Below are 57069 nucleotides of genomic sequence, written 5' to 3' on the forward strand. Positions count from 1 at the left end.
CCGGAGCGTGTCAGGAGAGGTCCACGTGCCACAACACACGGACCCCAAACAGGAATCAGTTACAGATCCCTTCCTGACACCTCCGGAGGCATTTGAGAAGGACCAACTCGATCTATATCAGCGCGTCGCCGACGCGCACCGACCAGTACCCCGAAGTGACACCCTTGTACGGGCACAGCGTCTGCGTGGTCGACCGCTCGAGGTGCTCGAAGGCCACATCGGTGCGGTCGATGTAATAGCGGGTGGGCAACCCGGTTTCGAACAGCAGCACCGGAGTGTGGGTGTCCGCCAGCTGCACCCCGTTCAGCGCGATCGTGACGCGGCGATGGGACCGCAGCGCATCCACCCGCGCGTACGGGTTACGTGGGTGCCCGTATATCGGTTCGTCCTCCTCGAACCAGTCCAACGTGTCCCATCGAAACCGCACCAGCCCGGCGAAGGGGCCGTCGTCATACACCCGTGCCGACGGAAGGCTGTCGCGCAGCACGTCGGCGCGGACATCCGATACTGGGACGTAGTACTGCGGGTAGTACGGCACCTCCCACACGTACCGCGCAGCGATCGTGTCGAAGACCAATTCGGTGCCCAGGAAGCCGCGCACTCGCCGGGGCGCGGGCTCGATGCGACCACGAGCTGCCGCCATTTGCGGGTAATCCGGTGTCGGCTGCGGGGACTTGGTCATCTCGGTGCCCTTCGCTTGCTTCGGTTTCAGCTGCGCACCTGAGGCGCCCAGAAAGCACAGGTGAACCGTACGCCCGGACGCGATTTCGTAACGGCGTATTGATCTTGACTTTCACGTCTTTCGGAGCCTCCCTCCGGTACCGTTAGCACCGCTTTTCCGTCCCAGCGGCCTTAACAGGAAGATCACGATGACACAACCACCGCCTGGCAATTACCCGCCGCCACAAGCGGCGCCGAGCTCGCATCTGGTGCTCGGCATTCTGACGACGCTGTTCTGCTGTCTTCCGTTCGGCGTCGTCTCGATCGTCAAGGCGGCACAGGTCAACGGACTCTGGGCGCAGGGCCGGTACGCCGAGGCGCAGGCCTCGTCCGCCGCCGCCAAGAAGTGGGCGATCTGGAGCATCGTCGCCACCGTTCTGGTGTACATCGTCATCGGCATACTCATCGCAACGGGCGTCATCGCCGCCGACTTCGACACATCGACAACGACAACTGAGTACTAACCAGCTTCAGCGCAGCATGCCCGGCCGCCTCGGCGGCCCACTTCTGGTGGGCGCCTTGGCGGTCGGCGCATGCGCTGTGGTCTGGATCGGGGACCCGACCACGCCAGGCGGTTTCCTGCCTTTGTGCCCGACGAAAGCCCTTCTGGGCATTGACTGTCCGGGATGCGGGACCCTTCGGATGATCTACTCGCTGCTGCACTTCGATTTCCTGGCGGCGGTGCGGTTCAACGCCCTCGCCCTCGTCGCAGTGGCGTTGTTGCTCGTCGCCTACGCCGTGTGGACGTACGGTCGTGTCGTCGGGCGAAAAATCTCAGGCTGGCAGCAACACCGCTGGGCGGCGGCAGTGACGATGGTGGTGGTCACGCTGTGGTTCGTGGTGCGCAATCTGCCGTTCGAGCCGTTCACCGCGTTGCGCGTCTGACCGGCGAAATCTACTGACTCAGCGCGTGATCGGCGCTTCGAATCGCCAGCGCCGCCGCGGTAAGCGTCGGGTTGACCGCCAGCGCCGTCGGGATCAGCCCGACCGTGGCGAGATAGAGGTTGTCGGTTCCCCACACCAAACCGAAGCCGTCGGTCACCGAGTTCCCGTCGTCGACGTCACCCATGCGACACGTGCCCATCACGTGTGCGAACCCGAGGTCCATCCACTGGGGTTCCACGCCCGCGCGAAATCGACCGAGGTGCGCGGCAAGTCGGTGCTGATCGGCCAGGGCAGCGTCCATACGCCTGCGGTCCGCGGCGCGCAGCGGGACATGGAACCGCACACTGCAGTCGTCGGCGATCGTCATCGTGTTGTCAGGGTGGATGTCCACGGGACAGAACGACTGAATCTCGACGAGCCGATTGGTCGGCACCTCGAGATCGGGTGGCTGCGCGGGGGTCGGGCAGGTGTCGCGGAGGATCATCGTGTTCCAGGGCTCGGTGGGGGTCGGCGGGATCTGTAGCCGCGCCGGGATGTCGTAACCATCACTGCGGCAGAGGTTTTCGTCAAGTACCAGCTGGGAGACGAGTACCGGATGATAGGTGAGGTATCTGCCGAGCCCCTGGGATCTCAGTCCCGAGCGGTACAGCAGCAGCGGGGTGTCGAAGGCGCCCGCCGCCACGACGACGACATCAGCGTCAATGTGCTCACCGTCGGCAAGCTCCACTCCGGCGATTTGTGTGCGTTTCGGAGCGGTGAGCGCTCCCGAACGCACACAAATCACCCGGGCGGTCCGGATCGGGACGCTGGTGCCGTCGAGGATGTCGTGGGGCGCGACGTAGTAGATGGTGGACGCATTCACCAGCCGGCCTGCCATGGGTTGGCCGACGATGTCGCGGCCGTCGTCGGCGAGTCGCCCGTGTAGTCGTTCGACGATGCATCGTTGGCGCACAGAATCGTCGAAGGTGTCGTCGTGGACGTCGAGATACCGTTCGGCCTCGCCGAGATACCGGTCCCACTCGTCGACGGGCATCACCGGCCACAGTTCGAATGCGGCAGGCCGCGGGCAGTTGTTGGTCCAGAGCACCCCCTGACCGCCCGCCGCAGCGGTCGTCGAAGCACCGGGCAGCCCCTCAGGCGGCGCCCCTTCGTCGAAATACCGGAAATAGCCGGCGATTCCGGCGAAATAGGAATCCGGGTCGCGCTGAAAGCGGAGCTCGTTGCGCACGTGGCTACCGGGTGGGGACGAGATCGGCTGCCCGGCTTCCAGCAGCACCACCTGCTTCCCGGCCTCGGCGAAGCGGCGTGCGACCACCGCACCGATCGGACCGCTGCCGACGACGACCACGTCCGTGCGCACGGCTGGGTTCCTCAGGAATCGCCGGCGCGTTTGAGTCTGCCTTCCATCCGGACCTCCCGACATCGCAGTTGGCGAAACGATAAGCCGCCTCGCTCGCCTTGTGGGCGAAACGCAGACGCAGCTATGCGGCATGGTGAAAGGAGCCTCGTCGGGCAATATGTCAGTCGTGCCCGGACTGCTGGAGAACAAGGTCGTCATCGTCGCCGGGCTCGGCGGCATCGGAAACGGTCTGGCGCGCCGGTACTTCGACGAGGGCGCCCGGCTCGTCGTCGGCGACATCGATGACGAGACCGTGTCGCGCGTCGTCGCCGAGATCGACCCGTCGGGACAGCGGATGCTCGGGGTCGCGCTCGACGGCGCCGACGAAGAGTCGGTCATCTCGATCGTCCGGCTGGCGGTGGACACGTTCGGTCGGCTCGACGGTCTGCACGTCAACTTCACCAACGCCGCCGACGCGTATCTACCCGGCGGAGTCGTCGAGCTTCCGCTGGAGGCCTTCGACGAAGTGATGCGCGTCAACACACGTGGCTTCGTGATCTGCGCCAAGCACGCGATCCCGCCGATGATCGACGCGGGCGGCGGCTCGATCGTGTTCACCGCGTCCATCGACGCCTACAACGGCGCATCCACCCGGGTGTCCTACGCGATGAGCAAAGCGGCGGAATTGGCGTTGATGCGCCACATCGCCCGCAGGTACGGCCCGAAGGGCATCCGCGCCAATGCCATTGCCCCAGGCCTGATCTGGCACTACAAGTTCGACGACCAGTGGATGCCTGAAGGCGTCCTCGAGCAGACGCGTGCCCGTCAGATGATCAAATCGCGGTTCGGGAATCCGGATGACGTCGCGGCGCTGGGCGCACTGTTGCTCTCCGACGACGGCAGCTTCATCACCGCGCAGACCATCAGCGTCGACGGTGGGGTGACGTTCCGTCCGTAGTCCGGCTCAGCGGTAGTAGTTCTCGTCGCCGGTGGGGTATCCACCGCCGCGGGTCGTGACGTGCACGTGGTCGAAGTGGCCGTAGCCGCCGGCTCGCTGTCCACCGTTCGGCGTGTAGTAGACGCCGCGCCAGATGGCGTCCTGAAGGCTGAAGCGCGCCGCATTGCGCAGCACGTAGTCGACGATCTCGTTGCCGAGCGCGATGCCCTCGGCGCTACCGGGGTTGGGGATCATCACGTCAAGCGCCAGGCCGTTGGGATGCCAGCGCAGCGCGTCCGGGCGAACACCGCCGATGTTGCGAATCTCGGGGAAGGCCGCGGTGATGGCCCGCGACGCCAAGATCGTCTTCACCTGTAGACCACGTTCGGGCGCCAGCCCGACGGGCAGCGTGCGATCGACCGTCCGGTACCGCGACGCCGCGATGATGGTGTCGGGTGCACCAGAGCTCAGCGAGACCTGGCCGACGAGGGGCGCCGGGAACTGCGCCGCCGGCGCCGAGGCCACGATCGCCACGTCTCGCGGCGCAGCCTGTTCCACCGGTCCGTCCGCCGCAACCTTGGCTGGCTGACCGTCTCCTCCGACCGCGAACCACAGGGCGGCGGGGCCGAGGATCGAAGCCAGCACAAACGGCGACGTCCGTCGCGTTTTGGGTTTTGAATGCCGACCCACGCAGAGCACCATAACCGCAAATAGGTACAAACACAGCAACGAGCCGACCTGCGACGATGTTTCCGCAGGTCACAGCCCGAGATAATTTTGTTACCAGTCCGTTATCGACGGCGCTCGGTCTGGTCGCGCGCGGATACGTACACAATCGACACGTGGCAGAGCCGACCATCCAGTTTCGCCGCCTCGCCGAGCAGATCGCCGACGAGCTTCGGCGCCGCATTCTTCGCGGTGAGCTGGCCGACGGCAGCATCCTGCCCAAGGAGGACGAGCTCCTGGTCGAATTCCCGGTGAGCAAGCCGTCGCTGCGCGAGGCGATGCGCATCCTCGAGGCGGAAGGTCTGCTCCGCGTCCGTCGCGGGAAGCTCGGCGGGGCCGTGGTGCGCAGGCCCAATGCCGCCAACGTCGCCTATACGGTCGGCCTGGTGCTGGGGTCCCAGGAGGTGGGCCTCTCCGACGTCGGCAACGCCCTGCTTCAGGTCGAGCCTGCGTGCGCGGGCCTGTGCGCCCAGCGGGCCGACCGCAAGCGCGCCGTGGTCCCACAGCTGCGACGGCTGCACGCCGAGGCCGTCGAGGCGGTCGAGGACCTGCTGCTGGTGACCTCGGCCAGCCGGCGGTTCCACGAGTCACTCGTCTCCCTGTGCGGCAACAAGACCATGATCATTCTGGCCGGGGCGCTCGAGATGCTGTGGTCGGCGCATGAGACCAGTTGGTCGAGCCGGGTGACGGACGGCAGCATCGTGCCGATCGAAGAGCGCGTCGCTGTGCTCGAGGACCACCTGCAGGTGATCGAGGCGATCGACGACGGGGACGCGCGGCGGGCGTACGACCTGGCCGCGGCGCATCTCATCGACGCGCAGCACTACCCCGGATCGTCGGGCATCGTCGACCCCGCCTCGCTGCGCAACTGGGCGCACAGCCCGCCGGAATCCGATCGTTGACCGCGATCCTTATTTTCATATGATTTGGTGATGGACGACGCCGGGGTCGCCGTGACGAGCGCAGAAGCCGCGCAATATCGGGCCGCCGGCTGGTGGTCGGACGTCACCCTGTCCGATTGCGTGCACCGCAACGCCGCGTCGACGCCGGACAAACCGGCCTACATCGACTTCACCCTGGACTCGGCCGACCATCAGCTGAGCTGGGCGGAGTTCGACCGTGCGGCCACCAATCTGGCCTGCGACCTACGCGGCCTCGGTGTGCAGCGAGGAGACCGCGTCGCGTTATGGCACAAGGACAGTGCGGCCATCCACGTCGCGTTGGTGGCCATCGAGCGCTGCGGCGCCGCCGTCGTGGGGCTGGGGGCCCGTGCGGGCATCCGCGAGGTCGAGCAGATCCTGCGCACCACGCAGCCCTCCCTACTGGTCACCGATACCGATCGACACGGACCGGCGCTGGAGGCCTCCGACGCCTCGCTTCGGGTGGTGGCGTTGGGCTCCGAACTCTCCGTGGACACCGGGCCGCGGCATTCGGGTAGCGGATTGTCGCCGACGGGCCCGGACGACGTCTTCCTGATCAACTCCACATCGGGCACCACCGGTATGCCCAAATGCGTTGTCCACACTCAGAATCGGTGGCACTACTTCCATCTCAAGGCGGTCGCCAACGGGAAGCTCACCGCGGACGACGTCTTTCTGCCCGTCATCCCGACACCGTTCGGCTTCGGGATCTGGACCTCGCACACCACCCCCATCCACCTCGGGGCGACCACCGTGCGCATCGAGCGCTTCGATCCCGCCGCGACGTGCGCGGCCATCGAGCGGCACGGCGCGACGGTGTTGTGTTGCGTCAGCACGCAATTGGCGATGATCCTCGCAGATCCGGCGTCGCGGGACCACGACCTGAGCAGCCTGCGGGTCGTGTTCACCGGTGGCGAGCCACTGCCGTATACGCAGGCGGCGCGCTTCGAGGAACTGACCGGCGTCACCATCCTGCAGTTCTACGGATCCAACGAAACCGGCATGTTGAGCGCCACCACACTCGAGGACTCCCTGGACCGCAGGCTGCGCACCGCAGGCCGGATCGTGCCGGAGATGCAGGTGCGGTTGTTCGACGGTGACCGTGACGTCACCGAGTCGGGCCGCGGCCAGCCCGCGTGCCGAGGGCCCGCGCTGTCGCTCGGGTATCTCGGCGGTACCGACCACGACAAGCTGTTCACCAAGGACGGCTGGATGCGCATGGGTGACATCTGTGAACTGGACGCCGACGGCTACCTGACGCTGACCGGCCGGACATCGGACTTCATCCTGCGCGGCGGAAAGAACATCAGCGCGGTGCAGGTCGAGGAAGCGGTGGCGACACACCCCGCGGTCGCCGTGGCTGCGGCCGTGGCGATGCCCGACCCGATCTTCGGCGAGCGAGTGTGCGTCTACGTCGAACTCAGGCAGAGCGGCACACTCGATCTCCCGACGCTCGTCGACCATCTGCTGGCCCAGGGTGTCTCCAAGGAGTTGTTGCCGGAACGGCTCGAAGTGCTCGCCGAACTACCGCGCTCATCCGGCGGCAAAGTCGCCAAAGGTCAACTTCGCGAACGGATTCGGGAGACGTTATGACCACAGAAGAGGTACGGCGGGGCGGCCTGGATGTGTGGGCGCCGGCTAAGACCCCGCCCATCGGTGCCGACCTCACCGACGAACAACTCATGGCGATCGCGTTCCGACACCTCGCCGACATCGGCTTCTCGGAGAACATGGCCGGGCACATCACGTGGCAGCCCGACGGGCAGTCCGAGATGTTCGTTAATCCGTGGGGCCTGTGGTGGCAGGAGTTGACCGCATCTGACATCTGCGTGGTCGACGAGGACGCCCGTGTGGTCCGCGGCCGCTGGGACGTCACACCCGCGATCCACCTGCACACCGAACTGCACCGCATCCGGCCCGACGCACGCGTAGTGATCCACAACCATCCCTACTACGTCAGTCTCATCGCTGCCCTGGGTACCTTGCCTGAACTCGTCCACCAGACCGGGTCACTGTTCCTCGACGACATGTATCTGGTCGAGAATTACGACGGTGAGATCGACGCACCCTGGCGCGCAAGAGAACTGGCGCAACAGATCGGCGCTGCCAACCTCATCGTGCTCGCGAACCACGGCGTCATCGCCGCCGGACGCAACCTGGCCGAGGCGGTATATCGCGCGGTGTCGATCGAGCGGGTGTGCCGACTGGCCTACGACGTGATGCTGACCGGGCGGACGCCGTCGAAGATGAGCCGCGGCGACATGGTCGGTATGCAGGCGTCGCTGATCGAGCGCGCCGCCGACGTCTACTGGGCCGGGGCCGCCCGCATGACGATCAAAGCCCACCCCGATGTTCTGAGCTAGTGGCCAACCGACAACGAGAATCGAGGATTGCCAATGACTTCCATCGATGACATGGCGGCGAATCTCAACTTCACCACGGCGAAGACGGGTGCCGACAAAACCGTGACGTTCCTGCCCGAGCCCGAACGCGCCGCGCGCAGGTACACCGTGATCTCGGTCGACGATCACATCGTCGAGCCGCCGGACACCTTCGAAGGCCGCGTGCCCGCCAAGTTCGCCGACCGCGCGCCCCGGGTGGTCGACACCGACGACGGCGGTCAGACATGGATGTACGACGGCCACTCGCTGCCCAACGTCGGCTTCAACGCCGTCGTCGGCCGGCCCGTGTCCGAGTATGGCTTCGAACCCGCGCGTTTCGACGAAATGCGCCGCGGCGCATGGGATATCCATGAGCGCGTCAAGGACATGGACCTCAACGGCGTCTACGCGTCGCTGAACTTTCCGTCGTTCCTGCCGGGTTTCGCCGGACAGCGCCTCCAGCAGGTGACCAACGACCGCGACCTCGCGATGGCCTCGGTGCGGGCGTGGAACGACTGGCACATCGAGGCGTGGGCGGGTGCGTACCCCGACCGGATCATCCCGTGCCAGCTGCCGTGGCTGCTGGATCCGGAGGTGGGCGCGAAGATGATCTACGAGAACGCCGAGCGGGGCTTCCACGCGGTGTCGTTCTCCGAGAACCCGGCGATGCTCGGGCTCCCGACGATCCACTCCGGCTACTGGGACCCGCTGATGGCGGCCTGCGCGGACACCGGGACCGTGGTGAACCTGCACATCGGGTCGTCGGGTACCTCGCCGTCCACCACGGCCGACGCACCGCCCGATGTGCAGGGAGTGCTGTTCTTCGCCTATGCCATCTCCGCGGCCGTCGACTGGCTCTACACCGGGCTGTGCACCCGGTACCCCGACCTCAAGATCTGCCTCTCCGAGGGCGGCATCGGGTGGGTCGCCGGCCTCCTCGACCGTCTCGACCACATGCTGAGCTACCACGAGATGTACGGGACGTGGAAGGCGCTCGGCGAAAAGCTCACGCCCGCCGAGGTTTTCAAACGAAACTTCTGGTTCTGCGCGGTGGAGGATCAATCGTCGTTCATCCAGCACGAGCGAATCGGCGCAGACAACATCCTGCTCGAGGCCGATTACCCGCACTGCGACTCCACCTGGCCGCACACCCAGCAGACGATCCACGAGCAGATCAACGGACTCCCCGAGGACGTCATCAGGAAGGTGACGTGGGAGAACGCGGCGCGGCTGTATCAGCATCCTGTGCCGGTCGCCGTCCAGGAGGATCCCAACGCGTTCTGATCCCCTAGCGGTACCCTCAGTACCGAGTCACAGCCAGATCGGGGGCCCAGATCGGGGGTAGGCATGGACCGCGTGCTCGGCGTCTCGATGACGTCCCAAGCCGTGCGGTGGGTGCTCGTCGAGGGCACCACGGGTGAGGGCGCCACCATCGACCGCGGCACGTTCGACGTGGCCCAGGCCGGCGACCAGGACGATCTGCTCGATGTGCTGTTGACCGACGAGCCCGACGCGCGGCTCCATGCCATCGGGCTGACCTGGACCAACGAGGCTGAGAGCGCGGCCTCTGAGCTGCTGGAGACCCTGACCGCGCGTCACTACGACAACGTGATCGCGGTCTCCGAGCTCGAGGCCACCGACGTCCTGGCGTCGGGCATCGCAGGCATCGCGGACTACGAGGACATCGCGGTCTGCATCGTCGAGCCCGACTGCGCGGTCGTCGCCACCATCGGCGCCATCGGGTCCAGCGTCGACCGGTTGAGCCGGCCCTCCGACGGTACGGACGTCGTTGAGCTGCCCAGTTCGGTGATGGCGATGCTCGAGCTCGACGACTGGCGCCCCGATGCGATCTTCGTCGTCGGTTCCGCCGATGACCTCGACCTGATCAAGACGACGCTCGAAGGGGTCACCGACGCCCCCGTCTTCTCGGCGGCCGAGGCCGATCTGGCGCTCGCGCGAGGTGCTGCGCTGGCGTCGGCCCGCGCGGTGGCGGGCCTGGCCACCACCGGTGCGCACCTGCCGTCGCGGGTTCGGGCGTTGACGGCGGTGGTCGCCGCCGCCGCGGTGACTCTGGTCTTGTCGATGGCGGTCGCGCTAGGCCAGGTCCTGTCCCCCGACCCTGTCACCGCGCAGCCGCACGCCGCGGACCCCGATCCGACCGCCGAGACGCCGCCGGGGCCCGGTACGGAGGCCGCGACGAAGGTGTCGAACCTCACGGCGTCGTTGCAGGCGGCGCGCCCGGTCGTGGCACAGACCATCGCGGTGACCATTCCCGAACCGCCCGCGGCCCCCGCCTATGAGCCCCCGGCATATGTACCGCCCGCACATGAACCGCCTCCGGCAGCCCCGCCCGCACCGGTCTACGTACCGCCGGCGCCGCCGCCGGCGTATGTGCCACCGGTCGCGCCCAAGCCGCGGCTACGCGATCGGATCATCGAACGGATTCCGATCATCAACCGGTTCCACGAACCGCAGTACCAGTACCCCAACTAGTCCGACGCAGCCTATGGCACGGCCGGCGGCTGGAATGGGTTGTTCGGCACCTGAATCGGAATCGGCACCGGCACGAACGGCACCGTGAGGTAGCTCGTCGTCATGGTGGGCGTCGTGGTGGTGGTCGGCGACGTGGTTGTGGTGGTCGTCGTCGTTGTTGTAGTCGGCGTGGTTGTGGTTGTCGTCGTTGTCGTTGTCGTGGTCGTCGTTGTGGTGGTGGTTGTCGGCGGGGTCGTGGTCGGCTGGGTGGTGGTCACGTGCGTCGTGACCGGCTCTTCGGTGATCGGTGGCGGCGCCTCGTTGGTGACGGTCACGGTCTCCGGGGGCGGCGGTGCGACCGACACCGGTGGTTCGACCGTCGGCGGCGGTGGCTCGACACTGGGCGGGGGCGCTTGGGCACTCGGTGGTTTCACAGGAGTGGCGGTGCTGGGCGGAACCGTCTGTTTGGTGCTGTCGGTCGCACTCGTCAACGCGATCGCCACTCCGCCGACAGCGATCAACGCGACCGCAGCAGCAAGCCCGAACACCAGCTGGGGCACCCGCTGCCAGGTACGCGGCTCCTTCACCGGTCCCGTGGTGGGCAGGTATTGCACCGGTTGCCGCATCGAAATTGCTTCGGCCTCATACGGATTCTCACCCGTGTACGGAATCGGCTCGTCCGCGATGTCGTCGTCCTCCGACCACGCCAACGCAGTGCCCGTCTCCGATATCGGCGCATCGACCGCCGGCGCCGTACTGGTGGCCGCCTCCGCCGCAGCCGGAGCCAGACCGGTCTGCGCCTCGGCCGCAGCACCATACGCGGCGAACAGCGCCGCACCCACGGCCGCGTCGAGACCCGGCTGAGGTGTGACCACGATCGGCGCGGGGTGCTGCGAAAGGCGTTGTGCGATCAGCGGAATGCCCGCACCGCCACCAACAACGACGACAGCGGCGATGTCAGCCCAGCTGATTCCGTTGCGCTCCAATGTGTCTTGCAGCGCGGCGAGGACACCGTCGAGCGGCGCCGAGATCAGCGACTCCAACTCGGTGCGCGTCACCCCCACCGTCGACCGGTGCCCGGGCAGTTCGGCGATGACCTCGGTGGTCGAGTCGGCGGACAGCCGCTCCTTGGCGCTGCGGCATTCGTCTCTCAGCTGCGCCAGCGATCCCACCGCCGCCGTGGCCGCCGGATCGATACCGCCGGTCTCCGCGATGCCGTTGACGATGTGGGCGAGCAGCGCCTGGTCGATCTGATCGCCGGAGAACTCGGCATACCTGGTGGTCTCATCGATCGGCTCGAAGGACCTTCCGGCGTCGGCCAGCGTGATACTCGTCCCGCTCCCACCGAAATCCAGCAGCGCGATCACGCCCTGGGCCGGCAACCCTGGGTTGGTCTGCAGCGCCGTGAGCGCTACGACCGCATCGCTGACCAGCCGCGCCGGCATCCCGTTGGGAACCAGGGTCGGATCGCTGCGGAGCGCGGTGCGAAGGCTGCGCTGGGTCGCCATCCCCCAGTGGGCAGGCACTGCAATCGCAATGTCGGACGCCGGTTCAGCGCCGCTTGCGTCGACGATGTTTCCCAGCGCCTCGACCAGCAGCCGGTCGGCCTGATGTGACGAACCGTCCGGCGCGACCAACGGAACCGGGTCGCCGACGCGTTCGACAAAGCCGTCGAGTACAGAGCCGTCGGCGAAGGTCACCGCCGAACGGCGTATCACGGGTTGATTGCCGACGCGTGCCGCGACCAAGTTCGTCGTCCCGATCGACAACCCCAACGGGTCGCTCATAACGGACCACACCCTAGCCGCCCGACCTGCTGATATTCGTTAGACACTCCGTGCCAACGGCGTTCCACCATCACGGTTTTGGGACGCTGTGACGGCCGCGGAATCGGCTATGAATTCGCTGTGACGAACACGCCGCGCCGCGACCACCTGGAATCTCGGTGCACCGCAGTAGCCGGTGTGTTGCAATGGCGGCCATGGGTGACATCGACGACATCAAGCAAGTCAAGTACCGCTACCTTCGCGCGCTCGACACCAAGGACTGGGACGAGTTCGCCGACACGCTCACCGAAGACGTGGTGGGTCGATACGGGGAATCGATCGGCGAGGAGCACCACTTCACCAATCGCGATGAGCTGGTCGGCTTCATGCGCACGTCGCTCGGCCCGGAGATCATCACCGAGCACCGCGTCACCCACCCGGAGATCACCGTCGACGGCGACGAGGCGAAGGCCACGTGGTATCTGCAGGACCGCGTGATCGCACCGGATTTCAACTTCATGTTGATCGGTGCGGGCTTTTACCACGATCGGTACCGGAGAACCGCCGACGGCTGGCGGATCAGCGAGACGGGCTACGACCGAACCTACGACGCATCGATGTCCACCGAGAATCTGAACTTCAAGGTGAAAGCCGGTAGGGCGATCAAGCTTTGAGGTTCACTTCGAGATCGCGATGAGCGCGCCCGGCTGAAGCCACCGCATGATCTCGACCAGCTTGGCGTCGTCGATGGCGACGCACCCCGCGGTCGGTCCACCGTCGGTGGCGTGCAGGAAGAAGGCGCCGCCGTTGCCGGGAATGCGGGCTTTGTTGACACCCATCACGACCGCGTGCACGTATTGCGGGATATCGAGGTTCTCGGTGCCGCTGGCGGCGTCGGTGTTGAACGGGCACTGCGACTTCTCGCACACCTGCATGGTGTTGTAGGTCGGGCTCTTCATATCGCCGTCCCACCAGTGGTTAGGGCCCACCTGCACGTAGGGCAGACCACCGCCGGGGTTGGGCGCCGTCCCGAACGCGAAGTCGAGCGTGAACACGCCCATGGGCGTCTTCATCTGGCCGTCGTGTGTCTGCGGGGCCATGCCCGCGGCGCCGATGAATGCGGGGATTCCCACGGCGACGGGATGCCAGCCCGAGGCGTTGCGTTGATAGACATCCATTTTGGCGTTCGAACCACCCACGCCCACAACGGAAATGACCTGAGTGGCGTTGCCGACGGAGTTCGCGAACCACGGCGTCACCTGAGCCTGGCCCACAGGTGCCGCGCCGAGCGACATCAATGCCACACAGAGCAGGACACGGAGCCGGCGCACCCGTACATGCTAGGTGGTGGTCGGGCCACCATCGAGGAGGCCACGCAGCATTACGGCTTCGGGTAGGCCACGACCACCAGGCGGTAACCGCGGCCATCGGTATCGGTCTCATCGTGATACCGCGACGCGAGCGTCGCCAATTCTTCGGCGAAGTCGGCTCGATCCGCCGGGGAGCGAAATCGAATGGTGCTGTCGATCGACAGAGTCTCCAGTCGGTCGTTCTTCGAACGCGCCGCTCGCCAGAGTTCGCCGACCTCGCGGACGGCACGCGCCGCCAAGGCGATGAGATAGCTCGCCGACAGCCGGTTCTCGGAACGGCCCGGGTCGGTCGCCACCGGGCCGAGGGCGCTCGGCGACACCACGTACGAGGCCGCCGTCGCGACCAGGAGGCGCTCCGTGAGTCCACCCCATCGGCGTTCACCTGCGCCGGTCACCAGGTCATGGTCCTCCAAAGCGCGCAGGTGGTAGTTGACCTTCTGCCGGGAGATCCCCATGCGCGATGCCAAGCCGGCCGCCGACGCCGGTTCCGTCAGTTCGGCGAGCAGCCTGCTCCGGATCGGATCGAGGACACAGACCGCCGCGGCCGGATCGGTGATCACCTCGATATCGAGCATGGGGGGATCGTCCCGCTTGACAAAATAATTTGTCAATTCCGTGGATAGATTAAGCGGCATGAACATCCTGCCCATTCGTCGTCATCGGGGTATCCGCCAGATCGGAGAGGGCCTCGGGACGCTGGACCGCGAGGTGTTCGATGCCATCGCCGAATCGCCAAGCCCGCTGCTCGATGCCGTCATGCCGCGGTTGACCCGGGCGGCCGACCACTCCAAGCTGTGGTTCGCCATCGCAGCGGGGTTGGCGGCATTCGGCGGCCCCTCGGTGCGGCGCGGTGCGACGCGCGGCGTGGTCAGCTTGGCGGTGACCAGCCTGCTCACCAACCAGGTGGCCAAGCGGATGTGGAAGCGGCCGAGACCCAACCGCATCTCGGTGCCGTTGGCCCGGCAGACCCGACGTATGCCCACCTCGAACTCGCTGCCTTCGGGGCATTCCGCGAGCGGAGCGGCATTTGCCGTCGGCGTGGGGCTGGAGAGTCCGCCGCTGGGGTTGGGGCTGGCGCTGCTGGCGGGTCTGGTGGGAATGTCGCGCATCGCCACCGGAGCGCACTACCCGGGCGACGTTCTGGCGGGGTTCGGCATCGGCGCGGGCGTGGCCGTGCTGAGTTCGCGGATCGTCCCGCCGGTGGTACCGACGCGGTTTCCGACCGCCGATCCGTTGGTCGTCGATGCACCGGAGCGACAGTACGGCGGCGGTGTGATCCTCGTCGTCAACCCGGCGTCGGGCGGCGGGGCGGGAGCCGAGGTCATCGATCAGGTGCGAGAGGCGTTGCCGCGCACCGAGATAGTGGAGCTTGACGAAGGTGACGACGTCGAGAAGGCGCTGCGCGTGGCTGCCGAAAGGGCAGAGGTGTTGGCAGTCGCCGGGGGTGACGGGACGGTGGCATGCGCGGCAGGAATCGCAGTCAACGCCGGCATCCCGCTGGCGGTCTTTCCGGGCGGCACGTTCAATCACTTCGCTAAGGACATCGGCTGCGAGACGGTGGCGAAGACGATCGACTCGATCAAGAAGGGCACCGTGTCGTGCGTTGACATCGCCTGCCTCAACGAAACCGACATGGTGATCAACACCGCGAGCATCGGTGCCTACCCGATGTTCGTCCAAACGCGGGAGAAGTTGGAGCACAAGATCGGTAAGCCGCTGGCGGGTATCTACGCGATGTTCCACACGCTGCGCCATGGTGAACCGGTACGCATCGAGTACGACAACAAGTCGCTGCAGACCTCGCTGTTCTTCGTCGGCAATTCCGTGTATCTGCCTTCGGGATTCGCGCCGTCACGCCGGGACCGGATGGATGACGGCCTGCTGGACGTCCGGATCCTCGAGACGGGTCGCCGGCTGGCCCGGACGCGGATCCTGGTGGCGCTTGCCCTGGGACGGTTGACGCGCAGCCCGCTCTACCACGAGATGCGAGTGCCGGAATTCTCGTTCACCGCCGTCGACGGCCCGACGATGCTGGCTCATGACGGCGAGATCGGGACAGAGGTCGGCAAAGCCACGTTCAGCGTGCAGTATCGAGCGCTTGCGGTGTATCGGCCGCTGTCGTGACCGGAGGCCGTGGCGGCAGGATCAGTAGGCAGGCGACGAAAAAGGCGTAACCCAAGGCCCATCCGGCGATGATGTCGGAGGGATGGTGCACGTTGAGCACGACGCGTCCGATTCCGATGAAGATGACGATCAATGTGCCCAGTGCGACCAGCCACCCTCGCAGCGGCGGCCGGACGAAGGGCCAGATGATCGTCATCAATGCGAGCACGGCGACCAGAACGCCCAGCGCGTGGCCGGACGGAAACGACATGGACTGCGCGTGCACCATTGCCGTTGCGGGCCGTGGTCGCCCTGCGATGTACTTCGCCAGCTCGATGAGGGGTCCGGACAACCCCGCGGTGAGCACCAGGAATCCGGCAAGCCTCAGATTGCGGCGCCACAACGCCACCACGACGATCACCAGGCCGACCAGTCGAAAGGCGGCCGGGCCCAGCACCGTGCAGAAGATGTCCCACCCGGTCACCCAGCCCGGATGCCGGACGCCGTAGTCATGCGCGAGGTCCAACGCCCACGAGTCCATGACGGTCAACCAGTTCCACTGCGACACATAGCCGATCCACATCAGCACGTACACGCCGAAGGCCGCCGCAGCGGTCCCGAGGAGCCAACGTGTCCTGGCTGTCATACGAATAGCTCTACCAGCCGACGCGCCTGCCCGTCAGGCTGGCTGGGCTTTTCCACCGAAGTTCCTCCACAGCGCCCTCGACAGCCTCCGCAGCTGAGCTACATTGCCTGTATGGCGGTGTTCCTGCGCAAGCTGCTCCGTATCGGCGGGCTGCCCGACGAACTGCGCGCGGACGCCGAGGCCGAGGGCATCTTCCACCTCGCCGAGTACGTGCCGGTGACCCGGCGGTTCAGCGGCAAGATCCCCGGCAAGCGCGCACACGGCGACGTGGCGAGCTACGTGGGTTCGTTGGTGCTCAGCAATCAACGGATTCTCGGCACACTGTCGACGGTGCCGAAGCTGGCAGGTCGCACCATCGATCAGCGTTGGGACGCAGAGCAATCCGGCACAGTGACGGCCGAGCTGTCTGAGAGTGGGCTCCATATCGAGGTCAACATCAACGCCGTCGACGCACGGTTCGAAGGTCAGCTCTCGCTGCAGTACAAGACGGCGATTCCGCCCGACGTGCTGATGCGTGTTCCGCGGCGGTCATTGGCCTTCGATGTGCCGCCTGAATACGTGTTCCGCGCGGTCGGCGTGCCCTACCACCCGTAGCTCAGCCCACCCGGGGATGGGCCGCTGGCGGGGGATAAGTTTGCTTGTGATGAGTCAAAGGGTTGCGGGATGCGCAGCGAACCTGTTCCGTGGTTCGACGATGCGGAAGGGCCCTGAGTGACAGAACCAAGACGAGACAACCTGCTCATCGTGCATTGGCACGACCTCGGCCGGCATCTCGGCGTATACGGGCACGACGACGTCTCCAGCCCGCGGCTTGATCAGTTCGCCGCCGAGGGCATCCTGTTCACCCACGCACATGCCACCGCACCGTTGTGCTCGCCGTCGCGCGGCTCCCTGTTCACGGGGCGATACCCGCAGAGCAACGGCCTGGTCGGGCTGGCCCACCACGGCTGGGAATACCGGGCCGGCACCCGTACCCTCCCCCATCTGCTGTCCGAATCCGGCTGGTACACCGCACTATTCGGGATGCAGCATGAAACGTCTCATCCTCCGAAGCTCGGCTTCGACGAGTTCGACGTGTCGAACTCGTACTGCGACTACGTCGTCGAACAGGCCACCCGGTGGCTGTCCGATCCGCCATCCCAACCGTTCCTGCTCACCGCCGGGTTCTTCGAGACCCACCGACCGTATCCGCGCGAACGCTACGAGCCCGCCGACGCCTCCGGTGTGGCCGTCCCCGACTACCTGCCCGATACCCACGACATCCGGCAGGACCTGGCCGAGTTCTACGGCGCCATCTCGGTCGCCGACGCCGCCGTCGGTCGGCTGCTGGACACCCTCGCCGAGACCGGCCTCGACCGCACCACCTGGGTGGTGTTCATGACCGATCACGGGCCCGCGCTTCCGCGCGCGAAGTCCACGCTCTACGACGCGGGCACGGGGATCGCGATGATCGTGCGGCCACCGCAGGACATGGCCATCACACCGCGGGTTTACGACGAGCTGTTCAGCGGCGTCGACCTGGTGCCCACACTGCTCGACCTGCTGGGCGTCCACATCCCCGCGGAGGTCGAGGGTATTTCGCACGCCGACAATCTGCGTCGTGCACAGAGCGTGCCTGCGCGCACCGAGGTCTACACCATGAAGACCTACCACGATTCGTTCGACCCGATCCGCGCGGTGCGCACCAAGGAGTACAGCTACATCGAGAACTACGCGCCGCGGCCGCTCCTCGATCTGCCCTGGGACATCGCCGAAAGCGCACCGGGTCAGACCGTTGCGCCACTGGCGCAGGAGCCGCGTCCCGAACGGGAGCTCTACGACCTCACGGAGGACCCCACGGAGTCACACAACCTGCTAGCGCCAGGCGCGTCCGACAAAGCCGAGGCCATCGCCAACGACCTCGCCCTGCTGCTCAATGACTGGCGTCAGAAGACAAACGACGTCATCCCGTCGGACTTCGCGGGCACCCGGATCGCGGAGCGCTACACCGAAACTTACTTGCGCATTCACGGGCTTTCGCTCACCAGCCGGTCTGCCATCGCATCCGAACGAGGCATTGAGGAGCGCGAGATCTCCGGGCAATAGTTTCTGTCACGGTGATTGTTATCGCCCAGTGTGCCAGGCGATTTGAATGCCGTTAGGCTCACGCGCATGTCAGCCCATCCGACTGCCTATCTCGTGCTCGCGTCGCAGCGCAGCGGCAGCACGCTGTTGGTCGAATCTCTGCGAGCAACCGGTGTGGCGGGTGAGCCGCAGGAGTTCTTCCAGTACCTGCCGACCACCAGTCAGTCGCCACAGCCGCGGCAATGGTTCGAAGGTGTGGAGGACGAATCGATCCTCCGCCTGCTTGATCCCTTGGACGAGGGAAAGCCCGACCTCGCGCCCCCGGAGATCTGGCGGGACTACATCCGGACGGTCGGCCGGACCCCCAACGGGGTCTGGGGCGGCAAGCTCATGTGGAACCAGACTCCGCTGTTGTTGCAGCGGGCCGAGGGTCTGCCGGACCGATCAGGTGACGGCCTGCTGTCCGCGATCCGCGACGTGGTGGGGTGCGATCCGGTGCTGGTCCACGTGTATCGACCAGACGTTGTCTCCCAGGCAGTTTCGTTCTGGCGGGCGGTGCAGACCCGGGTCTGGCGGGGTCGGCCGGACCCGCGACGAGACTCCCGCGCCGAATACCACGCGGGTGCCATCGCGCACGTGATCAAGATGCTGCGCGCGCAGGAGGAGGGTTGGCGCAAGTGGTTCGCCGAGGAGGACGTCAGGCCGATGGAGGTCTCCTATCCGGTGTTGTGGCGCAACCTCACTCAGATCGTCGGTGACGTCCTCGAGGCGATCGGCCAGGACCGGCAATTGGCTCCGGCGCCTGTGCTGGAGCGCCAGGCCGATCGGCGCTCCGACGAATGGGTGGACCGGTACCGCGCGGATGCGGAGCGGCTGGGGCTGCCGACATGACACCCGCTTCGGCGGATGTCTAATTCACCTGGGCGACAACGAATATCCTGCGGAAGGGGAAGAACGTCTTCCCGTCCGGACGCCTCGGATACGCCGCATCGAGCATCGGGATCAACTCGTCTCGAAACTGTTGCCACTGCGCGTCGTTCAGTCGACTCCGCACCGGTCGCAGCGCGGTCCCGCTGATCCAGCCCAACACCGGGTTCTCACCGGTGAGCTCGTGGATGTACGTCGTCTCCCAGGCGTCGACGCGGCACCCGGCGTCGGCCAACAACGCGGCGTAGTCAGCAGGACCATCGACCTGACCTTCGCGGAAAGTAAAGTCGCGCAACGACTCTGCCCACCGATCCTGGCGTGCCAGCGTACGCACCGCCTCGTGCGACGGGGCATCGAAATTTCCAGGAACCTGCATTGCGATCCACGATCCCGATGAGAGCTGCCCGGCCCACCGGACCAGGAGCTCGGCGTGGTCGGGCACCCACTGCAGCACGGCATTGGTCACCACGACGTCGGTGTCGGGCTGCGGTTCCCACGTCCGCACATCGCCGACCCGGGCGTCGACGCCCCGCTCCCGCGCCGCGTCCACCATCTCCGGAGAGCTGTCCCAGGCCTCGATGACGGCATCCGGCCAGCGCTGTGCAAGGGCTAGGGTGAGATTGCCCGGACCGCAGCCCAGGTCGACGACACGCCGCGGCGATTCGGCGGCCACCCGCGACACCAGGTCGTAAAACGGTCTCCCCCGGTGATCGGCGAACGACAGATAGACCTCGGGATTCCACATTCCGCCAGTCTGACACTCGGCGCGGCTACCATGCGGATGTGACCAGTTCGGACACCACTCCGGTCGATCCACCCATCCCCGTTCCCGACGTCCCCGGCGCCGACGCGACCGCCCGCGGCCTGCCCCGTCGTGTCGATCTGACGTTGCGCCAGCGGCTCATCGTGGACTCCTCGGCGGTAGCCGACTTCGCCCTGCGCACCGCGATCGCCTCGCTGATCGCGACGACGATGCTGCCGACGCTCGTCGGCGGGCTGCGCAGCAGCCGGGCACGCGCCGAACAAGATCAACTCAGGTTCTACTCCGAATTGGCCGCCGCGCAGGATCCTGCGTTGTCCTTTCCGGCGCCGACGTCCGTGCCTCGAGTCGCGTCGCGGACGGCGAACCCGCTTGCCGAATGGATCGCCAAGGGCAACGTGCAGAACATCCGGTTCGACAGCAGCTTCGAGGCTGTCAACCCGGCGTTGCGCGAGCAGTGCCGGGGTTTCACACGTAACAACGTGGTGCATGCCCAGCACTGGCGGCACGACGATGGACCTCATCCGACGCTGTGCGTGATTCACGGGTTCATGGGGTCGCCGTATCTGTTCAACGGCTTGTTCTTCTCACTGCCGTGGTTCTACCGCTCAGGCTATGACGTGCTGCTCTACACCATGCCGTTCCACGGCAGCCGCGCCGAAAAGGGTTCGCCGTTCAGCGGTTACGGCTTCTTCTCGCACGGCTTCTCGGGTTTCGCCGAAGCGATGGCGCAGGCCGTGCACGATTTCCGGTCGATCATCGACTACCTGGAGTTCACCGGGGTCGACCGCATCGCACTGACCGGCATGTCGCTCGGCGGATACACCTCGGCGTTGATCGCCAGCGTCGACGACCGGATCCAGGCCGTCATTCCGAACGTTCCCGTCGTGGCACCCGACCAGACCGTCGACGAGTGGTTTCCCGCCAACAAAGTCGTCCAGTTGCGAAGTCTGTTGTCACACACGGATTCCGAGCTCACCAGGGGGGCGGCGCTGTACTCGTCGCCGCTGAACTATCAGCCGCTGGTGCCCAAGGACCGTCGGTTGATCATCACCGGCCTCGGTGACCGGCTCGCACCTCCGGAGCAGGCTGAAATGCTATGGGAGCACTGGGATCGATGCGCATTCCACTGGTTCCCGGGCAACCACATCCTGCATGTCAGCCAGCCTGACTACCTACGCAGGATGACCCGCTTCATGCGCGACTTCATGTTCGACTAGCGATCGTCCACCCACCGGCCATCCGTCCGGTTCCAAGAGGCCGGTCGGCAGCGGAGCGGCCGGAATGTCCAGCCGGTCCGTCGATCCCGGGGCCAGCGCGGTGAGCAACGGCCGTTGGATGCCTCGCTGCGCCACGAGGCCGGGCACCGGGGTGCCGCGCACCGCGTCGGCGGTCCGGAACGCGCACAGCGCGCGAACTTCCGGATGTGCCGACGCGCCACTGAATTCGATCGCCGTCCACGTTTCCGCCGACTGCGCCCACACTTCGGCCAGCCGCTCGCGCAGCCCCCCGTCGACAGGTATCGCGTACGCCGAGATGACCCCGCTGTCGCCACGCACTCCACTCCAGGTCTCGCGGTCACCGTCGGCGAGCAGTGTCGGGGCATCGCCGACGACGGCCGCTGACAGACCCGTCTCGCGGAGATGGTCGGCCAGTCGGCGACCGACGATTTCGGCGGTCTCGAGTAAGGGCAATTCAGCCGACCGGGCGCGCAACACAGTCAGATTGTCGATCGCGTTCAGCGTCAGGCTGATCCACGTCGCACTGGCGCTGCCGTCGTCGAGGTTGGTCACGCGCACCTTTTCGCACCGGACACCGAAACGCTCCACATAGCCGGCCACCAGCGGCAGCGACAGGCCGACGCCAGCCGGATCGTCAACGCGCAGGACAACGGTGACGGCGCCGGATGGCTGCGCTTTGCGCTTGGAATGGTTGCGGCGAAACACCGCCACCCGACGAGCGATCATTGTTGTCACGAACAACCCACGCCACCAAGCGAATACGACCACGACGACAGCGATCGCGATGCCGAGGATCCACCAGTCGAGGTCGGACTGCCAGGGATAGGCCAGCGCCGCGAGAACGACGGCCAGGAATACCAACGTCAATCGGATGGTCACGATGCCTCCGTCTTTCGTCTATGTGTCGCGACCGCCGCAGTGACAGCGGCGATCAGAGCCAGCACGCCGGTGCCGACGAATGCGATCGTGCGCGGCGTGTTGTCCGGCGGTGCGGGTTGCGGTGGTGCGGCGATCGGTTTCGGTTCAGGATCGCCGTCGCCATCGCCGGTGGCGCTGACGTCCCACGTCAACGACGCCACCGGATCGACAAGGCCGGCACCGGTCAGGTTGGACGGTGCGCGGGCGGCCCCCTGCGCGCCCGCCGTGAGCCGGTCCACCACCTCGGCGGCGGTCAGGTCTGGAAACCGGCTGCGCACCAACGCCGCAACGCCCGAAACGTAAGCCGCGGCGAAGCTCGCGCTGTTGATGGGAAAGAGTTCCCCTTCGGCATTGGGTAGCGCGTTCGCGAGGCCTCCTCCGTCGGCGTTGCCGACCGAGGCGATGTTCTCCCCCGGGGCAGCGATCCCGACCCAGGGTCCGGCAGCTGTGAATGCGGACGGTTCCCCTGAGGAATTCACCGACCCGACGGACAGCACGTACGGCTGCCACCACGACGGGATCGAAATCTCTGTCACCCCGGCCCAGTTGCGCGGGTCATCGGGGCGGCTCGGATCCGACAACGGATTCGACGGGCATGCCGAGCCCGGGTTCAAGCCCGCCTGGTTGTTTCCCGCTGCCGCGATGATGACGGCGTCCTTCTGCACGGTGGCGTAGCGCAGGGCCGCACCGAGCTCGGTCTGGTCGACGGTCTTGTTGGCGGGCAAGCACGTCACTGCGGAGATGTTGATGATGCGCGCGCCCAGATCGACCGCGCGAACGATCGCCCTGGCCAAGGTCGCTACGTCGAGAGCCACGCGCGCAGTCGTCTGATCAGCACCAGGGGTGCGGGGTCCGAACCGTGCCGACGTCGAACGGATCGACAGGATCCGCGCACCGGGCGCAACACCCGAGAAGCCGTCGGCGCCGGGCTGTCCGGCGATCAGGCCCGCGACCAGCGTGCCGTGTCCGTCACAGTCCGACAACCCGTCCGTCGCCTCGACGAAGTCACCGCCAGGGTCGACGTTCGGCAGCCGAGGCCCCGGCCGCACACCTGTGTCGATCACCGCAACGACCTGTCCGTCACCGCGGCTGTACCGCCACGCGCCGGAGAGGTTGAGCATCGACTGGTTCGGCCCGGACGCACCGGGATCGGTTCCTGGCAGCACGCCGGTCACCACACAGGGGCTGCGCTGCGTCATCGGCTGTACCGGTCCGGGGGCGCCCGACGGCGGCACCGCGGCGGGATCGACTTGCGGCGGCGTGATCGCCGCTGCCGCAGGACAACTCAGCGCCGCGACGGCAAGCGGCACCGTCACCACCGCGAGGAGCGTGCGCACTTTTGTGTGCCTCACCGATGCCTCATCGGTTCAGGACCCACGCGAATAGCCCGACCAGGTATGCCAGCACCGGAATCAGTGATGCGTCGACGCCGGACGCCAGGAACCCGACCAGACGGCGCATCGGCAACGAGTAGGTGTCCGGCGAGGCGACCCTCGGAACCAGCGCCGCGAACACGAACACCGCCGTCAGCGCCGCCAGCGCTGCCAACGCCCACCACGCTGCGGTATAGCGGCCTTCCGCCGCGAACGCGGCGAGGAACGCGGTCGCCATCAGGAACGGCTGTCCCAGCAGCCACGCCTTGCACGGGGCGGAGTCCCACACCCGTGCCCGCAGCACGGCGCCCAGTGCGACCGCACCGACGACATACCACGCCCAGTGCGAAACCCCGGGCGGTCCCGCAAGTAGCAGCGCACCCGTCGTCGCCAGCAGCACCCCGCCCGCGATGAAGCCGGTCTGGTGTGAATCGCTGATCCGCACACGTCGCGGCAGGTCCTCGAGCACCTTCAGCGACGGTGGCGGCGGCGTCGGATCGCCGGGTGCGGGAATGACCGGCACCGGCAGCCGTGCCCAGGCCGCCGACAACTGTGCGGCCTGGACCGTCACCACGAGCGCCAGCACGATCAGAATCGAGGCGATGACAACGGTGTTCAACTGCCAGATCGCGGCAGCACCCGCAGTCACCAGCGCACCGACCCCGACAACCGTGACCGCCGTGAACACAGCGATCGCCCGCTCCCCTACCGTGATGCTGACGATCGCCCATGCGGTGACGCCTGCCGCGGCGAGCAACACCGCAGACGAGGACGGCCCACCGGGAACCGCCATTCCGAGTGCCGCGGCGATCGGCACGAGCGCCGCAATCGACAACGCGGTGGCCAGCTTCGGCGAACGGCCCCAGGAGATCATGGTGGCGAGGATGGTCAGCAGCGCGATGCCGCACGCCGCGAAGAGCCCGCCGTAGCCGGCGGTCGCCATGCGGTGCACGGTGGCGAACGCGGTGCCGATCAGGATCAGGCCGACGACGGCGAGGGTGGCGCCGCGCTGAATGTGGCCGACACCCCATGGCTTTTCTCTCGCCGCCGAGAAGATGACGGCCGCATCGCCGATGTCCTCCACGATCCGCGGCGCGGGCGGTCCGGCCGGAAGCGGTTGCAGGGCAAGCAGATCGCCGTCGACGACGCCCACGGTGTTCAGTGTGGCGTCGAGACTGAACGGCGCGCCACCGATGGGCGCGAGCGAAAGCGGCAGCAGTGCGGCGTCGTCGGTGTCGACGGCGTCGTTCTCATCGGCGGCCAGCGCCATCCGTCGCACCGCGGGCAGGATCTCCCGTAGCGGAAGCTCGGTCGGCAGCGCCATATCGGTGACACGGCCACCGCCGGGTTCGTCCAGGCTGCCCGCGGCGAGCACTGCGACGCGAACGATGGGCATTGCCGCGGTGGCGGTACTGCCGTTCAACTGACTGTCTGACGCCATTTGAGGTGTTCCATTCTCTGGTCCGAGTCGAAATCTCGGGTCAACTTCTGGTCGGGGAACCACGGCCCGTCGGGCAGCGTGGCGGTGAGGCGCTCGATCGCGGTGGCGATGGCCAGGGGTGTGCCGGAGGTGAAGGTCGATACCCACTCCCCGTCAAAGGCTTTCGACGGTGAGACGAGCACCCGGCCCTCGCGGGTGTCGACGACGCTGACTCCGACGTCCGTGCTGACGCGGTGACCGTCACGGTGGTCACCGGCGACGATCTCCACATAGCTGCGGTCGGACGAATACGCCGCGGCCACGACCGCGCGTGCCGACGCAGGGATGCCGAGGAACTCGAGCACATCGTCGAGAGCCGCGCCGTCGCGTAACCGTTCGTCGGCACGTGCGCCGACCTGTGCGGGGATGGTGAACTCCTCGAATCGGGCAGGCGAGCGCCCGGACAGGCCCGCCGTCAGGATGGGCACCAGCGCCTGTGGATCCCCGACATCCAATGCGGTGAACGTGACCAGGCCGCCGCTTCGCAGCGCGACCGTGAGCTCGTCGGCGCGATCGTCACTTCGCGCGACATACCCGCGCAGCATCTTTCCCGATCCTCTGACGAATCGGAGCTCGAGCCAGCGCCGTGCCCGGCATGTCGCGGTGATCCATTGGCGAACAGCGGGATCGATGGCCCCGTCCTCGGTCATCACCCCCAGTTCTGTCAGCTCGTCGGACAGCCTGACCGTGAACGCCGCGCGCTCGGCGTGATCGCTGTACGGCGGCGTGATGGCGAGCACCCAGGGAAAGTTGCCTGCGCCCAACGCATCAGCGACGAACCAGGCCTGCTCCGCGTTCAGCTCGACTGCGTTAGCGGCCACCGATATTCAGCCACCCCATTTGGCGCCTTCGGCCGCATCGCGGGCGCTCATCGACATGGTGTTGGTCTCGTGGGTGGCGGCCATCGCGCGGTACGCCCGCACAAGCTCCTCGAGGCTGGTGTTCCATTGCGCCTGCCACGCTTGGTAACTCATGCCGGTGTCGCCCTGCCAGGCGCCCGCCAGCGCGGCCTGCTCGCTGGCGATGTCCGCGCCGACGCCGTGCATGGCACCCGCGTAGCCTGCCATCTCGCCGGCATGCCCCAGCATCGCGGGGTAGTTGTACATGATCTGCGACATCAGGTTTCCTCTCGTCGAATTTCAGATCGTCAGGCTCAGATAGCGGTGTAGGTGCTTGCCGCGGCGGCGTCCTGGGCCACGTAAGTGGCTGCGGCATCGCCGATATTGGCCTGCGCGATGTCGAGCAGGGCGTTGACCTTGGCGGAGACCTCGATGAACCGGGCGTGTGCCGCCTGGAACGCGGCGGAGGAGTCGCCCATGTGGAAGGCCTGCGCCGACTGCGCGGCCTGCTCGGCCTGAGCCATGGTGCTGCGCATCAGGGCCGCCTTCGCGGAGAACGCGGCCTCGGACGAGACCAGCTGCGGGATGTGAGCGTCCAGCATGCTCATGGGTTTTCCTTTCGATCCTTGGTCTGACGTGGACGGTGTGGGTCAGATGGTCTGTTCAGTCGCGTGCTCCCCCCTCGTTGTCCCAGTCGCTGGGCAACATGGGCTCTTTTGGCCCACCGCCGAACGAATCGCCCGCGAGGTCGGTCAACCCGGTGGCCTGATCTGTCTCCGATTTCGTTGCGGCGCCAGTGAAACCGACGGATCCGGCACCCCGCTCGGAGGCGCGCATGCGCGGCCGCGGCTCCTCGGTCGGAGCGTCCTCGGGATCGAGCTCGTAGTCCATGTACGCATCCGCATACTGGCGTTCGTGGATCGGCTGCGTACGTTTGCGACGGGCCTTGCGCTTGGCCACCGATGATGCGGCGGCTGCTGCGGCGGCGGAGGCCGCGATGTCGGACGCCGGAGCCTTGGCCGCGGTTCCCTCCCGGAACGTCGGCGATAGCCCGCCGTCCGGGCCTGGGGGGCCGACCGCATACGGCACCGCAGCGCCCACACCGGGTGCCGGCGCAGCGCTCGCAGGCGCGGAGCCCGCGCTGACCGACGGTGACGGCGCAGCAGTTCCAGTGGGCACGGTGGGGGCCACCGACGCTACCGGCGGCAGAGTCTCTGCCCGCGCCAATGGGGCAGGCCGCACCGGGGCGGGAGCGGGGGCGGGGGCGGGCTCGGGCGCAGGCACCTCCGCGGGGACTTCCTGTTTCGGTATCAGCGCGGCGATCATCAGCGGCAGGAAGATCGGGGCGCTGAAGATCAGCGACCACGTGGTCCATCCGAGGGGCTGGGTGATCGCCTGGTACGCGATGAAGAACAGCAGCAGCCCCGACGACGGGTTGAACAGCCACCCGAAGAAACTGTTCATGAAGTCGCTGAGCAACTGCAGTGCGTTGCTGAAGAACTGCCGCGCGAAATTCAGGATCGACTCGAAGAAGTCCTCGAAGAACTGCACTAACCGCTGCAGGAAATCCGAGATCGAATCGGCGGCGTTTCGCACCGCACTGGAATCTGCGGCGGTCAACAGCGCGGCCGACTGCTGGGCGTCCGCCGCGGCCGAACCGGCCTCTCCGACACCGGGAACAAGCATGAACGGCGCAGGAGTTGTCGTGGGCGTGGCGGCCACCGCGGCGCCGGACACCGCCTGGTACACACTCATCGTCGTGGCTGCCTGGATCCACATGCGCACGTAGTCGGCTTCGTTCAAGGCGATCGGAATCGTGTTGATTCCGAGGAAGTTCGTGCCGACCAGCACGGCGTGCATCGCGTGATTGAGCGCCAGCTGGGGCAGCGTTGGCATCGCCGCGAGCGCCGTCGTGTAGGCGGCCGCCGCGGTGCTGTGCTGTGCCGCGGTCGCCGTCGCGTTGGCACTCGCCTGCGCGAGCCACGCCAAGTACGGGGCGTGCGCAGCCACGTATTGCTCGGCGCTCGGACCTTCCCACGCTCCGCCCTGCACCGATCCCAGGATTCCGGTCAACTCCGCTGCGGCAGAGGCATACTCGGCGGCCAGCGACTGCCACGCCCCCGCGGCAGCCAACAGCGGGCCCGGACCTGGGCCACTGCTGAGCATCGCCGAATGCACCTCCGGCGGGAGGGCCATCCAGATGGGGGCGGTCATGGTCAGCTACCGGCGATCAGGTAGGACGAGGCGGCCATCGCGTCTCCGGTGGCATAGCTGGTGCCGGACTCGCCGACGCCGACGCCAGAGCGTCCGAGTTCCTCGACGCCCAGCGCTGCCATCGTGTTGTGTTGTGCCCCATGCGCGCTCATGCTCGCGGCGGTTTGCAGCGACACCGCGTCGGCGGCGGGCGGCACGACAGCGGTCACCAGGGGCGCGGCCGCCGCATGCGCGGCGGCCAGACGAGCGGTCAGCGCTTCGACAGCGGCGCTGGCCGCCATCAGGCCCTCCGGAACTACACGCAGGGTCATCAGTTGAACTCCCTTCCTCTGTTTCCGGCGCTGCCGGCGACAGCATCGGCGAACGGGTTCACGAGTTGCAGGAACGTCGGGGCATCGCCGTCGTCGAGCAACATCGCGCGACCGGCGGGCAGCTTGCGGAATCGGTGGCCACGGATCTTGCCGCTGTCCTGCGGGTTGCCGGACAACATGACGATCGAGGCTTGCAGTTCGTTGAGGCGACGCAGCAGCGGCGCGGTCATCAGGGCGTGCGCCGAACCGGTCGCCCGTGCCGTGACGATGACCCGCAGCCCCAGTTCGCTTGCCTGGGAGAGCAATCCGATGATGCCGGTCCACGGCCGTTGCCCGACGTAGGGCCCGCTGACGGCGGGGGCGTCGGGGATCTGATCGACGTCGTCGATGATCAGATAGTGGGTGTGGCCGTCGCCGTTCGACCGGTACGTCCACCCGCTGAGTTCCTGAGGACTCAGGCCGGCGGGTGGGCGCCGCTTCTCCAGCAGGGCCGACAGCCCCAGCATCGCGGGGGTGATCCGGTCGATGTTCGGGGTGTATTCGTTGTCCGGGAACAGCGGTTCGTCGACGAGGTGCAGACGGCGGTCGATGACCGTGAACGCCACGCGGTCCGGAGTCGAATGTTCGCGAATCGTCCGAATCACATGGCGCAACAGCGTCGTCTTGCCGGACTTGGCGTCGCCGAACACCATCAGCAGCGGGTTGTCGTCGAAGCCCACCGACACCGCGGCGAGGTCCTCCTCGCGTTGGCCGATGACGACCCGCTCCGGAGCCGGGTACAGGGGCGCCACCGCGCTCGGAGCCAATTCCAGCGGCAACAACCGCACCGGCGGCGCCGTGACGCCCTGGTGGCGTGCGTTGATGACGGCGATGTCGCGCAGCGACGGCTCCGCGAAGAGGAAGTGCTCGGCCGCCATCGTCAGACCGCGGCCCGGCTGATCGGCGGGCACCGCCTCGGCGGGCCTGCGCAGTGCGCCGGTCACCCGCACGTTGCTGTCCCGCGCATCCGCCAGCTTGAGCTCGAGCCGCAGCCCCAGCCCGTCGCGCATCGCCAACGGCACCTCCAGCCAGTTCGGCGTCGTGATCACCACGTGGATGCCATAGGACATGCCGATGTTGACGAGCTCGGTGACCTTGGCCAACAGCGGGTTTCGGGTGTTGAACGTGTCGGTGTTGTCCCGGCTGAACGCGTAGAGGTTGTCGATGACAAGAAAGACATGGGGGTAGATCTCTCCGTCTTCTCCCACGCGGTCACCGTTGCCGGCATGACCGCGGGCCTGCCGGGCCCGCAGCAGCTGCTCGAGTTCACCGAACGTGCGCCGGATGCGCTCCGGTTCCAGCGGCGACGCGACGCTGCCGACGTGCGCGAGGTCTGCCAGGGCGCGCAGCTGTCCGCCGCCGTAGTCCAGGCAGTAGAAGGTGACATCGCGGGGTGAGTGCAGCGCGGCCGCCGACAGAATGAATGTCTGCAGCGCCGTCGTCTTGCCCGACTTCGGTCCGCCGTGAATGAGCACATTGGCCGCGGCGGAGGTGGCATCGAAGATCAGCGGATCGCGCCGCATCGCGAATGGGCGGTCGATCTCGCCAAGCGGCCACTGCCACTGGCGCTCGGGCACATCGGCGCGGGCCAGCAACTCGTCGAGCGCCACCGGCTCGTCCAGCGGAGGGAGCCACAGTTCGGGTGCTTTCGGACCATAGTGCTGAAGCTGATCACCGATCGTGGCGACGAGCTTGCGCGGCGGGCGGTCCTCGTGCGCGGCCGGCTCGACGGCCGCGACCGTATCGGCAGGCGCCTCGACATGCCCGGCGGTGAACAGCTGGGGAACCGGAACCGCCTGCACGACAACCGACTTCTCCACCCGCGGCGGGTCGTAGATGCCGTCCACGTAGGTGCTGCGGAACTTGACCGGCATGGCCCCCGGAGTGGGCACCAGATAACCCTCACCCTTGTGTTCGGGGCCGGCCTCGATGTGGAAGGCGTCCTCGACACCGATGATCTGGCGGCTGACGGCCGGACTGGCCACCTTGAGCCCGATCCGGTAGGAGGTGTTCTTGTCGATGTCCTTGATGCGGCCGACATCGAGAGTCTGCGACGCGAACAGGATGTGGATGCGGAACGACCGGCCCTTGCGCGCCACGTAATCGAAGAGGTCGGCGTACTCGGGATGGTCGGCCAACATCAGGGAGAACTCATCGGCGACGACGAGCAGCGTCGGCAACGGCGGCAGATCGTGGCCGGCAGCGATCGCGGCCTCGTACTCGAGCACCGAGTTGAATGCGCTGCCCTGCACCCGGCGGCCCGCCTCCATCAGCAGCTGCTCGCGACGCGCCACCTCACCGCGCAAGGTGTCGGCGAAACGATCCGCGAGCGAACGCTTCTCGGCCATGTTCGAGATGACCGCGACGACCTGGGGGAAGTCACGGAAGATGTCGGCTCCAGCTTCACCCTTGAAGTCGGCGTAGATGACGATGAGCCGGTCGGCCGAGTGAGTGGTCAAGAGCGACAACAGGATCGACATCAGCGTCTGCGACTTACCGGAACCGGTCATGCCGATCATCAGGCCGTGGGGCCCCATCCCGCCTTCGGCCTCGTCCTTGAGGTCGAAGACCAGCGGCTCGCCGGTGGACGTCACGCCGATGGGCACGCGCAGCTCGTCGGCGCGTGCCCGCGGCCCCCACAGACTCGCCACATCCAGCGCCGCGGCATCCGGGATGCCCAGCAACGTCGAGAAGGTGGCCACGCCCGCATTGCTCGAGCGGGCATGGGTGGGGTTCGAATCCCAGCGCGACAGCCTGCGCGCGATGTGGCGGGCGGTCGCGGCATCGAGCCGATCGGCGTTGTCGACATACGGTGCCCAGTCGCCGTTCCAGCGCTCGAGCTTTCGGTCGGCGACACGCAGGATCGGTCGTTCCGGGTCGGCGTACTGATCGCGGCGCGGCGGCTCGGCGATGCGGTGCACCAGCGTCACGCCGGCCAGCCCTGCGCGCGGCACCAGCGCGTTCGGATCGGCGTCGGGATCGTCGACGACGATCAGCAGATGTTTGGCACTGACGTCCTCGGCCGCGCCGAACGGCGCGCGGTCATCGAGGACGGGGTCCAGCACCGACCGCAGTTGCGCAACGTCACCGGCGAGGTAGCGGGCCGGGCCCGCGCCGTCGACTGAACCGGGGATGTCGTTGTGCGGCAGCCACTTCAACCATGACCAGTCGTCGCTCTCGAAATCCGGTGACACCAAGGCGACCCCGAGCACGGCGGGGTCGTGCCAGGTGACCGCCTGGCTGATCCACGCGCGCAACGCGCCGCGGACGTCGTCGGGCTCGCCGAGGACGGTGATCCGCGAGACTTTGGCGAGGTCGATACCCGACGGCACCGCACGCACAGTGCGCTGCACGTCGAGCAGTCCACGCAGCGTGGTGTGCGACACGGGCTCGAGGTCAACCTCGTCGGCGCTGTCCTTCACCCGCAAGGTGGCGTTCAGGGGCGCGTCGTGCAAACCCGTGCGCACCACCAGGAAGTCGCTGTCGTGGGGGTCGCGCTCCCACTGCCTGCGCGTTCCCGGCACCTCGACCAGCAGCGCCGGATCCGGATGCGACCATTCCAGGGCCGCGCGCTGCTCGGCCGCGTGAGCGCGGACGTTGTCCCGCACGACCGACAGGTAGCGCAGGTAGTCGGCCCGCTCGGCGTCGACCTCCTCGGTGCGCATCTTGTTGTCGGTGCCGCGGTACAGCGCGGTCGCGGCCAGCAGCAGCACGAACGGGAAGAACAGCGTCGTCGGTGAGATCAACCGCATACCAGTGGCGACCAGGGCCACGATCATGCCGACGATCAGGATGACGATCAGATAGGGCAGCACGCGCCGCAGCAGGGACGGCGGCACCAACCGGGGCAACTCGGGTGGCGGTTCGACGGTGATGGTGCCCCTGCGCGGGGTCGGCGGCGCGATGCGGCGACGCGCTTCGAAGATGAGCCGGCTCACGATGGGGTCTCCCTAACAACTGCGGGTCTTGGGTCGGCGGCAAGCCCGTCGTGGGCCAGCAGGGCGTCGGCACGGGACAGCGTCGGGCCCTGGGCGAACTGGCTCAGCATCGACCACGGTATGGGTAGCGGCGGCGGCGTGAGGCCAAGCGCTGCAATCGTTTTCGGATCGCCATCGGTGTCGAGGCCGTAGCGCACGCCGGTGTCGCTGATCCAGAAGTGCGCCCCACCGACCGGTTCGGCGCCGCCACCGTCCTGGCCGACGGACTGCACCAGATAGCCGCGGCCCGGGGTCAGCACAACGCGGTCGGCGGTGGAGCCGGATCCGGCGCCGACGAGGTCGACGGTGCGAAGCTGGTCGGACACGGGAAGTGTGACGCCGGACCGCAATTGTAGGGTTCCGGCTGTCGCGTCGGCAGGTCGTGTCCACTGCGCACACGTCAGCGGCGCGTCGGCCGGGTCGACGATCGTGACCCGTTCGCTCGGGTAGGCGTCGTCATCGAGGACGTCTGCCACCGGCAGGCGGGCGATGTCGTCGGCCCCCAGCCGGGGCGGCTGGTTGAGTCCGAACGAATCTGTATTGCGAAGTATCGCGGCGACCACCGGCGAAATGGGTTGCAGCCCTTCTTGAAGCACCGCATAGTGCCGCAGGGCGTTGTCGGTGTCGAACGATGTCACGACCGCCCCGACTGGCGCAGGAACGGGCATCGGGTAGCTCGTCGGCTCACCCGCGCCGCGGATGGCCGGCGCACTGAGCGCGGGACCTTCGGGGATCGCGTTGAACAGTCCCGCGGCGATAGGGCGACCGGTCGGCACGTTCGGCCCGAGACCCAGCGCGGACGTGACGGCACGGTCGTCGAGGTCGATCGAACTGCGTCTGCCGTCCCACAGCAGCCACGTACCCGCGTTCGGTCCCGTCTCGTTGGCCACCAATATGGCCTCGTTGCCGGGCAGCGCCGCGGCGCGTTCACCGCCGTCGGTGAGCGGCGCGGCGATAAGCGTCACCCCCGTCGCCGGTCCCGAGACTCCGTCGCAAATCGTCCAGTCGGCATCACGAGTCGTGTTCTGCACCATGCGTTCTGGTGCGCCCGGGATGCCGATCAGGTTGCCCCGCGGGAACTGGTCGATCTCACTGGTCTTCACCGTGGTGGGATTGTCGGGCCGTCCGGCGATGAGGCGCGCCGACGTCAGGTTCAACACCGGGTGCAGCTGGTCGCCGAGGCGGACGTACAGCGCCGATGTGGTGCGGTCCGCCAGGATCGCGTCGTTGCCTGCCACCCCGCCGGGCCTGATCAGAGAAAAGACGAAGCAGCCCGCAAGGCCGGTGATGAGCACGAGGGCGCCGACCAGCACGGCGCGAGACTGGGTCCGCAGCGGATCGACGAGCATGCGGGTGTCGTGCAGCGCGACACCGGATGCGATGCGCCGCATGATGAATCGCCAGCCCGATACCTGGTGGCGCGTGACGAACCCGCGACGATAGGCGACGCGCTCGGGATTCTCGTTGACCGGGGTGCGGGAGGTGAACTCCCGGCGATCCTGATTGTCGGGGTTGGTCATTCGGGCACCGTCAAGCCGAGGCCGCGAAGCAGCGGGATGGCGGATCGGGTGACGTCCTCATCGGTGATTGTCATCAGCTCGTCGTCAGTGAATTCTTCTGTGTCGGAATGGTCGAGGCGGAACTCGCGCTCCTCCTCGGAGCGCTCCACCAGGTTGCGGACGAAGCGTCCGTTACCGGCGATGTCGAGGCTGCGCCTCTCCACGCCGTTGGCGTCGGGGGTGGTGACGGATGCCAGCTGACCGAACAGCGACTCCATGTGTGCCAGGGCCGCCGGCTCGAAGACGCTGTCCCGCTTCTCGGCCATGCGCGTGGCGATCTCCACCAGTTCGTGCGGTGAGTAGGACGGAAAGTCGATGCTGCGAGTGAACCGCGAGCGCAGGCCCTCGTTGGTGTCGAGGAACGCGTCGAGGTCCTTGCGGTAGCCCGCGACGATGACGACCAATCGCTCACGGTCGTTCTCCATGCGGGCCAGCAGGGTGTCGATCGCGACGAGGCCGAAATCGTTCTTCGCACCGGTCGATACGAGCGCGTAGGCCTCGTCGAGGAACAGCACGCCGTCGAGGGCGCTGTCGATGATGCTGTTGGTCTTCGCCTCGGTCTCGCCGATGTGCTGGCCGATCAGGTCCGCGCGGTGCACCTCGCGCACCGTCTCCTTCTTGAGAATGCCCAGCCCGCAATAGATCTTGGCGACCACGCGCGCGATCGTCGTCTTGCCGGTGCCGGGCGGCCCGGCGAACACCAGATGGTTGGTGCGGTTGGCGACGGTCAGCCCGCGCTCCTGGCGGCGGATCGCCATCGCGACCGAACTCTTCAGCCGGGCCACCTGGTACTTGACCTCGTCCAGGCCGATGAATTCGGCGAGTTCGGCCTCGGCCTCGATGAGCAGGTGGGCCTTGCGCTCCTTGGCGCCGGGGTCGACGAACTCGGTTTCGCTCGGCTCGGTTTCGGGATCCCATGGGTCAGAACGGGCTTCGATCCGCGCGGCGTTCGTCGGCACGATGCCGTACGACGGATCCGAGATCGCCGTCTCGACCTCTTCGTTTTCGGGATTGGCGGCGTAGAGCTCGGCCAGCACATCGGCGGCGTCCAGGTCTTCGCCCTGCGCCCGCAGCGACAGCGCCCTCACCAGGCCGCCGTCCACCGCCGCGACATCGACGGGCCCCGACGGGTCCTCGAGGTAGGACAACGCGGGGGCGAACATCCCCAACCTGGCCAGCGCGGTGCCCAGTGCGATGCGCACGGCGTGGGCGTACGGCTTGTCCAGCTTGGGGTCGTTGACGATCGGCGTGAGCAGCCGCACGACGTCCGACCACCGTGCGGTGCGGTAGTACATGGCGACCCGCACCCACCGCGCCTCGAGCCAGCTCGGCCGCCGCGCGATGAGCGGGCCGACGAGTTCGTCGGCAGCCGCCCACTTACCGGCGTCGCAGAGGGTGACCGCGTAGGCCAGTGCGAAGTCGTCGGGCGTCGACGCGGCGAACTTGAGATAGAGCCCGGTGTCGTAGTCGAACGTCAGGTCTCCGTCGGAGAGCTCGATCTGACGCTGCAGCACACCGGCTGTGCTCACCGTCCGCCAGATGCTTTCGATCACCCGTGCGCTGGCATCGCCGGCAGCGGCCAGACCCGTCCAAGCGTCGCACTGCTCGCGAGCGATGCGGGTGAGCTCGGCGAATCCGGTCCGCGCCGCCGCGAGATCCGGGGGCCGGCGCCGGTCGTGCACCACCAATCCCAGTGCCCGGCAAGATGTCGCGAAACGAGTCAGAACGTCGTTGTCGACGCGGGAGCCCGCAGCTAAGTCCGTTGATAAAGGCACGCGCGAATGTCTCCCCAGAAAGTTATGGCAGCCTAACCTTCGCTGAAGTTAGCATTGCGTAACTTAACTGTCGAGACTCACGTACCGAAGTGCTGAAGCACTCCTCTCATCGTTTGATCGCGCTGATCAAACTGATCGTCGAGGTCATCGTGCCGGCCTCGGAGTCAGGTCCGGGCACGGGGCGGCCCTGCGCCCTCAGGTACTCCGGTAGCGGCGTGGCATCGGCCTGCCAACCGCGGGCACCAAACCATTGGGCGGCCGGCTCGTACTGCTCGTTATAGACAAGTTGGAAGAACGGGCCGCCGTTGGAGGAGTTCTCGTCGGCGCGCTCTGCTTCCCGTTTGGCGGCGAACACTGCGGCGTCCATCGGAACGGCCTCCTCGAGCGCAGCGTGGCTGCCCGGCGCCGATAGTGCGTCGATGCCAGAGAACAGCTGAACCTGCGCGGTCGCAGGCAAATAGATCAGCAACCCCTCGACGATCCAGGCAGATGGAGACGTGGGGTCAAAGCCACGATCGAGAAGCGCCCGCGGCCAGTCGTCGCGCAGGTCGACGGCGACTTCGCGACGCTGCGCGGTGGGTCGGCAGCCCGCCAGGGCATCGCGCTTGAAGTCCAGCACCTGCGGCTGATCCAGTTCGAACACGACGGTGCCGACAGGCCAGTCCAGGCGGTACGCACGTGAGTCCAGACCGGCGGCGAGCAGGACGATCTGGCGCACGCCCGCTGCGGCGGCCTCGAGGAAGTACGTGTCGAAATACTTGGTCCGCACACCCTGGAAGTTCACGAAGTCGGTGCCGAATTCGGATTTCAGCGCGTGGTCAGGGGCGGCGCCGTCGAGCAGGTCGGCCCACCGACCGCCCACGACACGACAGAAGATCTCGGCGAACGGGTCGACGGCGACGGGGTCGGGTTTCTGCGCCTCCAGCGCTCGCGCCGCGGCGACGAACAACGCCGTCGACCCAACGCTCGTCGTGATGTCCCAGGTGTCGTGATCGGTACGCATGTACCCGTTTTTACGCCACCAATCTGACAGGTACCTGAGTCGTGAGGTGAGAGGGCTCAGACAAGCGGCCGACCGGTGCGCATCCGCCAGTCGAGGTCCTTCAGCATCCAGTTGAACGGGAACCGCCTCATGAACCGCGGGAGGAAATTGTTGATCCTGCCCACGATGCCCATCACGCGATTGAACCGGCGCTGTTTGTCGGCATCCCAGGGCAACCGCATCTCATCCCGGAACCGTTGCGGCAGAAAGCCGGTCGTGATGAAGAGGTTGAAAGCATCGATGCGCCGCTGGATGGGAGGAGGAAGCGTCGCTTTACCGACTCGTCCGGCGGCGATCGGCCACAGGTATTCGCGGACGGCATCGTCGATGTGAACCTTCTCCAGCGACTGTTGCCAGTACTCGTCGAAGGCCTTGCGATCGGCGGGCCACATATCCGCGGGAACCTGCAGTGTGGTGCCGAGTGCCGCGCCGTCGCGGTAGTGGGCGTCGGCCAGCTCGTCATCCATCTCACCGACGAAGATGCGGTAGACGTCGACGAACCCCTTGTACAAGCAGGCCGCCACCCACAGCTGAAGTTCCTTGTCGAAGGCGTTGTACTCCACCGGATCGCCCGGCCGTGAATACACCTCGGCATGCGATTTGTTGACCGCACGCCGATAGGCCTTCTTCTGCTCGTCGGTACCCGAGAGCGCCACGGCGAGATAGGTGAACGTCGTCCGCGCCCGCTTGATCGGATGGCGGTCCGCACGTCCGCTCTCGACGCGGCTGTCCTTGACGCCGTAGCCGACCCCTGGCCGGGAGAGCTCCATGATCACGTTGGCCGGACCCGACAGCAGCCCGATGCCAGCGGCGTCGTCGGCTCGGTACATCCACCGAGGCGCGCGCCTGCCGCCCGGCAATGGCGGATCGTTGATCCCCCGGCCGACGTGGTCGATCACCACAGTGCTCGTCATCGTCACCCTCTTCTTCACAAATGTGAGAACGTGTGTTTCCTGATGTTGCCCTGCGTCCTGACGGGTGTCAAGATGGCACTCATGGCACAGGTGCGGCCGTACCGCGGCATCGAAGCCGGTGAGCGGGTGGCCGCTCGCCGGCGCCAGCTGCTGGACGCCGGCCTGGAATTGCTGGGCGCCGCGGGCAAAGACCCTGCCGAGTTGACCGTCCGCGCCATCTGCGGACAGGCCGGGCTGGGTGTCCGGTATTTCTACGAGAGCTTTACCGACAAGGACCATTTCATTGGGGCGGTCTATGACTCGGTGATCGCCGACATCGCCGCGACCACCCAGGCGGCGGTGGCGTCCGCGCCCCCTGACGAGCAGGCGCGCGCGGCGATGGCCAACATCGTGCGCACCATCTCCGCCGACACCCGGGTGGGCAGACTGCTGTTCAGCGTCGAGCTGTCCAACACCGTGATCGTGCGCAAACGTGCGGAGTCGACGGCGTTGTTCGCCGCGCTGCTCTTTGCGCACGCCGGTGCGCACGGAGCGCTGGACAACGATCGCGTCAAGGCCGCGTCACACTTCGTTGTCGGCGGGGTGGGCCAGGCCATCAGTGCCTGGCTGTCCGGTGACGTCACGCTCGGCCACGACGAACTGGTCGCCGCGCTGGCGGCGCTGATCGATCAGCTCGCGGCCATGCCGCCGCAGAGTTAGACAGTCACCCGTGGCCGGCGATCGGCGGCGGTCTTCGGTTCAGTGACGGTGTCACTCTCAGTGAATTCTTTTGTCCAGCAGGCGAACTCAAGCGTAATGCCATCAGGGTCGAGGAAGTAGAAGGACCGGACATACACGCCGGGGTGCACTGTCGCCGAGACCTGCTGTTCACTTTCGTCGTGGTTGAGGACCGGCCCGACACGCACGCCCTTGTCCTTGAGGCGCTGCCGATACTCGTCGAACTTCTCCGCGGGTACGTGGAAGGCCAGGTGGTTCATGGTGCTGACGGCGCTGACGATGTCACCGATGCCCGGAATCGCCTCGGGTGACGAGATTCCCGGCACGCGATCGGGGGCCTCGGCGAACCAGAAGAAGGCCACGCAATCCCCGTTGCCCGCATCGAAGAAGAAGTGCTGACCCATGCCGCCGGGCAGGTCGAGCGACTTGATCAACGGCATGCCAAGCACATTGCTGTAGAAGTCAACGGTCTTCGCCATATCCGAACACACAAGCGCGACGTGGTTGATGCCGCCGAGCTCGAACTCGGAATTCGGGTTATTCGGCTTGATCATGTTTGACCACATCCTCTAGTCAAGCTCGAATTCTGAATCTAACATCAGGTTCAGGTTGGATCAATGGTGATCAATGGTCAAGGAGAGGCCGTGACCGCTAGTCCGCGCGAGCAGTTGCCCACGTTGCGGGGTCGGCAGACGCAGGCGGCGATCGACGCGGGCGCCCGCGCGGTGATCGCCCGCAAAGGCATTCTCGCAACGACGATTTCGGACATCGCGGCCGAGGCCGGTAAGTCCACGGCATCGTTCTACAACTATTACGACTCCAAAGAAGCCATGGTCCGCGAGTGGGCCGTCCGGTTCCGCGACGAAGCCAGGGCACGATCCCGGGCAGCAGAAGAACCGGGCCTGACCGATTGGGAACGCTCGTATCAAGCGGCGGCCGCTCATTGGCACACGTACCGCCATCGCCTCGCCGAAATCGTCAGCGTGTCACAGCTGGCGATGGTCAACGACGATTTCGCCGACTACTGGAACGACATCTGCGCGCTGCCGATCGCACTGATCACCCACATGGTGAAAAGCGCTCAGCAACAGGGCTTCTGCAGCGATGACGATCCGCACCTGGTCGCGGTGGCGTTGGTGTCGATGCTCAATCAGTTCTGCTACACGCAGCTGGCCGGAGGCAAGACCGGACCCGTCGACGACGATGCATGCATCACCACACTGGCCAACATCTTCTATCGAGTGATCTACCACAAGGGGGCGGCATGACCAGGGCACCGGCAAGTGGTGGAACACCAGGCGTCACCCGCGAATTCGTCGGTCTGCAGTCCCCCACCGCACGACGTGCGGGCGCGGGCGGAAATCCGTGTCAGGGCCTCTACTACCGCGGTGTGGGACGCAAACCGAAGGTGGCGATGATCGCCACGCACTACCAGATCGACTTCTCCGAGCACTATCTCGCTGACTACATGGCCACCCGCGGAATTGGATTCCTCGGCTGGAACACCCGCTATCGCGGCTTCGAAAGCAGCTTTCTACTCGACCACGCCCTGGTGGACATCGGCGTCGGTGTGCGCTGGCTTCGTGAGATCGCAGGGGTGGAAACGGTTGTGCTGCTGGGAAATTCCGGTGGCGGCTCGCTCATGGCGGCCTACCAGGCGCAAGCTGTCGACCCGCACGTCACTCCGATGGAGGGTATGCGGCCCGCGGCGGGCCTGAATGATCTGCCGCCTGCGGACGGCTACATAGCGAGCGCCGCCCATCCCGGTCGTCCCGACGTCCTCACGGCGTGGATGGACGCCTCGGTGGTCGACGAAAACGACGCTGTCGCCAGCGATCCCGATCTTGATCTGTTCAACGCGGAGAACGGTCCACCGTTTTCGGCCGAGTTCGTCAAGCGCTACCGCTCGGCGCAGATCGCGCGCAACAACGCCATCACCGACTGGGCCGAGACCGAACTCAAGCGCGTGCGCGCCGCCGGTTTCTCCGACCGTCCGTTCACGGTGCTGCGGACCTGGGCCGATCCGCGAATGGTCGACCCGACCCTGGAACCGACGAAACGGGCGCCCAACATGTGCTACGCGGGTGTACCGGTCAGGGCCAACCGCTCGGCACACGGCATCGCCGCGGCGTGCACACTGCGCAGCTGGCTCGGCATGTGGAGTCTGCGCCATGCGCAGACCCGCGCCGAACCGCACCTGGCGCGCGTCACCTGTCCCGCGCTGGTGATCAACGCCGAACAGGACACCGGCGTGTACCCGTCTGACGCGCAACGCATTTTCGACGCACTGGGCAGCGAAGACAAGGCGCGGTGTTCGATCGACACCGACCACTACTTCACCACCCCGGGAGCCCGCAGCGAGAAGGCCGATACCATCGCCAAGTGGATCGCGAAGCGGTGGCGCTAGGGGGTGACTCTTCGCGCGAGAACCCGAAGCTGCGAGTCCTCGCTCACTACACCCCCGGCGACAAAGTGGCGCAGTTCGTTGCGCCAGAATCGGATTGGCTCGAGATCCGCTACTGCGCCGAGGATGACGACGACACCTTCTACCGTGAGTTGCCAGACGCCGAGGTGATCTGGCACGTGCTGCGGCCGATATCCGGTGCGGATCTGGAGCGGGCACCACATTGCCGGCTCGTGCACAAGTTGGGCGCGGGCGTCAACACCATCGATGTCGAGACGGCGACGCGGCTGGGCATCGCCGTCGCGAACATGCCGGGCGCGAACGCGCCCTCGGTCGCGGAGGGCACCGTGCTGCTGATGCTCGCCGCGCTGCGCCGGCTGACCGAACTGGACCGCGCCACCCGCGAGGGCAGGGGCTGGCCGTCGGATCCGAGCCTGGGCGAGACGGTCCGCGACATCGGCAGCTGCACCGTCGGGCTGGTGGGCTACGGGAACATCGCCAAGCGGGTGGAGACCATCGTGCGGGCAATGGGCACATCGGAGGTGCTGCACACGAGTACGCGCGACGACGGACATCCCGGCTGGTGTCCGCTGCCCGAGCTGCTCGCAGCCAGCGACATCGTCACCCTGCACATCCCATTGACCGATCAGACCGCGGGACTGCTGGACGCCGACGCGCTCGGCCTGATGAAGCCCGATGCGGTGTTGGTCAACACCTCCCGCGGCGCGGTGGTCGACGAGGATGCGCTCGTCAACGCGCTGCGGTCAGGCGGTCTGGCGGCCGCGGGTCTGGACGTCTTCGCCGTGGAACCGGTACATCCCGACAATCCGCTGCTAAGCCTGACCAATGTGGTGCTCACGCCGCACGTCACCTGGTACACCGTGGACACCATGCGGCGCTACCTGGCCGAGGCGGTCGACAACTGCCGCCGCATCCGGGACGGCCGGGACCTGGCCAATGTCGTGAACGGTATCGTGGTTCCCAACCGACCGGTTAATAGGGAATAACCCCCGCCACAGCTGCGCGACAACGAGGTGCAACAGCCATGCCCATCGCAATCAACACCGAGCACAACGATCTCGCTGATTCGGTCCGGTCTCTGGTGGCGCGAGTCGCGCCATCGGAGGTGCTGCACGAGGCGCTGGAAACGCCGATTCCGAACCCGCCGCCCTACTGGAAGGCCGCCGCAGAGCAGGGCCTCCAAGGTGTGCATCTGGCGGAATCGGTTGGCGGGCAAGGGTTCGGCATCCTCGAACTGGCGATCGTGCTCGCGGAGTTCGGCTACGGCGCGGTGCCCGGCCCCTTCGTACCCTCGGCGATCGCCAGTGCGCTGATCGCCGCCAACGACCCCGACACCAAGGTGCTCAACGACCTGGCCTCCGGCGAGGTCATCGCGGCCTACGCCATCGACTCCGGGCTGACGGCCACCAAGCATGGCAACGACCTGGTCATTCGTGGTGAGGTCCGCGCCGTGCCCGCGGCCGCGCAGGCGTCGGTGCTGGTGCTTCCGGTCGCGATCGACAGCGGGGAGGAGTGGGTGGTCCTCGACGCCGACGCGCTCGAGATCGAGCCCGTGCCGAGTGTGGATCCGCTTCGCCCGGTGGCACACGTGCGGGCCAACGCCGTCGAGGTCGGCGACGACCGCGTGCTGGGCAACCTCAGCCGTGGCCACGCGCGGGCGATCATCTCGACGCTCCTGTCCGCGGAATGCATCGGCGTCGCCCGCTGGGCCACCGACACCGCGACCGCGTACGCCAAGATCCGTGAGCAGTTCGGCCGGCCGATCGGCCAGTTCCAGGCCATCAAGCACAAGTGCGCCCAGATGATCGCCGACACCGAGCGCGCGACCGCCGCGGTATGGGATGCCGCACGCGCCATCGACGAGCACACCAAGAACCCAACGGACAACACGGCTTTCGAGTTCGCCGCTGCCGTCGCGGCCACCTTGGCGCCCGACGCCGTGTTGCACACCACCCAGGACTGCATCCAGGTGCACGGCGGTATCGGCTTCACCTGGGAACACGACACCAACGTGTACTACCGGCGCGCCCTGGTGCTGGCCGCATGTTTCGGTCGCACCAGTGACTACCCGCAGCAGGTCGTCGACATCGCGACCAGCACCGGGATGCGCAGGCTGGACATCGATCTGGACCCCGAGACGGAGAAACTCCGTGACGAGATCCGCGCGGAAGTGGCGGCGCTGAAAGCGATTCCGAGCGAGGAACGCAACGCCGCGCTCGCCGAGGGCGGCTGGGTGGTGCCACACCTGCCCAAGCCGTGGGGCCGCGGAGCCGGCCCTGTCGAGCAGATCATCATCGCCCAGGAGTTCAACGCCGGCCGGGTCCGCCGTCCGGCGATGGGCATCGCGGCGTGGCTGATCCCGTCGGTGGTGGCGTTCGGGACCGACGAGCAGAAGCAGCGCTTCCTGCCCCCGACGCTGCGCGGCGAGATGATCTGGTGCCAGCTGTTTTCCGAGCCCGGCGCCGGCTCCGACCTCGCCAGCCTGACGACCAAGGCCACCAAGGTCGACGGCGGCTGGCGGATCTCCGGCCAGAAGATCTGGACCACCGGTGCGCAGTACTCGCACTGGGGCATGCTGCTGGCGAGAACGGACACCTCCGCACCCAAACACAATGGCATCACCTACTTCCTGCTCGACATGAGCAGTGACGGGGTCGAGGTGAAGCCCCTGCGCGAACTGACCGGCAACGCGATGTTCAACACGGTCTTCATCGACGACGTCTTCGTGCCCGACGACATGGTGCTCGGTGAGGTCAACCGCGGCTGGGAGGTCAGCCGCACCACCTTGACGGCCGAACGGGTCTCGATCGGCAGCACGGAGCCACCGTTCCTGCCCAACCTCGACGGCTTCGTCGAGTTCGTTCGCGACGGCCAGTTCGATCAGGTCGGGCAGAATCACGCCGGGCATCTCATCGCCGAAGGGCACGCCGCGAAGGTGCTGAACATGCGGTCGACGCTGCTGACGCTGGCCGGCGGCGACCCGATGCCCGCGGCGGCCATCTCCAAACTGCTGTCGATGCGCACCGGTCAGAAGTACGCCGAGTTCGCGGTGTCGTCGTTCGGCACCGACGGCGCCGTCGGCGACCCCGAGACACCGCAGGGCAAGTGGGCCGAGTTCCTGTTGGCCAGCCGTGCCACCACCATTTACGGTGGCACGTCGGAGGTGCAGCTCAACATCATCGCCGAGCGGTTGCTCGGACTGCCCCGCGATCCGTAGGAAACTGCGAATTCCGGGTCTACTATCGAAATAGGCGTTTGCCCAATTTGGTTGGTGGTAGATATGCGGGTTCTCAAGAAGCGAATAGTTCCGCTGCTCTTCACGGGAGCGGCCGCCTCGGCGTTGTTGATCGCGCCCTCGGCATTCATGGCGGGGCAGGATGCCGGCGGTGCCCAGACGGTCGCTGGTCCGCCCTGCTACATGGGCACGACGTTCCCGAACCCATGGGGACGCAGCTGCACGATCCCCGGGCCGGTCCACAAGATCCGCGGATCCGCGCCCGATGCCAACGCGATCATCGCGTGCCGCGGCATTCCTGGATGCCTGTCCTGGTACGTCAACAACCCCTAGAGAAAACCCCTACTTGTTTCGCCCGCGCCTACGCGGGAACCCGACGACTGTGACCAACGACGTCGAAAAACGCTTTGACCGGCCTGGTGCGTTCCGCGCTGCGGCGACCTACGTCGGTGTCGTCGTCGCCATCGCGGGAGCCATCTTCGCCATCTATGCATTCACCGCGCGGGGATCGGTGATCGCCGCCTCCCTGGTGCCCGCCGCCCTTTTCGTCGGCGGAGTCGGCGCGTTCGTGAGGACCTACCGCGAATGGAAGGCCGAGGGAGGATGGTTTGCCTGGCAGGGCGCGGGCTGGTTCCTGCTGACCCTGATGCTGGTGTGCCTGGCGATTCCAGGCGCCGCGATGCAGACGGACTAGGGAACGATCGAGTCGACGTAGCCGCCGTCGACACGCAGTGCCCCACCGGTTGTCGCCGAGGCCTGCGGGGACGCCAGATAGGTGACCATGTTGGCGATCTCTTCGGGTTCGATGAGCCGCTCCAGCAGCGACTGCGGTCGATGCTTGCGCATGAACTCGCGCTGCGCTTCGTCCCACGGCAATGATTTGTCGACGAGTTGATAGACGAAGTCCTCGACACCCGCGGTGTGGGTGGGTCCCGCGATGACCGAGTTCACGGTGACACCGGTGCCCGAGGCGTCCTTCGCGAACCCCCGCGACAACGCCAAGAGCGCGGTCTTCGAAACCCCGTAGTGGATCATTTCCTGCGGAATCACGATCGCGGAGTCGCTGGCGATCTGGATCACCCTGCCCCAGCCACGCTCCGTCATCGCGGGCAGGTAACTGCGGATAAGTCGTGCTGCCGCAAGCACATTCACCTCGAAGTAGGTGCGCCACTGCTCGTCGGTGATCTCGCGTGCGGGGACCGCCCCGAAGATGCCGAGATTGTTCACCAGGATGTCGACATCGGGCAGCTGCTTCAGCAGCTTCTCAACTCCGTCATCGGTCGCCACGTCGGCGGCCACCCCGACGGCGTCCCCACCCAGCGAGGCGACGGCTTCGTCGACGCGGTCGGGCGAGCGCCCGTTGACCACGACCCGTGCACCGCTGTTGGCCAATCCCTGTGCGATCGCCAGTCCGATGCCCTGGGTGGACCCCGTGACGAGCGCTGTCTTTCCGGCCAGATCAATGTTCACGCTGTCGTACTACCACCGCGACAGCAGAACTATTCCGAGTCGCGCAGACTCACGCCTTCTCGTCGCCGACACTCATTTCGCGGAGTTCGCGCTTGAGAACCTTTCCGGTCGGGTTGCGTGGCAGCTCGTCGAGGAAGATGACCTCGCGGGGCACCTTGTAGCGGGCGAGGTTCTCCCGCACGTATGCCTTGATGGCGTCCTCGTCGATCGAGGCGCCCTCGGCCTTGACCACGAAGCATCGCAGCCGGTGGCCCCACTCCTTGTCTTCCACGCCGAGCGCGGTGGCCTCGATGACCTCCGGATGGCCGCTCACCAGATCCTCGATCTCGGCGGGGAACACGTTCTCGCCGCCGGACACGATCATCTCGTCGTCGCGACCGCTGACGTACAGCAGGCCGTGCTCGTCGAAGTAGCCGACGTCACCGGAGGACATCAGCCCGTCGATGATCTGCTTGTGGCCGCCGCCGGTGTAGCCCTCGAAGGGGAAGGTGTTGCCCACGAAGATGCGCCCCACTTCGCCCTGCGGTAGTTCGTTGCCGTTGTCGTCGAGAATCTTGACCTTCACACCCTTGACGACGGGGCCGACCGTGGCCGGGTTGATCGACAGATCCTTGGGCCGCGCGATGGTCGCGAACGCGATCTCCGTCGAGCCGTAGAGGTTGTAGATGATCGGACCCAGTTCCTTGAGCGCGCGCGTAGCCAGTTCCGCTCCGAGTTGTGAGCCCGACACGAACACGATGCGCAGTGAGGACAGGTCCCGTTTGGGCTGGGTCTTTTCGAGTTCGTCCAGCAGACGCGACAACATCACCGGCACCACGACGATCGCGGTGGCCCTGTGCTTCTCGATGTCCGCCAGCACGGTCGCTGGCTTGAAGCGACGCCGCAACACCAGCGTGGTCCCGAGCATCATGGCGATGGTGGCGTGCAGGAAGCCGAGGGCATGGAACATCGGCGCCGGAAGCGACGTCACCTCGTTCGACCTGAAGGGCACGTGGGACAGCACGCCCCCGATCGGCGCCAGCGATGGCGGGGTGCTGCGGTTGGCACCCTTCGGGGTGCCGGTGGTGCCGCTGGTCAGGATGATGACCGACGAGTGCTTGGTGACTTTGGGCGCGGGCGCCGAACTGCTCCGCGCGACCAGGTCGGCGATCGTATCGTCGGTGCTGCCCGACGGCTCGTCCTTATCCGGATTGGTCGGCAGCGCGCGCAGCTTGCCGAAATCGGGGTCGGCCTGCGAGACGGCGGTGGTGTACTCGTCGTCGTAGATGATGACCTTCGCACCCTCGCGTTCGGAGACCTCTTTGATCTGCGGCCCGGAGAACTCGCTGTTGAGCAGGATGATGCGAGCCCCGGTACGGGCCGCGCCGTAGACCGAGACCAGGAACCACCGGTGGTTGCGTGCCAGGATCGCCACCCCGTCGCCACCCTTGACGCCCATCGCCAACAGACCGTTGGCCAAGGCGTGCGCGGCATCGTCGAGCTCTTTGAAGGTGAACTCGCCGTCGTCGTCGATGACGGCGACGCGGTCAGGGGTGCGGCGCGCGTTCAATGCGGGGATCATCCCGAATTCACCCCAACGCCGGATATCGGCAAGGAATGCGGCGACGTTGTGCGGCGCCTCCAGCTTTAAAGCGCCCGCTTCGAACATCTTGCGGGCGTAGTGCAGTTCGGCCGACCCGCGCTCGGCATACTGCTGAATTTTGGCCGCCGCCTGCAACGGAAGATCAGTGAGCTTGGGCATGAATCCACAATATGTGACGCGCGTCGCATGCCGGCTCGGAACCTAACATGGACCCATGTCCGCTCCGCTCGAGTTGGAGGTCGACGGTCAGCGGGTGCGCATCACCAACCCTGACAAGGTTGTTTTCCCGGAACCCGGGGGCACGGGCCTCACCAAGATGGATCTGATCCGCTACTACCTGCGTGTCGCCGACGGAGCGCTGCGGGGAGTGGCCGACAGACCGATGATCCTGAAGCGGTTCGTCAAGGGCATCACCGAAGAAGCCGTGTTCCAGAAGCGCGCTCCCGCGAACCGTCCCGACTTCGTCGACGTCGCGGAGCTGAAGTACGCGTCCGGGACGTCCGCCAAGGAAGCTGTCCTGCACGACGCCGCCGGCCTGGTCTGGGCGGTGAACCTGGGCTGCATCGACCTCAATCCGCACCCGGTGCGTGCCGACGACCTGGCACATCCCGACGAGCTGCGGGTCGACCTCGACCCGATGCCCGGGGTGGACTGGCGCCAAATCGTGGACGTGGCCCTGGTCGCGCGCGATGTGCTCGAGGACTACGGGTTGACGGCGTGGCCGAAGACCTCCGGATCGCGGGGCTTTCACATCTACGCACGGATCGAACGGCACTGGCCGTTCAAGCAGGTGCGCCTGGCTGCCCAGACGATCGCGCGCGAGGTGGAACGGCGGGCCCCTGACCTGGCAACCAGCCGCTGGTGGAAGGAAGAACGCGAGGGCGTGTTCGTCGACTTCAACCAGAACGCGTTCGACCGCACGGTGGCGTCGGCGTACTCGGTGCGGGCCACTCCCGATGCGCGGGTGTCGACGCCGCTGTTGTGGGATGAGGTTCCCGGCTGCCGTCCTGAGGAATTCACCGTCGCCACCGTTCCCGACCGGTTCGACGACCGCGGCGACCCATGGGAGGGCATCGACGACTCGGCAGGCAGGCTCGATCCGCTGCTCCAGCTCGCCGAGGAACTCGGCCCACCGGAGAAGGCGCCGCGCGGCGCGAAGGCAGTGCGGGGACGCGACGGGCGTCGCGTCTCGTCGAAGCCCCTCATCGAAATCGCCCGTACCAAAACGAAAGACGAGGCGATGGCGGCGCTCGACACGTGGCGCGGACGTTACCCGTCAGTAGCCGAAAAGCTCGAAGCTCCAGACGTTCTGGTGGACGGCATGCGGGGGCCCAGCTCGATCTGGTACCGCATCCGCATCAACCTGCAACATGTTCCCGAGGATGAGCGGCCGCCGCAGGAGCCGTTGATCGCCGATTACAACCCGTGGGAGAACTATTCGGGGCCGCAATGGATGCGCGGCACCTGAAGGTTTGCCTTTCACGTCAAAATGTGTTCTTACGAAAGTATTAGCGTTGGCACCCGGTTGCCTTACTTTGGCTCACTACCTTGAGGGACAAGTGATCGAGAGGAGGCACGCATGTACGGCAATCCAGCGTTCGACTGCGGTGGTGCACAGGTACGTACGGTGTGCCGCCAGTTGGCCACCGTGGTGACCGTCCAGGGCACCGTCGAGGCAACCAATATCGAGCGCATTACCGCGCTCGCACTGCGGTTCATCATCGCCGAGAAGGCGTTCATTCTCGATCTCAGCGGTGTGGATTCATTTTCCGCACACGAACTTTCACTGCTGTCCGCAGTTGACGAGCGGTGCTTCTGCAGCGATGTGGAGTGGTCGCTGATTGCGAGTGATCCGGTGCTGCGCGAGATCTCCGATCTGAACTTCCCCGTCGCCGACTCGGTGCCCGACGCACTCCACCAGTTCGCGGACAACATCGACGAGCGTCGCCACCTGTTCTCCCCCTTGCTCACCGTGAAAAGCGCCTAGCGGAAAGGTCGTCACAATGCTTCTCGACATCCGCTGGCTCGCATTCCTCTTCGGCCGGCGTCATTCGGCCAAGCGCACCGCACCTACTGCCCAGTAGAGGTATGCGCTGGATCGTCGATGGCATGAATGTCATCGGATCCCGCCCCGACGGCTGGTGGCGGAACCGCAGGCGTGCAATGTCCTCGTTGGTGGAGCGCCTCGAACAGTGGGCTGCCAGCGAGGGTGCAGACGTGACCGTGGTGTTCGAGCATCCGCTGTCGCCGCCGCTGGAGTCGTCAGTGATCACGATCGCGCATGCGCCCAGGGCGGCGGCCAACTCCGCCGACGACGAAATCGTCGCGCTGATCTCGTCGTCCGATGATCTGCAGGACATCCGCGTGGCCACCTCAGATCGGGCGCTGTCCGAGCGGGTGAGTGCCCTCGGTGCGACCGTCTATCCCGCGCAGCGTCTGCGCGATCTCATCGACCCTCGCTGACCCGGTCGCCGGTCCAGTTGGCGAGCAGTTGCAGAGCGGTCTCCGACGACGATCCCGCTTCGGCGGTGTAGATGCACAGCGTCTGGTCGGGATCGGCGAGTAAAGCCAGCGATTCATAGTTGACGGTGATGTCGCCCACCAGCGGATGGTGGTAGCGCTTGGTGCCGTGCGTGCGTTCGCGGACATTGTGGTCGGCCCACCAGCGCCGGAATTCCGGGCTCTTGACCGATAGCTCACCCACCAACTCGACCAGCAGGGGATCGTCGGGATGGCGTCCGGCGTCGAGCCGAAGGATCGCGACGTTGTCGCGGGCCACCTCCTCCCACTCCACGAACAGCTCGCGCGTCGACTCGTCAAGAAAGGTGTAGCGCAACAGGTTTCGCTCACGTGGCGGCATCGCATCGAAATCGCCGATGAGCGCTCGGGCCAGCTTGTTGGCGGCAAGCACATCCATTCGGCGGCCGAACACAAATGCGGGCGACACGTCATCGAGCTTCTCGAGCAGGCGCCACACCCCCGGTCGAACCCGCTGCACGGGTGCCGGCGCACGACGACGCGGACGCCGCGAAGCCTTCGCGATGCGGAACAGGTAGGCACGCTCGGTGTCATCGAGGCGCAGCGCGCGGGCCACCGCGTCGAGGACGTCGTCGGACACGTTGAGGTGGCGACCCTGCTCGAGCCGGCTGTAGTAGTCCACGCTGACGCCGGCAAGCTGGGCGACCTCCTCGCGGCGCAGCCCGGGGACCCGGCGCGTGCGGCCCGTTCCGCCGATCTCGACGTCATCGACGCTCAGGCGTGCGCGGCGGGTCCGCAGGAAGTCCCTCAGCTCCGCGTTGTGGTCCATGAGACCAGTTTGAGGCCGGCAACGGGTCCGCAGCCAGCCAAACGTAGGTCTGGCAGACCTAGGCACGCCGAACCGGGGTCGAACAAGGCTCGATGAAGCGCCCGTCGGCGGCTTCTGCGCTTGTTGTGACGAGTAAGCGGCGCCCCAGCCGCGACCGACACACAGGAAGGCAGGAACTTGACTACTTCGATTCAATCCCCCGCAACGCTGACCGGCCGGGTCGCCGTGGTGACCGGCGCATCGAGCGGCATCGGCGAGGCCACCGCGAAGAGGTTGGCCGCCTCCGGCGCCAAGGTGGCCGTGCTGGCCCGCCGCGCCGACCGGCTGGAGAAGCTCGTCGCCGAGATCCAGGAGGCCGGCGGCACCGCGCTCGCCATCGCGATCGACGTCACCGACGCCGAGTCCGTGCATGCCGCCGCCGAGCGGGTGGCCAACGAACTCGGCACCGTCGACCTGCTGTTCAACAACGCGGGCGTCATGCTTCCCGCGCCGGTGGAGGAACTGCCGTTCGAGCAGTGGCAGCGCCAGATCGACCTGAACATCAGTGGTCTGATGCACGTCATCGGTGCGTTCGTGCCGCAGCTGGTCGCGTCGGCCGCCGACAAGGGTGTCGCCGACCTGGTCAACACGTCGTCGATCGCCGCGCAGAACATCTTCCCGAACTTCGCGGTGTATTCGGGCACGAAGGCATACGTCACGCACATGTCGCGCACCCTGCGCGCCGAGCTCGGCGCCAAGGGCGTCCGCGTCTCGGTGGTCGAGCCCGGCATCGTCGAAACCGAGCTGGCCGACCACGTCACCGACGCCGGTGCCACCGAATGGATCTCGGACACCAAGCAGCGGATCGCGGTACTGCGGTCCGAGGATGTCGCCGAGGCGATCAACTTCCTGGCTTCGCAGCCGGCGCGGGTGAACCTCCAGCAGCTCACCATCATGCCGACGGCGCAGGCGTCATAGCACCCGGGTAACAGCGCTCCACGCGGGCGAGCGGCCGAGATGGCGGAGAACGCTGTCGAGGTCGCTCGCCCCGTCTCTGGGCGCAAGGGCGCTCGCGAAAGGCGAGCCGTCGGCCGCCCGGAAATCGCCGTCCGGAACTGCGAGTGCGATCGGCAGCACAGCGCTCACCACATCGGGCGGCAGGTCGAAAGGAACGTCGATACTGCGGGCGACGTCCCAGCCGTGAACGACGTAGTCGACGAAGTGAAACCCGATTGCCATCGCACCCGGGACCACGGCGTCGGGGCCGAATTCGGGCAGCGCGAAGGGCGCGTCGAGCACGCCGTCCGCCTCGAAGGCGTCGAGCAGATCCGCGGCAGCCGCCGCATAGGTACCCACCGGATCCGCGGCCACCGCATCGACCACCCGAGAGGGCTCCCACACCGCGAGGTCGGCGCCGTGACCTCGTGCAGATGCGGCAAATCCGTTGTGCTGCACGGTCATATGCGCCAGCAGATCGGCGAGAGTCCAACCGGAACACGGTGTCGGGCGATCGAGGTCGTCGATCGTCACCGATGCCACGACGTCGACGGAGGCCGACACAGCGCGACGATGGAAGGGTCGGAGATCCTCATTAGTATGCATGTGCTTACGATAAGCGTAAGTAGATGATTGGTCAATGTCTAGTATTCGTCCATGCCGTCCAAGCTCGTGCCGTCTGAGTCAAGGCGTCCCGACCTCGCAGCCATGCTGGCTCCACTGCTTCGAGAGCTGATCGCCGAAGAGCGCCCAGTGCTCGAGAAGCACAGCCTGTCGATGTGGGGCTACATCGTGCTGCTGGCACTCGATGAGGCACCGATGCGGACCCAGGCCGCGCTGGCCGATGCGATCGGGGCCGATAAGACGCGCATCATCCCGACTCTGGACGAGCTGCAAGCGAAGGGGCACATCGAGCGACGCGTCGATCCCGACGATCGGCGCGTCCGGTTGCTCGCGATCACCAAATCGGGACGTGATGTCAAGGACCGGGTCCAGGCGGACATCCAACGCGGCGAGGAACGGTGGCTTTCGCTGCTCGGGGCCGACGAGCGCCGCCTGTTCCTGCGCGCATTGCAAAAAATGACGCGCCTTGGCGCAACCCCTAGGGTCGAAGAGTGAATCGCCTCGATCGCTTCTTCGAGATCTCGGCGCGGGGGTCGTCGCTCACCAACGAGATCCGCGGCGGCGTGGTCACGTTCATCGCGATGGCCTACATCATCGTGCTGAACCCGATCATCCTGTCGGGCCCCGACGACGTCACAGGGAAGTCGCTGGAGTTCGGCCAGGTGTCGGCGGTGACCGCGTTGGCCGCGGGCACGATGACGATCCTGTTCGGTCTCATCGCGCGGCTCCCGTTCGCGTTCGCCGCGGGTCTGGGCATCAACTCGTTCGTCGCCACGACGCTCGTCGGCTCGATGACATGGGCCGAGGCGATGGGGCTTGTCGTCATCAACGGCCTCATCATCGTGGTCCTGGCGGCGACAGGTTTGCGACGGCTCGTCTTCGACGCGGTGCCGATGCAGCTGAAGCTCGCCATCACTGCGGGCATCGGGCTGTTCCTGCTGTTCATCGGTCTGGTCGACGCGGGGTTCATCGGGTCGACGGGCGTCCCGTCACCGCCGGTGGGACTCGGCGCGGGCGGTGCCGGGTCGATCACCACCATCCCTGCCGCGGTCTTCGCCTTCACGCTGCTGGTGACCGGAATCCTCGTGGTGCGCAAGGTGCGCGGGGGCATCCTCATCGGACTCGCAGTGGGCACCGTCGTCGCAGTGGTGATCGAGGCGATCTGGCATCTCGGGTCGGCAGTGGACAAACCGGGCGGGTGGAGCCTGTCGGTTCCGACGCTGTCGGGATCGCCGTTCGCGCTGCCAGACCTGTCACTCGTCGGGGACTTCAGCCTGCACGGCAGTTTCAGCCGTATCGGCGTCATTGCCGCCACGATGTTCGTCTTCACCCTGGTGTTCGCCAACTTCTTCGACGCGATGGGCACCATGACAGGGCTTGCCCGCGAGGCGGGAGTGGCCGACGACAAGGGGACGTTTCCGCGTCTGCGCGCGGCACTGATCGTCGAGGGCGCGGGTGCGGTCGCGGGCGGTGCGGCGTCGGCGTCGTCGAACACCGTCTTCATCGAGTCGGGTGCCGGCATCGAGGACGGCGCACGCACCGGGTTGGCGAACCTGGTGACGGGTGTGCTGTTTCTGGCGGCGATGTTCATCTCGCCGCTGGCGTCGATCGTGCCGACCGAAGTGGCGGCGGCGGCGCTGGTGATCGTCGGCGCGCTCATGGTGTCGCAGTTGCGCCACATCGACATCTCCGAGTTCTCGGTGGCGTTGCCCGTCGTGCTGACCGTCGCGGTGATGCCGTTCTCGTACTCGATCGCCAACGGCATCGGCGTCGGCTTCATCGCCTGGGTGGTGACACGTTCGGCTGCGGGTAAGGCCAAGGAGATCAGTCCGCTGCTGTGGATCGTGGCCGCTGGCTTCCTGGTGTACTTCGCGCGCGGCTGGATCGAGTCGCTTTTAGGGATGTGACTGTGGGTAATCTCCACAGCATGGAGACAGGATGAGCGCAGGCCTGTTCGGACTTCTCGACGACGTCGCCACGCTGGCAAAGCTGGCGGCGGCGTCGGTCGACGACATCGGCGCCGCGACGGGGCGGGCGACCGCCAAGGCGGCGGGCGTCGTCATCGACGACACCGCGGTGACGCCGCAGTACGTACACGGCATCACCGCCGACCGCGAACTGCCGATGATCAAGCGGATCGCGGTCGGATCGCTGCGCAACAAGCTGGTCTTCATTCTGCCCGCGGCGTTGCTGCTCAGTGAGTTCGCGCCGTGGGCGGTGATGCCGATCCTGATGATGGGCGCCACCTTCCTCTGCTACGAGGGTGCGGAGAAGATGTTGGGCTGGCTGCCCGGAAATCACGGGCACGAGGCACACGCCACACCGACGGGGCCCATTTCCGGAGACGCTGAGCGTCAGTTGACCGCTGGGGCCATCCGCACGGACTTCATCCTGTCGGCAGAGATCATGGTGATCGCGCTCAACGAGGTGGCCAGCGAAAGGTTCTGGTCGCGGTTCATCATTCTCGTCGCGGTCGCGGTGGTGATCACGGCGGCGGTCTACGGGGTGGTCGCGCTGATCGTCAAGATGGACGACATCGGCCTGCATCTCGCGCAGCGGTCGTCGACATTCGCCCAGAAGGTCGGGCGCGGGCTGGTGGCCTTCATGCCCAAACTGTTGTCGGCGTTGTCGACCATCGGCACCGTCGCGATGCTCTGGGTCGGCGGCCACATCCTGCTCTTGGGAACCGACTCCCTCGGTTGGCATGCGCCCTACGGCTTCGTGCACCACTTCGAGGACCTGATCCACCGCACGATCGCCGACGGTATCGACGGCGTGCTCGCCTGGTCGGCCAACACCGCGGCGTCAGCTCTGGTCGGCCTGGTCGTCGGATTGATCGTCGTGGGAATCGTGCACGTGCTGCCGTTCGGTAAGAAGAAGCGCGCCGAAAAGCACTGACTCACAAGGCCCTCGCCTCGATCACACTCAGCGGTGACGCTGTGCGCACCACGCGTGTCATCCGAAGTCCGGCTCTGCCGAGAAGGTCGCGGTACTCCCTCCCGGTGCGTTCACGAGCGCCCAGGTTCAACATCATCTCCAGGTCCACCCATTTGCCGGGGAAGTCGCGGTTGTGCTTGGGGATGACGAACTCGATGAGCAGCACGGTGCCGCCACTGCCCGCGGCAGCGCGCACGTTGTGCAGAATCTGCAGCGCGTTTTCGTCCGGCCAGTCGTGAATGATGTTCTTCAGGACGTAGGCGTCGCCGCCCCGCGGAACGCAGTCGAAGAACGACCCCTCCGCAATACGGACCCGGTCCGCGACGCCGCTCGCCCGCAACAGATCTGGGGCGTTGGCCACGACCAGCGGCAGGTCGTACAGCACGCCGCGCGAGGCCGGCGCCGACGCCAGAATGGTCGACAACAGTGCGCCGTGCCCGCCTCCGACGTCGACTATCGTCGGGTAGGCGCTGAAGTCGTAACCGGCAACCACGGTGGCATCCGTCATCTCGGACACGCTCGTCATGGTGCTGTTGAACAGTTCAGCGAGCTCGGGCTTGTCGGCGAAGTAGTCGAAGCTCGACTTGCCGCGCAACACTGGAACGACCGAAGTGCCGGTACGCACCGAATCCACCAGCATGGTCCAGCGTTCGCGCTGTTCGTCCGAGCCGTAGAACTTGGCCGCGGGCGCCATTGACACCGGGGCATCGGAGCGAAGGGTGTCGCCCAGAGCGTTCACCTCGTACAAACCGTCGCGCCGACGACGGAAGACCCCCTTGCCGATCAACGCGCGCAACAGTCGGCGTAAGGCGTCAGCGTCGGCGTTGACCCGCGTCGCCAACTCGTCGATGCTCAGCGGCCCGGCCGCGAGGGCGTCGGCGACACCGAGTTGGGCGGCGACGGTGATCGCCTGTGACGTCCAACCGGCCAGGATCATTTCGATCATCGCCGCAGGCGCGGGCGTGAGCCGTTGATGCAGCCAATACAGGTGGTGGCGAATCCACTCGACGACGCGCGCCAACGTCGCGGGCGGCACCTTGGCCCTCATGAGCGGATCAGCCGGTTCGACATCTCGGTGGAGATCCGCTGATGGCTCGTCGACCGCAGAAACGTCGTCATCGCCCACGTGCCAAAGGAATCCGACACCATGGCGGCCGGTTTCAGCACCGACTCGCTCTGCGACATCTGCCGCGAAGTCACCCACGACACGGCGGCGAGTCGGCGTCTCCTGGTCTTCTCGTACCAACGCAGCGCACGATCGGGTGCGTGCCGGCAGCCCGAAAGCGCCTTTCGCAGCAGCATCGTGTCGAGCAGCGCCTGATTGGTGCCCTGCGCGAGAATCGGCGGCATCGTGTGGGCGGCGTCCCCCAGCAGCGTCATCGCACCGGCCCGCGGGGTGCGGGGTATCGGATGCCGGTAGTGCGGAAACGGCGAAGGCGCGAGATCGTCGTCCGTCAGCGTCGCGAGCACATGATCGACCAGTCTGGACCAGCCCGCGAAGTGGGACCGGATCATGTCGATCGGATGCTCCGGCCTGGCGGAGTCGGGGTTCCACCGCAAGTCGAACCACCACTGCACCTCGCAGTCCCCGGCCGGCCAGAGTCCGAGGGTTCCGTGCCTGCCGATCATCTGCAGCGCGACGTCCTTCTCAGTAAGGGTGCCGACGGTGCTCAGCCCCTGCCAGCTGCACCATCCGGTCGACTTCGCGGGAGGCGCACCGGCGATGCGCCTGATCGTCGAGTGCAGTCCGTCGGCGCCGATCAACAGATCGCCATGGGTGTGGTGGCCGTCCTCGAACTCGACCCGTATTCCGTCCTCCGTCGTGAATGCCTCGGCCACACGGGAATTGCATCGGATGCGATCGGTGGGAAAGCCGTCCAGCAGGCGATCGAGCAGGACGCGCCGGGGAACCATCCGGGCGTACCCGCCCAGGCGGTCCGAGATCGTGTCCACGGCGATGTTCACCAACGGGCGCCCGCTCGAGGTCGCGATCCGGACGGTGGACAGCAACTGCCCGGCCCCGTCCATGTCGACACCCAACTGGTCCAGAACCCGTGCACCGTTGGGCCATATCGTCACCGCGCCACCACCGGGTCGCG

The 57069-nt window shown here is 66.6% G+C and carries 55 protein-coding genes and 1 pseudogene (1 of these 56 only partly in view); 28 read left to right on the forward strand and 28 right to left on the reverse strand.

The annotated features are described in order from the left end of the window. Nucleotides 1-124: 124 nt before the first annotated feature. Nucleotides 125-682, reverse strand: a pseudogene (locus H7J93_RS19645) (DUF427 domain-containing protein); the annotation flags it as partial. A gap of 187 nt (nt 683-869) precedes the next feature. On the opposite strand from H7J93_RS19645, the gene H7J93_RS19650 reads away from it, so the two are divergent. Beyond that, nucleotides 870-1184 carry a CD225/dispanin family protein gene (locus H7J93_RS19650; protein WP_267307987.1) on the forward strand — a complete coding sequence of 105 codons (315 nt, stop codon included), beginning with the start codon at nt 870-872 and terminating at the stop codon, nt 1182-1184. Nucleotides 1185-1200: 16 nt separating this feature from the next. Beyond that, the gene (locus tag H7J93_RS19655) at nt 1201-1605 is read left to right on the forward strand and encodes a DUF2752 domain-containing protein (RefSeq protein WP_267307988.1); all 405 of its coding nucleotides are present in this window, start codon (nt 1201-1203) and stop codon (nt 1603-1605) included. A gap of 10 nt (nt 1606-1615) precedes the next feature. Here the strand turns inward: H7J93_RS19655 and H7J93_RS29295 are convergent, their stop codons facing one another. Further along, nucleotides 1616-2965, reverse strand: coding sequence for a GMC oxidoreductase (locus tag H7J93_RS29295; protein ID WP_267307989.1), 1350 nt, complete (start codon nt 2963-2965; stop codon nt 1616-1618). Between the two features lie 157 nt (nt 2966-3122). Here H7J93_RS29295 and H7J93_RS19665 point away from each other — a divergent pair, with 157 nt between their 5' ends. After that, the gene (locus tag H7J93_RS19665) at nt 3123-3902 is read left to right on the forward strand and encodes an SDR family NAD(P)-dependent oxidoreductase (RefSeq protein ID WP_267307990.1); all 780 of its coding nucleotides are present in this window, start codon (nt 3123-3125) and stop codon (nt 3900-3902) included. Between the two features lie 6 nt (nt 3903-3908). Here H7J93_RS19665 and H7J93_RS19670 read toward each other — a convergent pair whose 3' ends face one another. Then, the gene (locus H7J93_RS19670) at nt 3909-4571 is read right to left on the reverse strand and encodes a VldE C-terminal domain-containing protein (protein ID WP_267307991.1); all 663 of its coding nucleotides are present in this window, start codon (nt 4569-4571) and stop codon (nt 3909-3911) included. A gap of 152 nt (nt 4572-4723) precedes the next feature. Between H7J93_RS19670 and H7J93_RS19675 the strand changes: the two genes are divergently transcribed. The 5 genes from H7J93_RS19675 to H7J93_RS19695 all read left to right on the forward strand — a co-directional run bounded on the left by H7J93_RS19675 (nt 4724) and on the right by H7J93_RS19695 (nt 10401). Beyond that, nucleotides 4724-5509 (forward strand): FadR/GntR family transcriptional regulator, encoded by a 786-nt coding sequence (locus H7J93_RS19675; protein WP_267307992.1) that lies wholly within the window; start codon nt 4724-4726, stop codon nt 5507-5509. A gap of 30 nt (nt 5510-5539) precedes the next feature. Next, complete coding sequence (locus H7J93_RS19680) at nt 5540-7120, forward strand: class I adenylate-forming enzyme family protein (protein WP_267307993.1); 1581 nt, start codon at nt 5540-5542, stop codon at nt 7118-7120. After that, on the forward strand, nt 7117-7890 hold the full coding sequence (locus tag H7J93_RS19685; protein ID WP_267307994.1) for a class II aldolase/adducin family protein: 774 nt from the start codon (nt 7117-7119) through the stop codon (nt 7888-7890). The genes H7J93_RS19680 and H7J93_RS19685 overlap by 4 nt, the downstream gene beginning before the upstream one ends. Nucleotides 7891-7923: 33 nt before the next feature. After that, nucleotides 7924-9192, forward strand: a complete 1269-nt coding sequence (locus tag H7J93_RS19690; RefSeq protein ID WP_267307995.1) for an amidohydrolase family protein — start codon at nt 7924-7926, stop codon at nt 9190-9192. A 63-nt stretch (nt 9193-9255) separates the two neighbouring features. Continuing rightward, complete coding sequence (locus H7J93_RS19695) at nt 9256-10401, forward strand: DUF7159 family protein (protein ID WP_267307996.1); 1146 nt, start codon at nt 9256-9258, stop codon at nt 10399-10401. Between the two features lie 11 nt (nt 10402-10412). On the opposite strand, the gene H7J93_RS19700 is transcribed toward H7J93_RS19695, so the two are convergent. Next, nucleotides 10413-12167 (reverse strand): Hsp70 family protein, encoded by a 1755-nt coding sequence (locus H7J93_RS19700; RefSeq protein ID WP_267307997.1) that lies wholly within the window; start codon nt 12165-12167, stop codon nt 10413-10415. A gap of 194 nt (nt 12168-12361) precedes the next feature. On the opposite strand from H7J93_RS19700, the gene H7J93_RS19705 reads away from it, so the two are divergent. Beyond that, nucleotides 12362-12820 carry a nuclear transport factor 2 family protein gene (locus H7J93_RS19705; protein WP_267307998.1) on the forward strand — a complete coding sequence of 153 codons (459 nt, stop codon included), beginning with the start codon at nt 12362-12364 and terminating at the stop codon, nt 12818-12820. 3 nt (nt 12821-12823) lie between these two features. Here the strand turns inward: H7J93_RS19705 and H7J93_RS19710 are convergent, their stop codons facing one another. Both H7J93_RS19710 and H7J93_RS19715 read right to left on the reverse strand, forming a co-directional pair. Then, nucleotides 12824-13477, reverse strand: coding sequence for a L,D-transpeptidase family protein (locus tag H7J93_RS19710; protein WP_267307999.1), 654 nt, complete (start codon nt 13475-13477; stop codon nt 12824-12826). 50 nt (nt 13478-13527) lie between these two features. Then, entirely contained in the window at nt 13528-14091 is a 564-nt protein-coding gene (locus tag H7J93_RS19715) for a winged helix-turn-helix domain-containing protein (RefSeq protein ID WP_267308000.1), read from the reverse strand. 58 nt (nt 14092-14149) lie between these two features. Here H7J93_RS19715 and H7J93_RS19720 point away from each other — a divergent pair, with 58 nt between their 5' ends. Then, entirely contained in the window at nt 14150-15640 is a 1491-nt protein-coding gene (locus tag H7J93_RS19720) for a bifunctional phosphatase PAP2/diacylglycerol kinase family protein (protein WP_267308001.1), read from the forward strand. Here H7J93_RS19720 and H7J93_RS19725 read toward each other — a convergent pair. Further along, the gene (locus tag H7J93_RS19725) at nt 15594-16265 is read right to left on the reverse strand and encodes a phosphatase PAP2 family protein (protein ID WP_267308002.1); all 672 of its coding nucleotides are present in this window, start codon (nt 16263-16265) and stop codon (nt 15594-15596) included. The two genes, H7J93_RS19720 and H7J93_RS19725, sit on opposite strands and share 47 nt — an antisense overlap. A gap of 111 nt (nt 16266-16376) precedes the next feature. On the opposite strand from H7J93_RS19725, the gene H7J93_RS19730 reads away from it, so the two are divergent. The 3 genes from H7J93_RS19730 to stf0 all read left to right on the forward strand — a co-directional run bounded on the left by H7J93_RS19730 (nt 16377) and on the right by stf0 (nt 19220). After that, nucleotides 16377-16859: a mitochondrial porin family protein gene (locus tag H7J93_RS19730; protein WP_267308003.1), complete on the forward strand. Its 483-nt coding sequence runs from the start codon at nt 16377-16379 to the stop codon at nt 16857-16859. A 117-nt stretch (nt 16860-16976) separates the two neighbouring features. Beyond that, complete coding sequence (locus tag H7J93_RS19735) at nt 16977-18350, forward strand: sulfatase family protein (protein ID WP_267308004.1); 1374 nt, start codon at nt 16977-16979, stop codon at nt 18348-18350. 66 nt (nt 18351-18416) lie between these two features. Next, entirely contained in the window at nt 18417-19220 is an 804-nt protein-coding gene (gene stf0, locus H7J93_RS19740; RefSeq protein WP_267308005.1) for a trehalose 2-sulfotransferase, read from the forward strand. 19 nt (nt 19221-19239) lie between these two features. On the opposite strand, the gene H7J93_RS19745 is transcribed toward stf0, so the two are convergent. Further along, entirely contained in the window at nt 19240-20001 is a 762-nt protein-coding gene (locus tag H7J93_RS19745; RefSeq protein ID WP_267308006.1) for a trans-aconitate 2-methyltransferase, read from the reverse strand. 38 nt (nt 20002-20039) lie between these two features. Between H7J93_RS19745 and H7J93_RS19750 the strand changes: the two genes are divergently transcribed. Then, nucleotides 20040-21236 (forward strand): alpha/beta hydrolase family protein, encoded by a 1197-nt coding sequence (locus tag H7J93_RS19750; protein WP_267308007.1) that lies wholly within the window; start codon nt 20040-20042, stop codon nt 21234-21236. On the opposite strand, the gene eccE is transcribed toward H7J93_RS19750, so the two are convergent. From eccE to H7J93_RS19815, 13 genes are all read right to left on the reverse strand, one after another. Then, the gene (gene eccE, locus H7J93_RS19755; RefSeq protein WP_267308008.1) at nt 21192-22136 is read right to left on the reverse strand and encodes a type VII secretion protein EccE; all 945 of its coding nucleotides are present in this window, start codon (nt 22134-22136) and stop codon (nt 21192-21194) included. The genes H7J93_RS19750 and eccE overlap by 45 nt on opposite strands. Continuing rightward, nucleotides 22133-23527, reverse strand: a complete 1395-nt coding sequence (mycP, locus tag H7J93_RS19760; protein WP_308204934.1) for a type VII secretion-associated serine protease mycosin — start codon at nt 23525-23527, stop codon at nt 22133-22135. Before mycP ends, eccE begins: the two co-directional genes overlap by 4 nt. Before the next feature lie 7 nt (nt 23528-23534). Next, the gene (gene eccD / locus H7J93_RS19765) at nt 23535-24989 is read right to left on the reverse strand and encodes a type VII secretion integral membrane protein EccD (RefSeq protein WP_276022189.1); all 1455 of its coding nucleotides are present in this window, start codon (nt 24987-24989) and stop codon (nt 23535-23537) included. Beyond that, nucleotides 24968-25849, reverse strand: coding sequence for an ESX secretion-associated protein EspG (locus H7J93_RS19770; RefSeq protein WP_267308009.1), 882 nt, complete (start codon nt 25847-25849; stop codon nt 24968-24970). Before H7J93_RS19770 ends, eccD begins: the two co-directional genes overlap by 22 nt. A gap of 6 nt (nt 25850-25855) precedes the next feature. Beyond that, nucleotides 25856-26146 (reverse strand): WXG100 family type VII secretion target, encoded by a 291-nt coding sequence (locus H7J93_RS19775; RefSeq protein ID WP_267308010.1) that lies wholly within the window; start codon nt 26144-26146, stop codon nt 25856-25858. Between the two features lie 35 nt (nt 26147-26181). Next, nucleotides 26182-26475 carry a type VII secretion protein EsxS gene (locus tag H7J93_RS19780; protein ID WP_267308011.1) on the reverse strand — a complete coding sequence of 98 codons (294 nt, stop codon included), beginning with the start codon at nt 26473-26475 and terminating at the stop codon, nt 26182-26184. 55 nt (nt 26476-26530) lie between these two features. Beyond that, the gene (locus tag H7J93_RS19785; protein ID WP_267308012.1) at nt 26531-28081 is read right to left on the reverse strand and encodes a PPE family protein; all 1551 of its coding nucleotides are present in this window, start codon (nt 28079-28081) and stop codon (nt 26531-26533) included. A gap of 2 nt (nt 28082-28083) precedes the next feature. Further along, nucleotides 28084-28392 carry a PE family protein gene (locus H7J93_RS19790; RefSeq protein ID WP_267308013.1) on the reverse strand — a complete coding sequence of 103 codons (309 nt, stop codon included), beginning with the start codon at nt 28390-28392 and terminating at the stop codon, nt 28084-28086. Then, complete coding sequence (gene eccCa, locus H7J93_RS19795; RefSeq protein WP_267308014.1) at nt 28392-32369, reverse strand: type VII secretion protein EccCa; 3978 nt, start codon at nt 32367-32369, stop codon at nt 28392-28394. Before eccCa ends, H7J93_RS19790 begins: the two co-directional genes overlap by 1 nt. After that, complete coding sequence (gene eccB, locus H7J93_RS19800; RefSeq protein WP_267308015.1) at nt 32366-33928, reverse strand: type VII secretion protein EccB; 1563 nt, start codon at nt 33926-33928, stop codon at nt 32366-32368. Before eccB ends, eccCa begins: the two co-directional genes overlap by 4 nt. Further along, a complete protein-coding gene (gene eccA / locus H7J93_RS19805; RefSeq protein ID WP_267308016.1) occupies nt 33925-35742 on the reverse strand; it encodes a type VII secretion AAA-ATPase EccA in 1818 nt (605 codons plus the stop codon). The genes eccB and eccA overlap by 4 nt, the downstream gene beginning before the upstream one ends. Before the next feature lie 106 nt (nt 35743-35848). Beyond that, entirely contained in the window at nt 35849-36745 is an 897-nt protein-coding gene (locus H7J93_RS19810) for a class I SAM-dependent methyltransferase (RefSeq protein ID WP_267308017.1), read from the reverse strand. A 56-nt stretch (nt 36746-36801) separates the two neighbouring features. Further along, nucleotides 36802-37698, reverse strand: coding sequence for an oxygenase MpaB family protein (locus H7J93_RS19815; protein WP_267308018.1), 897 nt, complete (start codon nt 37696-37698; stop codon nt 36802-36804). Nucleotides 37699-37770: 72 nt separating this feature from the next. Between H7J93_RS19815 and H7J93_RS19820 the strand changes: the two genes are divergently transcribed. Then, the gene (locus H7J93_RS19820; RefSeq protein ID WP_267308019.1) at nt 37771-38397 is read left to right on the forward strand and encodes a TetR/AcrR family transcriptional regulator; all 627 of its coding nucleotides are present in this window, start codon (nt 37771-37773) and stop codon (nt 38395-38397) included. Here H7J93_RS19820 and H7J93_RS19825 read toward each other — a convergent pair. Then, nucleotides 38394-38969 (reverse strand): VOC family protein, encoded by a 576-nt coding sequence (locus H7J93_RS19825; protein WP_267308020.1) that lies wholly within the window; start codon nt 38967-38969, stop codon nt 38394-38396. The two genes, H7J93_RS19820 and H7J93_RS19825, sit on opposite strands and share 4 nt — an antisense overlap. A gap of 90 nt (nt 38970-39059) precedes the next feature. Between H7J93_RS19825 and H7J93_RS19830 the strand changes: the two genes are divergently transcribed. From H7J93_RS19830 to H7J93_RS19855, 6 genes are all read left to right on the forward strand, one after another. Further along, nucleotides 39060-39683 carry a TetR/AcrR family transcriptional regulator gene (locus H7J93_RS19830; RefSeq protein WP_267308021.1) on the forward strand — a complete coding sequence of 208 codons (624 nt, stop codon included), beginning with the start codon at nt 39060-39062 and terminating at the stop codon, nt 39681-39683. Next, complete coding sequence (locus tag H7J93_RS19835) at nt 39680-40822, forward strand: alpha/beta hydrolase (RefSeq protein WP_267308022.1); 1143 nt, start codon at nt 39680-39682, stop codon at nt 40820-40822. Before H7J93_RS19830 ends, H7J93_RS19835 begins: the two co-directional genes overlap by 4 nt. Next, nucleotides 40798-41826 carry a 2-hydroxyacid dehydrogenase gene (locus H7J93_RS19840; RefSeq protein WP_267308023.1) on the forward strand — a complete coding sequence of 343 codons (1029 nt, stop codon included), beginning with the start codon at nt 40798-40800 and terminating at the stop codon, nt 41824-41826. Before H7J93_RS19835 ends, H7J93_RS19840 begins: the two co-directional genes overlap by 25 nt. Nucleotides 41827-41864: 38 nt before the next feature. After that, nucleotides 41865-44057 (forward strand): acyl-CoA dehydrogenase family protein, encoded by a 2193-nt coding sequence (locus H7J93_RS19845; protein ID WP_267308024.1) that lies wholly within the window; start codon nt 41865-41867, stop codon nt 44055-44057. 63 nt (nt 44058-44120) lie between these two features. After that, complete coding sequence (locus tag H7J93_RS19850; RefSeq protein WP_267308025.1) at nt 44121-44408, forward strand: hypothetical protein; 288 nt, start codon at nt 44121-44123, stop codon at nt 44406-44408. Nucleotides 44409-44457: 49 nt separating this feature from the next. After that, nucleotides 44458-44769, forward strand: a complete 312-nt coding sequence (locus tag H7J93_RS19855) for a hypothetical protein (RefSeq protein WP_267308026.1) — start codon at nt 44458-44460, stop codon at nt 44767-44769. Here H7J93_RS19855 and H7J93_RS19860 read toward each other — a convergent pair. Next, a complete protein-coding gene (locus tag H7J93_RS19860; RefSeq protein ID WP_267308027.1) occupies nt 44766-45545 on the reverse strand; it encodes an SDR family NAD(P)-dependent oxidoreductase in 780 nt (259 codons plus the stop codon). The genes H7J93_RS19855 and H7J93_RS19860 overlap by 4 nt on opposite strands. 49 nt (nt 45546-45594) lie before the next feature. Further along, nucleotides 45595-47286 carry a long-chain-fatty-acid--CoA ligase FadD2 gene (fadD2, locus tag H7J93_RS19865; RefSeq protein WP_267308028.1) on the reverse strand — a complete coding sequence of 564 codons (1692 nt, stop codon included), beginning with the start codon at nt 47284-47286 and terminating at the stop codon, nt 45595-45597. Between the two features lie 55 nt (nt 47287-47341). Between fadD2 and H7J93_RS19870 the strand changes: the two genes are divergently transcribed. From H7J93_RS19870 to H7J93_RS19880, 3 genes are all read left to right on the forward strand, one after another. After that, the gene (locus H7J93_RS19870) at nt 47342-48595 is read left to right on the forward strand and encodes a DNA polymerase domain-containing protein (protein ID WP_267308029.1); all 1254 of its coding nucleotides are present in this window, start codon (nt 47342-47344) and stop codon (nt 48593-48595) included. 111 nt (nt 48596-48706) lie between these two features. Further along, nucleotides 48707-49114: an STAS domain-containing protein gene (locus H7J93_RS19875; RefSeq protein WP_267308030.1), complete on the forward strand. Its 408-nt coding sequence runs from the start codon at nt 48707-48709 to the stop codon at nt 49112-49114. Between the two features lie 101 nt (nt 49115-49215). Continuing rightward, nucleotides 49216-49590 (forward strand): NYN domain-containing protein, encoded by a 375-nt coding sequence (locus H7J93_RS19880; protein ID WP_267308031.1) that lies wholly within the window; start codon nt 49216-49218, stop codon nt 49588-49590. Here H7J93_RS19880 and H7J93_RS19885 read toward each other — a convergent pair. Beyond that, nucleotides 49574-50434 carry a helix-turn-helix transcriptional regulator gene (locus H7J93_RS19885; protein WP_267308032.1) on the reverse strand — a complete coding sequence of 287 codons (861 nt, stop codon included), beginning with the start codon at nt 50432-50434 and terminating at the stop codon, nt 49574-49576. The genes H7J93_RS19880 and H7J93_RS19885 overlap by 17 nt on opposite strands. 177 nt (nt 50435-50611) lie before the next feature. Here H7J93_RS19885 and H7J93_RS19890 point away from each other — a divergent pair, with 177 nt between their 5' ends. After that, complete coding sequence (locus H7J93_RS19890) at nt 50612-51391, forward strand: SDR family oxidoreductase (RefSeq protein ID WP_267308033.1); 780 nt, start codon at nt 50612-50614, stop codon at nt 51389-51391. On the opposite strand, the gene H7J93_RS19895 is transcribed toward H7J93_RS19890, so the two are convergent. Then, nucleotides 51386-52015 carry a TIGR03086 family metal-binding protein gene (locus H7J93_RS19895; protein WP_267308034.1) on the reverse strand — a complete coding sequence of 210 codons (630 nt, stop codon included), beginning with the start codon at nt 52013-52015 and terminating at the stop codon, nt 51386-51388. The two genes, H7J93_RS19890 and H7J93_RS19895, sit on opposite strands and share 6 nt — an antisense overlap. Before the next feature lie 51 nt (nt 52016-52066). Between H7J93_RS19895 and H7J93_RS19900 the strand changes: the two genes are divergently transcribed. From H7J93_RS19900 to H7J93_RS19910, 3 genes are read left to right on the forward strand one after another with little or no spacing between them, the layout of a single operon-like run. Then, nucleotides 52067-52528 carry a MarR family winged helix-turn-helix transcriptional regulator gene (locus H7J93_RS19900; RefSeq protein ID WP_267308035.1) on the forward strand — a complete coding sequence of 154 codons (462 nt, stop codon included), beginning with the start codon at nt 52067-52069 and terminating at the stop codon, nt 52526-52528. Further along, nucleotides 52525-53940: an NCS2 family permease gene (locus tag H7J93_RS19905; protein WP_267308036.1), complete on the forward strand. Its 1416-nt coding sequence runs from the start codon at nt 52525-52527 to the stop codon at nt 53938-53940. Before H7J93_RS19900 ends, H7J93_RS19905 begins: the two co-directional genes overlap by 4 nt. A 31-nt stretch (nt 53941-53971) precedes the next feature. Continuing rightward, nucleotides 53972-54931 (forward strand): DUF808 domain-containing protein, encoded by a 960-nt coding sequence (locus H7J93_RS19910; protein ID WP_267308037.1) that lies wholly within the window; start codon nt 53972-53974, stop codon nt 54929-54931. 1 nt (nt 54932) lies between these two features. On the opposite strand, the gene H7J93_RS19915 is transcribed toward H7J93_RS19910, so the two are convergent. After that, complete coding sequence (locus tag H7J93_RS19915; protein WP_267308038.1) at nt 54933-56018, reverse strand: methyltransferase; 1086 nt, start codon at nt 56016-56018, stop codon at nt 54933-54935. Then, nucleotides 56015-57069, reverse strand: partial view of an FAD-dependent oxidoreductase gene (locus tag H7J93_RS19920; protein ID WP_267308039.1) — the 3' portion only. The gene runs 112 nt beyond the window's last position; the window shows 1055 of its 1167 coding nt (coding positions 113-1167); the start codon falls outside the window, past its right edge — the gene reads right to left on this strand; the stop codon is at nt 56015-56017. Before H7J93_RS19920 ends, H7J93_RS19915 begins: the two co-directional genes overlap by 4 nt.

The sequence above is a fragment of the Mycobacterium barrassiae genome (assembly GCF_025822765.1).
GTDB classification, from domain to species: domain Bacteria; phylum Actinomycetota; class Actinomycetes; order Mycobacteriales; family Mycobacteriaceae; genus Mycobacterium; species Mycobacterium barrassiae.

Coding starts and splice junctions, on each gene's coding strand:
- H7J93_RS19785 (WP_267308012.1), bottom strand. CDS start 28,081: ATGACCGCCCCCATCTGGATGGCCCTCCCGCCGGAGGTGCATTCGGCG.
- H7J93_RS19705 (WP_267307998.1), top strand. CDS start 12,362: ATGGGTGACATCGACGACATCAAGCAAGTCAAGTACCGCTACCTTCGC.
- H7J93_RS19835 (WP_267308022.1), top strand. CDS start 39,680: ATGACCAGGGCACCGGCAAGTGGTGGAACACCAGGCGTCACCCGCGAA.
- H7J93_RS19685 (WP_267307994.1), top strand. CDS start 7,117: ATGACCACAGAAGAGGTACGGCGGGGCGGCCTGGATGTGTGGGCGCCG.
- H7J93_RS19665 (WP_267307990.1), top strand. CDS start 3,123: ATGTCAGTCGTGCCCGGACTGCTGGAGAACAAGGTCGTCATCGTCGCC.
- H7J93_RS19810 (WP_267308017.1), bottom strand. CDS start 36,745: ATGCGTACCGATCACGACACCTGGGACATCACGACGAGCGTTGGGTCG.
- H7J93_RS19880 (WP_267308031.1), top strand. CDS start 49,216: ATGCGCTGGATCGTCGATGGCATGAATGTCATCGGATCCCGCCCCGAC.
- H7J93_RS19900 (WP_267308035.1), top strand. CDS start 52,067: ATGCCGTCCAAGCTCGTGCCGTCTGAGTCAAGGCGTCCCGACCTCGCA.
- H7J93_RS19730 (WP_267308003.1), top strand. CDS start 16,377: ATGGCGGTGTTCCTGCGCAAGCTGCTCCGTATCGGCGGGCTGCCCGAC.
- H7J93_RS19790 (WP_267308013.1), bottom strand. CDS start 28,392: ATGACCCTGCGTGTAGTTCCGGAGGGCCTGATGGCGGCCAGCGCCGCT.
- H7J93_RS19650 (WP_267307987.1), top strand. CDS start 870: ATGACACAACCACCGCCTGGCAATTACCCGCCGCCACAAGCGGCGCCG.
- H7J93_RS19700 (WP_267307997.1), bottom strand. CDS start 12,167: ATGAGCGACCCGTTGGGGTTGTCGATCGGGACGACGAACTTGGTCGCG.
- H7J93_RS19725 (WP_267308002.1), bottom strand. CDS start 16,265: ATGACAGCCAGGACACGTTGGCTCCTCGGGACCGCTGCGGCGGCCTTC.
- H7J93_RS19690 (WP_267307995.1), top strand. CDS start 7,924: ATGACTTCCATCGATGACATGGCGGCGAATCTCAACTTCACCACGGCG.
- H7J93_RS19825 (WP_267308020.1), bottom strand. CDS start 38,969: ATGATCAAGCCGAATAACCCGAATTCCGAGTTCGAGCTCGGCGGCATC.
- H7J93_RS19870 (WP_267308029.1), top strand. CDS start 47,342: ATGTCCGCTCCGCTCGAGTTGGAGGTCGACGGTCAGCGGGTGCGCATC.
- eccB (WP_267308015.1), bottom strand. CDS start 33,928: ATGACCAACCCCGACAATCAGGATCGCCGGGAGTTCACCTCCCGCACC.
- H7J93_RS19815 (WP_267308018.1), bottom strand. CDS start 37,698: ATGACGAGCACTGTGGTGATCGACCACGTCGGCCGGGGGATCAACGAT.
- H7J93_RS19715 (WP_267308000.1), bottom strand. CDS start 14,091: ATGCTCGATATCGAGGTGATCACCGATCCGGCCGCGGCGGTCTGTGTC.
- H7J93_RS19745 (WP_267308006.1), bottom strand. CDS start 20,001: ATGTGGAATCCCGAGGTCTATCTGTCGTTCGCCGATCACCGGGGGAGA.
- H7J93_RS19655 (WP_267307988.1), top strand. CDS start 1,201: ATGCCCGGCCGCCTCGGCGGCCCACTTCTGGTGGGCGCCTTGGCGGTC.
- H7J93_RS19910 (WP_267308037.1), top strand. CDS start 53,972: ATGAGCGCAGGCCTGTTCGGACTTCTCGACGACGTCGCCACGCTGGCA.
- H7J93_RS19780 (WP_267308011.1), bottom strand. CDS start 26,475: ATGAGCATGCTGGACGCTCACATCCCGCAGCTGGTCTCGTCCGAGGCC.
- eccD (WP_276022189.1), bottom strand. CDS start 24,989: ATGGCGTCAGACAGTCAGTTGAACGGCAGTACCGCCACCGCGGCAATG.
- H7J93_RS19775 (WP_267308010.1), bottom strand. CDS start 26,146: ATGTCGCAGATCATGTACAACTACCCCGCGATGCTGGGGCATGCCGGC.
- H7J93_RS19875 (WP_267308030.1), top strand. CDS start 48,707: ATGTACGGCAATCCAGCGTTCGACTGCGGTGGTGCACAGGTACGTACG.
- H7J93_RS19850 (WP_267308025.1), top strand. CDS start 44,121: ATGCGGGTTCTCAAGAAGCGAATAGTTCCGCTGCTCTTCACGGGAGCG.
- fadD2 (WP_267308028.1), bottom strand. CDS start 47,286: ATGCCCAAGCTCACTGATCTTCCGTTGCAGGCGGCGGCCAAAATTCAG.
- H7J93_RS19885 (WP_267308032.1), bottom strand. CDS start 50,434: ATGGACCACAACGCGGAGCTGAGGGACTTCCTGCGGACCCGCCGCGCA.
- H7J93_RS19895 (WP_267308034.1), bottom strand. CDS start 52,015: ATGCATACTAATGAGGATCTCCGACCCTTCCATCGTCGCGCTGTGTCG.
- H7J93_RS19820 (WP_267308019.1), top strand. CDS start 37,771: ATGGCACTCATGGCACAGGTGCGGCCGTACCGCGGCATCGAAGCCGGT.
- H7J93_RS19845 (WP_267308024.1), top strand. CDS start 41,865: ATGCCCATCGCAATCAACACCGAGCACAACGATCTCGCTGATTCGGTC.
- H7J93_RS19695 (WP_267307996.1), top strand. CDS start 9,256: ATGGACCGCGTGCTCGGCGTCTCGATGACGTCCCAAGCCGTGCGGTGG.
- H7J93_RS19915 (WP_267308038.1), bottom strand. CDS start 56,018: ATGAGGGCCAAGGTGCCGCCCGCGACGTTGGCGCGCGTCGTCGAGTGG.
- stf0 (WP_267308005.1), top strand. CDS start 18,417: ATGTCAGCCCATCCGACTGCCTATCTCGTGCTCGCGTCGCAGCGCAGC.
- H7J93_RS19680 (WP_267307993.1), top strand. CDS start 5,540: ATGGACGACGCCGGGGTCGCCGTGACGAGCGCAGAAGCCGCGCAATAT.
- H7J93_RS19720 (WP_267308001.1), top strand. CDS start 14,150: ATGAACATCCTGCCCATTCGTCGTCATCGGGGTATCCGCCAGATCGGA.